Raw genomic sequence first — 57671 nt, forward strand, 5'->3', positions numbered from 1 at the left:
ATCTCCTGGACGACCTGCCACATCGGCATCTGTCGAAACAGTGCCAGACCGATCACCAGCCAGACCGCGTGGTCGGCTGGCAGCTTGCGCCGGCGAATGGAGGCCTTGCCGGTGGCGGCGAGTGCTTGTTCGATCCAGGCCGGATCAATCAGCGCGCTCAGTTCGTTGATGCCACCGGCGGGCAAGCACGCCAGCGTCTCGTCTAATGTGTTTTGTAAAAAGCTCGACAAATGAAAAAGGGAACGTGTTGAACACGTTCCCTTTTTACCTTCCTTTGGCTTCGTCAGCTCTTAACTGACTGGCATTGGCCCCAGGGCGCCGTTTTTGCTGGCGCTGCCGCCGGCTCAGACCAGGAAGCGTTGCGCCAGCAGCGCCCAGTAGGCCGCACCTATGGGCAGGTTGGCGTCGTTGAAGTCGTAGCCCGGGTTGTGCACCATGCAGGCACCGGCGCTGTCGCCATCGCCGTTGCCGATGAACAAATAGCTGCCGGGCACGCGCTCCAGCATGAAGGCGAAGTCTTCGCTGCCGGTCACGGCCGGGCCTTGCAGGGTGACGCTCTCATCGCCGACCAACTCCAGCGCCACCTCACGGGCGAAGGCGGTTTCGTCAGGCGTGTTGACCAGCACCGCATAGCCGGGCCGCCAATCGATTTGCGCCTGCACCTCAAAGCTTTCGGCCTGCGCGGCAATCAGCGCCTTGATGCGCCGCTCCAGCTTGGCTCGCACCTCGCGGTCCAGCGCGCGCACGCTGAGCTCCAAGGTCGCGCTTTGCGGGATCACGTTGTTGGCCTTGCCGGCATGCAGCGCGCCCACGGTGACCACGGCCATCTGCAGCGGGTCTATGTTGCGCGACACCACGGTCTGCAGCGCCATGACGATGCTGGCGGCCGCCACGACGGGGTCGGTGGCGCGGTGCGGCATGGCGCCATGGCCGCCGACGCCGGTGAGCGTGACGCTGACATAGTCCGACGAGGCCATGGCCGCGCCTTCGCGCAGCACCAGCCGGCCCTGCGCAATACCGGGCATGTTGTGCATGGCGAACACCGCGTCGCAAGGGTATTTCTCGAACAGGCCGTCGTCCATCATGCGCAACGCGCCGCCGCCGCCTTCTTCGGCCGGCTGAAAGATCAGATTCAGGGTGCCGGAAAACCGCCCGTGTTCGGCCAGGTGCTGCGCGGCGGCCAGCAGCATGGCGGTGTGGCCGTCGTGGCCGCAGGCGTGCATCACGCCGGCGTGGCAACTGGCGTGCGGCAGGCCGGTGGTTTCATGGATGGGCAGCGCGTCCATGTCGGCGCGCAGGCCGAGCCGGCGCGAACCGTCGCCGCGCACCAGCTGTCCCACCAGGCCGGTGCCGCCCAGGCCGCGCTCGACCGCGTAACCCCAACCCTCCAGCTTGTCGGCCACCAGGGCCGAGGTGCGATGCTCGTCAAAAGCCAGCTCGGGGTGGCGGTGGATGTCGCGCCGCAGGTCTACGAAGGCATCGGCCTTCTGCTTCAGCGCTTCAAGCAAGCTGCTCATGGCTGAGCGCTCACTGCGGCTGCAGATTGATGGCCTTGGCGATGGCGCGGTAACGCGCGGTCTCGGCCTCGAAGAACTTGCTTGACTCGGCCAGCGACATGGACGGCGAAACCTGTGCCGCCTGCATGGCCAGCTGCGAGCGCACGGAGGGGTCCTGCAGCGTCCCGCCTATCGCCTTGTGCAGCCGCTGCACCACGGCTTCCGGCGTGCTCTTGGGCACCATCAGGCCGCTCCAGATCTTGAAGGCAAAGTTCTTCAGCTCCTGGCCTTCGCTGGCGGTCGGCACGTTCTTCAGCAGCTCGGAGCGCTGCGCGCCCAACTGACCAATGATCTTGAGCCGGCCCTGCTCGGCCATCGCGCCCATGCCGGCGCTGTAGACCAGCACGGCGAAGTCGACCTGGCCGCCGCCTATGTCCTGCAGCAGCGGCGCGTTACCTTTGTAGGGCGCGTGTGTCAGCTTGATGCCGGTGCGGTGCTGCACATCCTCCAGGATCAGGTGGTACAGCGAGCCCACGCCCACGCTGCCGTAGCTCAGCGGCTTGTCGCCCGACTTGCGCGCCAGCGCGATCAATTCATCGACGCTGTTGACCGGCAAATCCTTGCGCACCAGGAACACCATCACCGAGTCGGCCAGCGGATGCACCAGGCGGAAGTCCTCGGCTTTCAGCTTGACGGCCGCGTTGGCCAGCGGCGACAGGATCACCTCGTTCGGCGAGCCCTGGAACAGGTAGTAGCCGTCGGCGGGTGCCGCCAGCACCTTTTGCGCCGCCAGCGCGCCGGCGGCGCCACCCAGGTTTTCAACGATCACCGGCTGGCCCAGCTCCTTGCCCAGCGGCACGGTGAAGATGCGCGCAATCGAATCGGACGGCCCGCCCGCCGGGTAGGGCACCATCAGGTTGACCGGCTTGCTCGGGAAGCTCTGGGCGAGGACGGCGCCGCTGGCCAGCAACAGGCCGGCCAGCAAGGCGCTGGTTTTCTGGAATGCGTTCATGGAATGTCTCCTTGGAATACTTGGAATGGGTGGGGGATGCACTTCAAGCCATGCTAGACAGGGCCTATCAATGTGTCCAATGCATTATTTTTGTGATTACCATTCATATTTCTCATTCAACGCGCGCCAACCATGAACCTGCGACACCTAGAACACCTGCTGGCCGTGGCCGAGACCGGTTCTTTCAGCCGCGCCGCCGAACAGCAGCACCTCACGCAATCGGCCCTGAGCCGCAGCATCCAAACCCTGGAAGAGGATCTGGGTGCGCGCCTGATAGACCGCAGCGGCAAACGCAATGAGCTGACGCCGCTGGGCCAGGCCGTGGCGGTACGTGCCCGGCGCATGGTGCTGGAGGCGGCCGAGCTGCGCCGCAGTGCCGAGCTGCTCAAGCAGGGCGACCTGGGCGCCATCCGCATCGGCCTGGGGTCCGGGCCGGGCGCGCTGCTGATGACGCCGTTTCTGATCCACATGGCCCAGCACCATCCGGACGTGCAGGTCAGCATGTCGCCGGGCGCGACCGAGCTGCAACTGATGCAGCTGCGCCAGCGCACGCTGGACGCGCTGGTGATAGACGTTCGCCGCATCGCGCCGGCGCCCGACCTGGCCATAGAGAACCTGGCCGAGCTGCGCGCCGGCTTTGTCTGCCGCAGCGGCCACCCCCTGCTGCAGGCTGGCGGACCGGTGTCGTTTGAGGAACTGCGGCGCTATCCGCTGGCCTCGATACCGCTGAGCGCGGAAGTCGCCCACCGCCTAGTCAACCGTTTCGGTCCGCGCGCCGACCCGCAGCAGGCCGTGAGCCTGCGCTGCGACGACATCGCCAGCCTGATCGCCACGGTCAAGGCCTCGGACGCGGTCTACCTCGGCATCCTGGCGGCCGCAGGCGCCGGCATCGCGGCGGGCCAGCTCGCCGAACTACCCACCGAGCCGCCCCTGGCCATAGGCGCGCGCTTTGCCTTTGTCACGCTGGCCGGCCGCACCGAGGCGCCGTCCATGGGTTTGTTCCGCCAGTTTGTGGCGGAGCGGTTGCGCGACTGAGGTCGCTCAAAATCGCTATTAATTAAATAGCTGTCTGCGCACGCCTGTTATGGGCTAGAGGCATTTTTAGCCCTAAAAACAAGCCCTCAAACCGATGAGCGGCCGTTTTTCTATGGACAATAGAGCCCTCTGCCTCGGAATTCAAAATGGGAGAGGCCCTTTCAGCGCCTTGTCTGAAGCCTTCTCTCCCGGGCCAAACGACTGAAGCTGGTCGTTCGACCGCCGCTTTTTTAAGCCTCGCACACCCCATTTCATGTTCGGCCTCGCGTCGACGCCATCAGGAGCCATTGATGACCACTTCGTCCCCTTCTTTTTTCAAGCGCCTACCGCTCGCCTTCGGCGCCTTCTTCAGCATTCTGGGCAACGCCGACTATGCCGCCCGCGTGCTGGGCCTGCGCCAGCCAGCGGCGCCAGCACAGGCGCCCGCGCCCGCACAGGCGCCCGCGCCCGCAGCCGCCCCCGTCGCAGCCTCGCCCCCGGCGCCGCTGAAAGAAGCCAGCCCCGACGCGGCGCTGCAGCTGCTGGCCTTGCTGCAGCGCGACGCCCGCCTGATCGACTTCACGCAGGAAGACCTGAGCGGCTACTCCGATGCCGACATTGGCGGCGCCGCCCGCGTGGTGCATGAAGGCTGCCGCAAGGTGTTGCGCGAGCATTTCACCCTGGCGCCCGTGCGCAGCGAGGCCGAAGGCAGCCGCATCACCCTGAATGCCGGCTTTGACGCCCGCGCGATTCGCCTGACCGGCAACGTGACCGGCCAGGCGCCGTTCCAGGGCGCCTTGAGCCACCGCGGCTGGCGCGCCACAGAGGTCAAGCTGCCCCAGCTGGCCGACAGCCACGACGCCAGCGTGCTGGCCCAGGCCGAGGTGGAGCTATGAACGCCGACCAGCAAGCGCCGCGTTACGCCATAGGCATAGACCTAGGAACCACCCACTGCGCGCTGGCCTATGTGGACCTGCAGGCCAGCGAAGGCGAGGCCACCAGTTACGGCGTGCTGGATATTCCCCAGCTGACGGCGCCCGGCGCGGTCGAGCAGGCGCCACTGCTGCCCTCTTTCCTCTACCTGCCACACACCGACGAGCTGGCCGCCGGCGACCTGACGCTGCCCTGGGGCAGCACGCAGGATTTTGCCGTCGGCGAATTCGCCCGGACACGCGGCGCGCAGACCTCGATACGCCTGGTTTCCAGCGCCAAGAGCTGGCTCAGCCATGCCGGTGTGGACAGGCGCGCCGCCATCTTGCCCAACGATGCGCCGCCCGAAGTGGCGCGCATCTCGCCGCTGGAGGCCTCCACCCGCTACCTGGCCCACCTGCGCCAGGCCTGGGACCATGCTCACCCCGAGGCGCTATTTGATGAGCAGGACGTGACCATCACGATTCCAGCCTCCTTCGATCCGGCCGCGCGCGAGCTGACCGCCGAGGCGGCGCGCGCCGCCGGCTACACCTCGCTGACCCTGCTGGAAGAACCACAGGCCGCGCTCTACAACTGGATCCAGAACAGCGGCGGCCGCTGGCGCAAAGAGGTCAAGACCGGCGACATCATTTTGGTGATAGACGTGGGCGGCGGCACCAGCGACTTTTCGCTGATTGCCGTGCTGGAACGCGAAGGCCAGCTGGAGCTGCATCGCGTCGCCGTGGGCGACCACATCCTGCTTGGCGGCGACAACATGGACCTGACCCTGGCCCATGTGGTGGCGCGCAAACTGGCGGCCGAAGGCAAGCAGCTGGACCCCTGGCAAATGCGCGCCCTCACCTACGCCTGCCGCAGCGCCAAGGAAAGCCTGCTGTCCGATGTCGCGCTGCAGGCCCAGGCCATCGTCGTGCCCAGCCGCGGCTCCAAGCTGATAGGCGGGACTATACGCACCGAGCTGACGCAGGCCGAGGTGCAAGCCACCTTGCTGGAAGGCTTCTTCCCGGTGGTGGACGCCAGCGCCCGGCCCGCCAGCCGCAGCCGCAGCGGCCTGACGCAGTTAGGCCTGCCCTATGCGCAGGATGCCGGCGTGACGCGCCATCTGGCCGCCCTGCTGGGACGCCAGGCCGGCGCCACCGCCGAGCTGCCAGGCTTTGCCGACAAGCTCAACGAAAGCGCCAGCTTTCTGCACCCCAGCGCCGTGCTGTTCAACGGCGGCGTCTTCAAGTCCGACATCCTGAGCCAGCGCACCCTGGCCACGCTCAACAACTGGCTGAATGCCGAACAGGCCGAGCCGGCGCGCGTGTTGACGGGCGCCGACATGGACCTGGCGGTGGCGCGCGGCGCCGCCTATTACGGCTATGTGCGGCGCGGCCAGGGCGTGCGCATTCGCGGCGGCACGGCCCGCGCCTATTACGTGGCGGTGGAGTCCTCCATGCCGGCCATTCCCGGCTTCGAGCCGCCGGTCCAGGCCTTATGCATCGCGCCCTTTGGCATGGAAGAAGGCAGCGAAGCCGACCTGCAGACGCAGGAGTTCGGCCTGGTGGTGGGCGAGCCTATGCACTTGCGCTTTTTCGGCTCATCGGTGCGGCGCCAGGACCCGCTGGGCACGCTGCTGGACTTCTGGCAGCCCGACGAGCTGCAGGAGCTGGGCGAGATCCAGGCGACCCTGCCGGCCGAGGGCCGGCAAGCCGGCGAGGTGGTGCAGGTCAGGCTGCGCGCTCTGGCCACCGATACCGGCACGCTGGAGCTGACCGCCGTGGCCACCCAGGGCGACGAGCACTGGAAGGTGGCGTTCGACGTGCGCGCCAACAGCTGACGCAAAGTTAGCCCACCTCATGACTCCCAAAACCATTCGTTCGCACTTAGCGCCGTACTCAATTTTTTCGAAGCGAAAAACAACCATCGCTCACGCCTTTGCTTCCGCACTGGCGCCTTCGGATGAGTACGACGAAGCAAAAATTGAAGCTGCACTTGAGGCGCTTGGCCAGCAAAATTTAAAACAGCTCTCCTGCGTCTATTGCGAAAGGCCTGCGCAAACTTGGGATCACCTTGAGAACCTAGTAAAGAACGGCAAGCTAAATGGCTATGGTCACCAGGTTGGAAACCTTGTGCCTTGTTGTCGTGACTGCAACTCTCAAAAAGGGGGCAAGCCCTTCTGCGACTTCATAAACGCAAATGCAAACCTGACAGATAGCGAAAAGCTGAATCTGATTCATAGACTTGAAGCTCACCTTTCATTGGCGAAACCCATTGAGCATTCAAATCTGAATTCTGAAGACCAAGAAACGCTCACTAAATTTTTCACATTGCAAACGCAGATTCTCAAGCTCATGGAAAAAGCTGACCAGTGCGCTCAAATGCTTCGGATACGAAAAATGGCTGAACCATCAGCCTGCCAGGCTGCTCTGTCGGAAGAGTCCTGTCCTGACCAAGCACTGCGGTGCATCGGCATTACCAACCGCTGAACTCATCTTTTACATGGACCCGCAGTACCTCGTCGGCATAGACCTGGGCACCACGCATACCGTGGTGGCCTATGCGCCCATAGGGGCGAAACAAGCCGAGATCCAGCTGTTCGACATCGCGCAAGCGGTGGCGCCGGGTGAAGTCGCGGCCCTGCCGCTGCTGCCCTCCTGCCGCTACCACGCGGCGGCGGGCGAGCTGGCCGAGGGGGCGCTGCAACTGCCCTGGCCGCAGGCTGACGACAGCAATGTCGCGCCGGTGGTGATGGGCCAGTGGGCGCGCAAGCTAGGCGCGCAAGTGCCGGGCCGGCTGGTGGCCAGCGCCAAGAGCTGGCTGTCGCACGCGGCGGTCGACCGGCAGGCGCCGATACTGCCTTGGGGCGCGGCGGATGATGTGCCCAAGGTCTCGCCGGTCGAGGCCAGCGCGAGCTATCTGCGCTATGTGCGCAGCGCCTGGAACTGGCGCTTTCCCGAAAGCCCGCTGGAGCAGCAGGAACTGGTGCTGACCGTGCCGGCCTCTTTTGACGAAGGCGCGCGCGCCCTGACCCTGGCCGCCGCACGCCAGGCTGGCCTGCCCAGGCTGCGCCTGCTGGAAGAGCCGCAGGCCGCGTTTTACGACTGGCTGCTGCGGCATCGCGGCCAACTCGCCGAGGAACTGGCGCAGACCCGGCTGGTGCTGGTCTGCGATGTCGGCGGCGGCACCACCGATCTCAGCCTGATCAAGGTGGAGATGAGCGACGGCCAGCCGCAGCTGACCCGTATAGGCGTGGGCAAGCACTTGATGCTGGGCGGCGACAACATGGATCTGGCGCTGGCGCATGCGGTCGAGGCGCGCATGGCCAGCAGCGGCGAGAACGCACCGGCACGCCAGCTCTCGGCCAGCCAGCTGGCCCAACTGATGGAACGCTGCCGCGCCGTCAAGGAGCAGCTGCTGGCCGCCGATGCACCGGCGCAAACCACCGTCACCCTGCTGGGCAGTGGCGCCCATCTGGTAGGCGGCAGCCGCACGGCGGTGCTAAGCCGGGACGAGGTCGAACGGCTGATCGTCGACGGTTTTTTTCCAGCGGTGGACGCCGATGCCAGGGCCACCCAGGCGCGCGGCGGCATTGTGGCCTTTGGCCTACCCTATGCGCGCGATGCGGCCGTCACCCGCCACATTGCCGACTTTTTGCGCCAGCATGGCGAGGCCATGCCCGATACCCTGCTGCTCAACGGCGGCGTGTTTCGCGCCGACGCGCTGGTAAAGCGGCTGGAACAAACCCTGGGCGCCTGGCGCGGTGCCCCGCTGCGCCTGCTGCACAACGACAACCCCGATGTGGCGGTGGCGCGCGGCGCCGTGGCCCATGCGCTGGCCCAGCGCGGCGCGGCGCCCAGCATTGGCGGCGGCTCGGCGCGCAGTTATTTTCTGCAGCTTGACGACACCAAGGACTCAAAAGCGAAAGCCCAAGGCATCTGCCTGCTACCGCGTGGCAGCGAGCCCGGCCGGGAATTGCTGCTCAGCGGCCGCAGCTTTGCGCTGCGTCTCGGCCAGCCGGTGCGCTTCCAGCTCTTCAGCGCGATCAGCAACGCGGCCCAGCACACCCCGGCGCAATTGGGCGAACTGGTGGCGCTGAACGACGAACAGCATGTGCGCCTGCCGCCCATCGTGATGGTGTTGCAAGCGCCCGCCAACACTGCAACAGTCGATCCGGCCCACAGTGGCCGGCAGGACATCGCGGTGCAACTGGCGACCGCGCTGACCGAAGTCGGCACGCTGGAGCTGCACTGCGTCAGCCTGGCCGATTCGTCCCAGCGCTGGCGGCTCGAATTCGACCTGCGGCACGGCAAGGCCGGTGCCGACGAAACCACATCGCAAGAAGACAGGCGCGCCGCCGCCCGCATGGCCGAAGCCATCAGCCAGATCGACCGCATTTTCGGCACCAACAAACAAGCCGTCAGCCCCAAGGAGGTGACGCAGCTGCGCGCTCAGCTGGAGCGCCTGCTGGGCGACCGCGCCTCGTGGACCACACCTGTGCTGCGTCAGCTGTATGACGCCTTGTGGCAACGCGCCCGCGGCCGCCGCCGCAGCGCAGCGCATGAACGCGCCTGGCTCAACCTCGCCGGCTTTTGCCTGCGCCCAGGCTTTGGCGATGCGCTGGACGAGTGGCGGGTGCAGCAGCTCTGGCCGCAACACGCGCTGGGCGTGCAGCACACCAGTGACAAGCAGGTGGGCGCCGAATGGTGGACCTTGTGGCGGCGCGTCGCCGGCGGCCTGGCCGCGTCCGAACAACTGCGCTTGCTCGATGACTTTGCCTTCAATCTGCAGATCAACGAAGAGGGTGATGACGAGGCACCGGCGGCCAAACCCGTTCCCGGCAGCAGCGCCGACATGTTGCGCCTGGGCGCGGCGCTGGAGCGGATTCCGCCGGCCTACAAAAGCGAAATCGGCGCCTGGCTGCTGGGCCGCGTGGCCAAGGCCCTTGCCTCGAAAAAAGCTCGCAGCGAATCCGAGCTGGCCAATGACAGCCTGAGCCTGTGGACGCTGGGCCGCATAGGCGCACGCCAGCCGGTTCACGGCAGCACGCACGAGGTGGTGCCGGCCGAGGTCGCGGCAGCCTGGGTGGAGGCCTTGCTGGCGCTGGACTGGAAACGTGTGGAGGCGGCGGCCTTTGCCGCCGTGCAACTGGCCCGCGTCACCGACGACCGGGCGCGCGACCTGCCGCTGCCGCTGCGGGAGCAAATCATGACCAAGCTGGCCGCCGTCCATGCGCCGCCCGCCTGGCTGGCGCTGGTGCGCGAGCGGGTGGAACTGGACGAAGCGACGGAACGCCGCGTGCTGGGCGAAGCGCTGCCGCCCGGCCTGAAGCTGATGGCCTGAGTCTTCCAACCTTCAGCCAGCGCTTGGAAAACGGCTAATAGCTATCAAATAAATAGCTGTTTGCGCCCATCACTCATGGGCTAGCGGCCTTTTTCATGCCTGTTCACGCCACTAGGCGCGGCCCAGCCCATGGCGACGGCCCACCACGCTCAATGCGCCGTCCAGTTACGCCACCAGCCGTTGTAGTCGCTGTCGGTCATCAAGGTCCACAGCGCCAGTGCCATCACGATCAGGCCCGAGGCCACCGTGCTCAGCATGGCCTGCTGGTGCGTGCTGAACCCAAGCGCCCACGGCGACACGACCAGCCACAGCCCGAGCGCCCCCTCGGTCCACTCTTCCCAGGCACGCGGAACGAAAATAGCGCCCAGCGCCGCGGCAATCAGCGCCAGCCCCACGATGACCGCGTTTGACATCGCCATCGTGACATCCTGGAAACCCAGGGCCCATGGCGACAGAACGACCCAAGCGCCCAACAAGGCGTTCACCGGGTCCTGCCAATGCTTCATTTGTTTCATCATGCACCTCCTGTCAGTCAGCGGGAAAGCCAGCCAACAGGAGTTAGAGCAGGCGCCGGCGGCTTCGTTCCCGCAGGGCGGCAGAAGGCGGCTCAGAGCTCGCTGGCGTCCACCAGTTGCCGCGGCTTCATCACCATGCGCAAGCTGGGATGATTCGCCTTGCCCGAACGAAACAGCATCACGTCGGCGCCGGCGCTGACCCAGGAGGCGGAATCCGCCACGCTCCCGGGGGCCACGGCAAACCCGGCGAGTTCCGGCCCGAGTTTTTCGCGCAAGGACTGCAGCAGCGCCTGCTGGGTTTGCAGCATGGCGGTTTCGGCGTCCGGGCCGGCGCCGGGATTGAGCAGCACCCATTCGATTTGAGCCAGCTTTTGCTGCGCAAAAAACAGCGTCTGCTCAAAGTGCTGGCCCTCGCACAACACGTCAGGCACCCGCAGCGTGCCCAAGGCACCCGAGGACAGCCGCCGCGGCGACCTGACAGCATTGGCATCCACCAGCAGCGGCGCCAGTTGATCGCGGCTCATGCCCAGCCAGGCGGCATGCTCCAGCACGGTCTGCGACCAGGCGCTGGAAACCGGCCAGAGCGCGGTCGCCAGCAACCAGAGGCAGGAAAAGCGCAGCACCCGAAAACGCCGGAAACGCTGGGAAAGAGGCCGAAAAACCACACCCAAAAATGAATCAAAAGACTTCAAAATCTACCCCGCAGGACACCGCAGGCGCGCGGGCCTTGCCGTGTAAGGGCCAACTGATTGCCGGCCAACGGCGGCCATCTTACAAAGAGAGGGCTCAAGACGGGCAATCAAGGGCTTAACAACCACGATGCAGACATTGCAAGTCATTTCAAAGAAGTTCACACTTGTATGCATGAGAAACTAATTGAAACAATTTGCAACAACTTCATTTCAATGCGCGCAAGCGCCTTTGCGCTAAGCTCTTGGCTCGCCCAGGCGACGCTGTTTGCAAGCCGCTTGTCCGGGCATAAATCCAACCCTTTCTGAAATCCTGGCTCCCGATGGCTTCGCAACCTGACATTCTTCAATCCTGTCTCCAGGAGGCGGCCCAAGCGGCGCGGCCTGCGTTGGAGCGCTGTATTGAAGATGCGGTGGCGGCGCTGCAACTGGCGGAAACCAAGAGCCAGAAAATGGCCGAGCGCGATGAACTGGCCACGGCTTGGCGCGAGCTGCTGAAAAACAAATCCACCTGGAGCAGCCAGTATCCGGCCGACTTGCTGCTCCGCTTCAAGATCGACGTGGCAGCTGCCGAGCAGGCGATGCGCGCACCGCCCCCCGCCGACCAGGCCCAGCCCCCGGCCAGCGCCTCCGCCTCCAACAGCGCTTTCGCAGCCCTGTCTGGCCACAACCTGACCCTGGTGGATGACGCCGATGTCTCGCAAGCCATAGAGTCGGCGCGGCTATTGCAGCTGCTGCTGCCGGTGCTTGAGCACCCCTTGGCCGAACTCAACAAGCTGATGAGCGCCGTGCAAGGACTGCCCAATGTCAGGCCGGAACTCAATCCGCTGCGCCCCGAGGTCTTTGCCCAAACCCTGCGCGAGCGGATTTTTGCCGCCTCGGTGGCCCCGGCCATCAGTTCGCTGTGGCTTAAATACCTGGCCGATCCGCTGGGGCGTGAACTCAAGCGGGTCTATGAACAGGTGGTCAAGCAGCTGGAGCGAGCCCATGTGCAGGGGGCCAGCTACCGGGTGCTGCCAACCCCGGCCAGCGCCGCCAGAGGGCAGACATCGGCTTTTGGCCCACTGGGCAGCGACGCCCATGGCGACAGCAGCGGCGCCCAGGCCAGCGACGAAACACCGGCCAAGCCACCCTCGCAATACGCCGACCTGTCCAATTACGACATTCAGGACGAGCTGTTCCAGAACTTTCTGTTCCATGGCGGCAGCCAGGCCCATCACGGACTGGCGCCAGCTTACTACGCCAGCGTCGACCAGGAGCTGGCCGAGCTGCAAGCGGCCGCCGATTCGGAACCCGCCGCGCTGGCCGATGCCGACGACGCGGCGCCGCCCGACTATCGCAGCATGGCCGCGGTCGATCGCCCGCAGCGGCTGCTCGAGGCCCACAGCCCGCTGAGCCAGCAGCGCTGGGGCACTTACGCCAAGCCGCGCGAACGCGATCTGGTCAGGACCCAGCTGAAGAAAGAAGCCACGCAGGTCGGCCAGGTGCTGGGCCTGGAGGTGGTCCGCAAGCTGGTCGGCCAGGTGGCGCAGGACCCGCGCCTGCTGGTGCCGGTGCGCGAAGCCATCGTCGCGCTGGAGCCGTCGCTGCTGCGCCTGGCCATGGTGGACCCACGCTTTTTCAGCGACGAGGGCCATGCCGGCCGGCGCCTGATGGAGCGCGTGGCGCAGCGCAGCTTCAAGTACAACGACGAATTCAGTGGCGAGTTCTCGGCCTTTTTCGAGCCGGTAGCGCAGGTCTTCAATGGACTCAACGCGCAAAGCGTTGAAGATGTCCAGCCTTTCCGGCTGGCGCTGGCCGGGCTGGAGGAAAGCTGGGATACGCAGGACCAGCAAGAGGCCCAGCAGCGCCACAAGGTGCTGCAGTCACTGCGTTTTGCCGAAGAGCGCCAGACCCAGGCCGACCAGATCGCCTTTGACCTGAGCACCCGCTCGGATCTTGAAAACGTACCTGGCATGGTGCTGGACTTCCTGTTCGGCTCCTGGTCACTGGCCATGGCACATGCCAAGCTCACCGACACACGCGGCCAGATCGACCCGCAAGGCTTTGGCTCCGTCGTGCCCGACCTGCTCTGGAGCGTCAAGCAGGACGTGACGCTCAAGCAGCCGGCCAAACTGATAGAGATGATCCCCAGCCTGCTGGGCAAGCTGCACACAGGGCTGGACTTGCTGGGCCAGGACCAGCGCGAAAACGAGGTTTTTTTCGAAAGTCTGATGAACTTGCACCGGCCAGTGCTCAAGCTGCGCCGCTTCAAGAGCCAACGCGATGCCCAGGAATCGGACACGGCGCCGCTGCAAGCGAGCCCGGACTGTGCCAGCCCCGAGCAGCGCCAGGCCAAAGCCGCCGAGCACCCCTGGCTGGGCCGCAATGAGCTGGATGCGGCCGGCTTTGAAGACACCCTGCCCAGCATGGCGGGCGAACTCAGTCCTTATGAGCTGGAGGCCATCAGCGCCCCCGCCGCGCTGACGCACGCCATGGCCAACACCGCCAGCCTGGAGCCGGTGCAAGCGGCTCCGGCCCCAGCAGCCCCTCTGCCCCAGCTCGACCCAACCATGAGTCAGGCCGAAGCCGAACAATTGCTGCTCACGCTGCAAGCCGGTCGCTGGGTCGACTTGTATTCCAGGCGGCGCTGGTTGCGCGCCCAGTTGATCTGGGCCAGCACCAAGGGCACGCTCTTCATGTTTGTCAGCCACGGCGGCCAGCCCCACTCCATGACCAAGCGCAGCTGCGAACGCCTGCTCAGGGAACGCCTGCTGCGACCCGTGCAAACCCATGGCGTCGTGGCTCAGGCACTGGACCAGCTGGTCAAGGAAACCGCGCCAGCGAGCACCTACTGACGCGAAAGAGGATTCGGCCCTCAAACTTTTCAGCTCACAAAAACTCCTGTTTCAATAGCAGCTTGCGCATACGCACCAAGGGCTAGAGGCCAATTTCATGAAAAATTCAAGCGCTCAAGCCGAGCCCGGCGACTGTCCGTCGCCGCCCTACCTCAAGCCCTATGTGCATGAGGACGGTGAGGCCAAGTCGCTGCACTTCACGCAGGGCGAATTGCAAAGCCGCATGCTCACCCAGCAACCCTGGCAATTGGCGCTGGACTACACCCGCAGCATGATGGGTTTTCTATTGTTCCGGCCGGCGCCAGAGCACATCGGCATGATTGGACTGGGCGGCGGCTCGCTGGCCAAATTCTGCTACCGGCAATTGCCAGCCAGCCAGATGACGGTGCTGGAGATCAACCCGCATGTGATCGCCCTGAGGCGCGAGTTCCAGATTCCCGACGATGACCAGCGTTTTCGGGTGATCGCGGCCGATGGCGCGCTATTCCTGCAGACCGAAACGCCGGACTTCGAGGTCTTGCTGGTCGATGGCTTTGACCATGAGGGCCAGCCCGTCGCCCTGTGCTCGCAGCGCTTTTATGAGGACTGCTTTGCCGCGCTGAGGGCTGACGGCGTGCTGGTGGTCAACCTGCACTATCACCACCCCGACTATCCGCTGTGGCTGGGACGCATACAGCGCAGCTTTGGCGGCAATGCGGTGGCGGTCCTCACCGAGGAAGAAAGCAATAGCGTGGTGTTTGCCGTCAAAGGAGCGGCCATTTCGCCGCGTCACCTGAACCTGGCGCAAAGCCTGGCAGGCCTGCCGGAAGCGGCGCGCCGCCAGCTCAAGCCAGAACTGACGCGCCTGCTCTGGCAGATGAAAGACCTGGAGCAGGAGAGCGAGGCCTAGACGCTGGCGCGGCGCTGTCTGACGCCGGGACCGGAGGCAAAGCGGCAGACTGTCTGATCACACAGGAAAAGATCCATCATGAATCAGAAAACCAACTTCTCGTTTGAGGTCCAGTACCCGGCCGGCTCGGACAGCAACCAGGCCCAGCGCGATGCCGTGATGGCCGCCCTGGGGCCGGCGCTACAGCAACTGCTGAAGGCGCAAGACAGCGCGGCCACGGTGATGGTGAGCGACAGCCACAGGGGCAGCGACAACAAGCTGGTGGAGCTGAGCACGACGCTGCAAGACCCGCAGATTGCGGACATCCTGAAGACCTTTGCCGCGCAGCATGGCGTGCTGGTGAGCGCGTTCGAATAAGCCTGGGGCCAGGCCGCCGTCAGATCTTTGGGGCTTTAGAACTCGCTGACGTGCAACTGGTATTCCGCCGCCACTTCGCCCAGAATCGCCAGCCGGGTCGCTGGCTCCGCAGCCAGGGCTTCAACGATACGGGTGTTGAACTTGTGCAGCACCGACTTGGCATAGTCGGCGAACTCGCCCGACACGCCCTGGTCTTCATAACGGCGCACATAGGACTGAGCGGCGCTGCCGATGACAAAATACAGGCCGGCGTTCGCCATGTCGCTGCGCATCAGCTCGAAGGCGTCCTTGTAGAGCAGTTTGAAGGCGTCGGTGCCGGATTCGGAACGTTCAAACCGGGCTGCAGCTTCCTGAAAATTCATGCTAATCCTCGTAGTTCTCAAAGTAATGGGTTGACGCTGGAAATCCCGCCATGGGCGTGGGACCAGCGTACCGGGTCGTGCAGAAAAGTCTCCAGTTCCGCGATTTCATGCGCCGGCAGTGCAGCGCTTTCCCGGGCCGCTTCCAGGATGTGTTGCCAGGTGGCCAGTGAATGCACGGTCAGGCCCAGCGGCTCCAGCAGGCTCGCTGTGGGGAAGGTAGCATAGTCGAAGATCACGAACAGATGGCTGACCTCGACGCCCGCCGCCTTCAGGGCGCGACAGAAGTTGAGCTTGGAATGGCCGCCGGCCATGAGGTCATCGACCAGCAGCACGGGCGCACCGGGATTGAGCACGCCCACCACCTGGCTGCCCGGCCCCAGGCCCCGGGTCTGCTTGCGCACATAGTGCATGGGCAGCGTCAAGGCATCGGCCAGCCAGGCGGCCAGCGCAATGCCACTGGCCTCGGCGCCGACCACGGCTGCCAAGCCGTCCAGCACCTGGCGTTCGCGCAACAGCGCCAGGCCTTGCTGCACCAGCTGGCGGCGAATCGCGGGAAACGAGGTGAGCCGGCGGCAGTCCATGTAGACCGGGCTGGCCCAGCCCGAGGGCAGCCGAAAGGGCTCGTCGCTGCGCACTTGCACGCAGCCGGCGCCCAACAGCGCCAGCGCGACCTCTTTGGACGCTGCCTTGGCGGCAGCGGTTTGATCAGGGAATGGGGTCACAACAAGTCTCCGCAATAGGGCAATGGGCTTTACAGCCGATCCAGCAATTTTCGCAGGTGCTGGGCACCGGCCTGACCCTTGTAGGCGCTTTTCCAGAGCCGCTCCATCATGGATTCGTACAGCCCCACCGCCTCGGGCGAGGCGGTGACGGTGGCAATGCCGTTGCGCACATTGGGCAGCTCGCCAAAGCGAAACGGGCTGAGCGCCAGCACCGAACGCCCGGCGCCCTGCAGCAGCTGAAACGTGGCCGCCGGCATGGCGTCATCGACCAGGCCAATTTGTACATTCATGGGTTGACTAGCCATCAGGTCGGCAATCCAGCGCACCTCGCGCCGCGCCGCCTGCACGCGTTGGGCCCGCAGCGCTTCAGGCAAATCAAGGCGGCCGACCAGGCCGGTATAGACAAAGCGCTCCAGCTCACGCAGGCCTATCAGGCTGACGATGTTGGGCCGGCGTTGGGCAAAAAAGGCCTTTCGCTCCTGCAACAGCTGCAGGATCTGCTCGACCCCGGCGCGGTGCGCCGCACTGCCGGCCTGAGCGGACTTGCCCATTACCGGCGGCGGTGACGACTCCAGCAGCATCACGCGAAGGTCCTGCAGATAGTCGTCCGAAGTCAGCAGCAGGGAGATGGGCTCGAAGTGCGAAATGATGCGGTCTGCGCCCTGCTCGATCTGCCGCATGCGCTCCAGAAAACCCGTCACCGTGGGGTAGTACTCGACCTCCACGTCCAACAGCGAAGCCATGGAAGTGCCCAGCAGCTGGGCCAGCCGTTCCAGGGTTTCTATCTTGACGATTTCGCCCTTCTCCATCCGGTACACCACCGCGCGCGACACCCCCAGCTGCTCGGCCACGTCCTCGGCCTGCAGGGAGGCGCCTATGCGGTAGGCCCGCAAGCGCTCGCCCAGGGCTTGAAAATCGATGGGCGAGGAAAAGGTGCGTGGCGGCTGCTGCATATCTTCAGGCACGATTTATCAGTTCATCACCCATGCTTAGCGGCACCAGCCGGCTCATGTCAGCGCCGCAATCGTTTCATGCAACACCTGCACGCCCGGCATGAAGTCGTCCATCTCCATCGCCTCGTCCGGGTTGTGCGAGCCATTCTGGTTGCGTATGAACAGCATGGCGCTGGGGATGCCGGCATTGGCAAACAGGGAGGCATCGTGGCCGGCGCCGCTGGGAATCACCTCGAAGGCCGTACCCAGTCGGCTGCAGGTCTTGGACAGCAGCTCGCATAGCTGGCCGTCCATGGTGGCCGGGTCGGACAGCAGGCGGCGGTCGAACTCAAAGCGCACCTGGCGTTCGCGACCGATGGCGCGGCATTCGGCACGCATCAGCTGGTAAAAGGCCTCCAGCGTGTCCTGGCTCTTGCTGCGGGCCTCGAAGCTGAAACCGACCTGGCCCGGAATGCGGGAAATCGAGTGCTCGGCGGCGTCGGTGCTGACAACACCCGTGGTCACCACCAGATCTGTGCCGCGCTCCAGCAAGACCCGCCAGTGTTCATCCAGCCGCATGATCAGGTCGGCCACGGCAAACATGGCATCGCGGCGCAGCCAGCGCGGCACCACGCCGGAGTGCCCGGCCTCGCCTATGCACTCGATGCGGTTGTGCCGCACGTTGCCGCGTATGCCGGACACCACGGCCAGCGGCAACTCGCGCGCCACCATCACCGGGCCCTGCTCTATGTGCAGCTCCAGGTAGGCCCGCACCAGGCGCTTGTCAAATAGCGGGGCCTGTGCCCTGATGGCGTCCATGTCGGCGCCGGCCTGCTGCATGCAGTGCGCCAGGGTTTCGCCGGTGTTGCGCTGCTTGAGCGCCAGATCCTCGGCGCCGAGTTTGCCGAACAGCGCGCCCGAACCCATATAGGCCTTGCCAAACCAGGCGCTTTCCTCGCCGCGAAAGCCGAGCACCTGCAAGGGCAAGGCCGAAGGACGGGCCGAGCGCTGCTGCTCGACCAGACACAAGAGGCCGGCAATCACCCCGGCCAGACCATCGTAGTTGCCGCCCTGGGGCACGGAGTCCAGGTGCGAACCGCACCAGATGGCGGGGGTATTGAGATCGATACCGGGCAGGCTAAAGCGCAGATTGGCAGCGCCGTCGACGCTGACTTGCAGGCCTTGCTGCAAGGCGAAATCACGCAAGAAATCAGCAGCAGCCGACTCGCCGCGGCCATAGCTCTCCCGCGTCACGCCAACCCCGTCGGCCGACAGCGCCCGCACCTGCTTGAACAAGTCTTCGGCCATGGGGCGAAGTTCAGAAATAGTCATGCTGTCATTCCAGATCATTGAGCGCTATTTCAGCTCCGCACCCTTTAACTCCGGGATCAGAAAGGCCGTGGCCAGCATGTCGATCACGTAAATGGCGGCCAGCAAGGCGATGGCGATCTGGAATGAATAGCTGGCGGCCAGGGCACCAACCACCACCGGGCCAAAGCCACCAACGCCGCGTCCGATATTGAAGAGCACGTTTTGCGCGGTGGCACGTGCCTCGGTCGGGTAGGCCTCGGACATCAGCGCGCCATAGCCGCCCAGCATGCCGTTGACAAACATGCCCATCAGGGCGCCGGCCCACAACATGGTGTTGGGGTCGCTCAGCTGCGAGTAGCTCAAGACCATGACCACCGCACCCAGCTGGAACAGCAGGAAACTGGGCTTGCGGCCTATGCGGTCGGCCAGTTGCCCGAAGACCCAGATGCCCAGCATCATGCCGAGAATGGTGACCGAGGTCCACAGGGCGGACTTGGTGAGATTGAAGCCCAGCTGCTTGGACAAAAAGCTGGGCATCCAGATCATGATGCCGTAGTAGCCAAAGTTTTGCACCGAGCACAGCACCACGATACCGGCGCTGATCTTGGCGGTTGCCTTGTCCTTGACCAGCAGCCTGAAGCCTTCCATCCTTGAAGTGCGCTTGGCCGCGCTGCGCACGAACACCTCGGGCTCGTGCAGCTTGGCGCGAATCACCCAGGCCACCAGCGCCGGGATGACGCCCACCAGAAACATGCCGCGCCAGCCTATGACAGGCAACAGCAGCGGCGTCAGCAAGGCAGCCCCCAGCACGCCGACCTGCCAGCCCAGCGCCACATAAGAGGACACGCGAGCCCTATGTTTGGCCGGCCAGGCTTCTGCCGCCAGCGCCATGCCTATGCCGAACTCGCCGCCAAGACCTATGCCGGCAATGGTCCGATAAATCAGCAGGTCCCAGTAGCCTTGGGCGAAGGCACACATGCCGGTAAAAACGGCGAACAGCACGATGGTCCAGGTCAGCACCCGGATGCGGCCATAACGATCACTCAGCGCGCCGAAAATGATGCCGCCAGCCACCGCACCAATCAGCGTCCAGGTGACCAGGGAACCGGCTTGTCCTGGGGTAAGGTGCAGATCCGCCGAAATGGCCGTGAGCATGAAGCCCAGAATCAGCAAGTCGAAGCCGTCCATGGCATAGCCCACCGCCGAGCCCAGCAAGGCTTTCCAGCCATAGCTGCCGACCGCATCGGATGACCCCGCCATGCCTGTTGCCGAAGCCGGCAGGTTTTTCATGTTTGCGCTCATTACCATCGCTTCCGTTGAGTGTCGCCGGCGTCATTCCTCGCGATGGGTATGCGCCAAAGCCGCGCAACACCATGCAGACAAACGCCAAGGCGTGTTGAATTTTTATAATTGATACGAGTATCATTTTAGATACAAACCATCACTTCGCAGCGAAAATAATGCGTCGTTGAGGCATCAGCAGTCAGCCAGGCGGATACGGTCTTTTTCCCGCTCGGCAACGCCAGGCCTGGCCCATGCTTTTATCATCGAGCTATCCCAAACAACTCACCCAAAGGAAATTCATGCCCACATACCATGTCGAAATGATGGAAGGCCGCACCATTGAACAGAAAAAGAAACTGGTCGAGGCCATCACCCGCGTCAGCGTGGAAATCCTCGGCGGCCAGCCCGATTCGGTCGACATCCTGATCACCGACATCAAACGCGAGAACTGGGCCACCGGCGGCAAGCTCTGGTCCGAGCCTAGAGAGTAAGTCCGGGCCAAGCTCTTGAGTACTTCCGCCTCACTCGCCGACATGCAGGCGCGCTACGGCGCACGCTACCGCTGGCTGCTGCTGGTAGCCGTCATGGTTGGCACCATGGCCTCCATCATGTCGTCGACCATCATCAATGTGGCGATTCCCGACATGAGCCGTCATTTCGTGCTGGGGCAGGCGCGTGCGCAGTGGGTCAGCTCCGGCTTCATGGTGGCCATGACGGTCTCCATGCTGACCACGCCCTGGCTGCTGGCGCGCTACGGCTACCGCCGCACCTACGTCGGCTGCATGCTGCTGCTGATGGCGGGCGGTCTCGTGGGCGGCCTGGCCAATGACTACGGACTGGTGCTGGCCGCGCGCGTGGCCGAAGGTCTGGCGGCCGGCGCGGTACAGCCGATTCCGGCCATCATCATCATGCGCGCCTTCGGCCCGCATGAGCAGGGCCGGGCCAGCGGCCTCTTTGGCATGGGCGTGGTGCTGGCCCCGGCGCTGGGCCCCAGCATAGGCGGCGTGCTGGTTGAGCTGTTCGGCTGGCGTTCGATTTTCTTCATGGTGGTGCCGCTATGCCTGCTGTCGCTGTGGATGGCCTACCGCTATGTGCCCGACAGCGCTCCGGGCGGCGTGGTGGCCGACCGCAACAGCGCCATGATCGACTGGCGTGGCCTGCTGCTGGCAGGCTTTGGCACGCTGTGCCTGCTCAATGGCATGGTGGCCCTGCGTGACAGCAGCCCGCTGGAGGCGGCCATCCTGCTGGGCGTGGCCCTGGCGATGCTGGCGTTGTTTGTCTGGTGGCAGCGCCACATGGCCAGCATCGGCCATGCGCCGCTGATGAACCTGGCACTCTTTGGCTATCGCCAGTTCGCCATGGGCAGCGTGGTCGCCTTCATTTACGGTACGGCGCTGTTTGGCTCGACCTATTTGCTGCCGGTCTATATGCAGTTGGGGCTTAAGCTGTCGGCCGCGCATGTCGGCACCATCTTGCTGCCCGCCGGCCTGGTGCTGGCGGCCACCATTGCCGGCGTGGGCCGGCTGGCCGACAAGCAGCCCACCTGGCTGCTGGTGTCCATAGGGCTGGGCTTGCTGGCGGCGTCGTTTGCGCTGATGTTCAGCGTCACGCTGACTTCCGCACTCTGGCAGCTGATGATCTGGGCCGCGCTGGGACGCATAGGCCTGGGCTTCATACTGCCCTCGCTCAATCTGGGCTCCTTGCGGCCACTACACAAAAGCCTGATGCCGCAAGGCGCCAGCGCCATCAGCTTTGTGCGCATGCTGGGCGGTGCCATCGGTGTCAGCCTGTGCGGCATCGTGCTGGAATGGCGGCTCACCGCGCATGGCGACTCCTTTGCCAACGCCAGCAGCAGCCCGGCACGGCTGGCAGCTTTTAACGAATCCTTCCTGATGTTGGCCGCCCTGTGCGCGCTAGCCATGGTGGCGGCCTGGCAGCTGCGTGAACGGCCGCTCGCGCCAACGCCACAAACCCTGGCCAACAAGGCGGACTGACCATGTGCCAACTACTAGGCATGAACTGCAACGCGCCCACCGACGTGACCTTCAGCTTTCGCGGTTTTGCGCAGCGCGGCGGCCACACCGACCACCACGCCGACGGCTGGGGCATTGCCTTTTTTGAGGGCGAGGGCAGCCCGGATGGCGACAAGGGTCTGCGCCATTTCGTCGACCACCAGCCGGCCTGCGAGTCGCCGGTGGCCGCGCTGATTGCCCACTACCCGATCAAGAGCCGCAACGTCATCTCGCACATCCGCAAGGCCACGCAGGGCCGCGTCGCGCTGGAAAACTGCCACCCCTTTGTGCGCGAGCTGTGGGGCCGCTACTGGGTGTTTGCCCACAACGGCGACCTGAAGGATTTTGCGCCGCGGCTGCACGGCAGCTTCAGGCCGGTCGGCGACACCGACAGCGAACGCGCCTTTTGCTGGATCATGCAGGAACTGGCCAAATCCCATGCCGGCGTGCCCAGCGTGCAGGAACTCAGCATCACGCTGCGCGAGCTGGCGGCCGAGATCGCCAGCCACGGCACCTTCAATTTTTTGCTGAGCAACGGCCAGGCGCTGTGGGCCCACGCCTCGTCCAAGCCCGATTCGCAAATCCTCTACTACGTCGAACGCAAGCACCCGTTCGCCCACGCCACCCTGAGCGACGAGGACGTCAGCGTCAACTTTGCCGAGCAAACCAGCCCGAGCGACCAGGTCGCGGTGGTGGTGACAGCGCCACTCACCACCAACGAGAACTGGACAGCGTTTGCCCCCGGTGAACTCAAGGTGTTTGTGGACGGCGCACTGGCCGATCCTGGCAAGCGGTCGGCCTAGCCTGCGCTTGGCCAGGCCAGGGCTTCAGCGCGCGGCCGCCGCCTGTTCCAGCGCGTCGACAAACATGGCGGCCACATCAAAGCCGGTCTGGTCAAAGATTTCCTGGAAGCAGGTCGGACTGGTCACATTGATCTCGGTGACATAGTCGCCAATCACGTCTATGCCGGCCAGCAGCAAGCCACGCGCGGCCAGCACCGGACCCAGCGCTTCGGCAATTTCCAGGTCGCGCTTTGACAGCGGCTGGGCCACGCCCAAGCCGCCGGCAGCCAGATTGCCGCGCACTTCGCTGCCCTGCGGAATGCGTGCCAGACTGAAGGGCACGGGCTTGCCGCCAATCACCAGCACGCGCTTGTCGCCTTTAGCGATCTCGGGCAAAAACTTCTGCACCATCACGCTTTGTGCGCCGTTTTTATTCAGCGTCTCGGTGATGCTGCCCAGGTTCAGGCCATCGGCCTTGACGCGGAATATGCCCATGCCGCCCATGCCGTCCAGTGGCTTCAGGATGATGTCCTGATGCTCGGCGTGAAAGCGCTTGATGTCGTCGGCGCTGCGCGTCACCAAGGTCGGGCCGCTGAATTGCGCGAATTCCAGAATCGCCAGTTTTTCCGGGTGGTCGCGCAGCGCCGCCGGCTTGTTGAAGACTCTGGCGCCCTCGCGTTCGGCCTGCTCCAGCAAATGCGTGCTGTAGAAATACTCGCTGTCGAAAGGCGGATCCTTGCGCATCACCACGGCATCAAAGTCGGCCACGGCCTGCAGGCCATCGGGACGCTGGCCGTCGGCCACAAACCAGTCGTCGGCGTCGCCGGTGAGCGTGATGTGGCGCACCTGGGCCGTGACCTTGACACCGGTTTGCCAGCTCATGTCCTGCGGCTCGCACGCGCTGATGCGGTGGCCGCGCCGCTGCGCCTCGCGCATCATGGCAAAGGTGGTGTCCTTGTAGGTCTTGAAAGAGGCCAGCGGATCGGCGACAAAAAGAATGTTCATGATTGGGGGGTCTTTGGTAAATCTGCCGGCGTTGCCGTAAATGGCACGCTGCCTGCTCGCCCACATTGTTGTACAAACAGCGCCAAGGCGCCGGCGGCCACGCCCCAAAAGGCCGAACCAACACCGGCTATTACGACGCCCGACAGCGTGACCAGAAAAGTGATAAGCGCGGCCTCGCGGTGCGAATCGTCTTTCACCGCCACCGCCAGCCCGCTGCCAATCGTGCCCAGCAAGGCCAGTCCGGCAATCGCCACCACCAGCTCTTTGGGAAAGGCCGTCAGCAGCCCGGTGATGGCCGCGCCAAAAATGCCGATCACGACATAGATCAGGCCGCAGGAGACGGCGGCGGTATAGCGCTTGGCCGGGTCTTCATGCGCCTCCTTGCCCATGCAGATGGCGGCGGTGATGGCGCTCAGATTCAACGCAAACGCGCCAAACGGCGCCAGCAGCAGCGTCGCCAGGCCGCTCAGCGTGATGACCTTGGAAATCGGAATGCCGCCGTCCGGCGCGTCAGAGCCATAGCCCGCCGCCCGTATGGCCGCCACGCCGGGCAGGTTTTGCGACGCCATGGTCACCACGAACAAGGGAAGCGCCAGGCTCACGGCGGCGGCAAAAGTGAACTGTGGCGCCACAAACACCGGCATGGCAAAGGAAAAGCTGACGGCGGCCCAGTCCAACTGGCCGCGCGCAGCGACGTAAACAATGCCGCCCAGCAAGGTCAGCACCACGGCATAGCGCGGCATCAGGCGCTTGCCAGCCAAATAGATGGCCAGCATCAGCAAGACCAGCGGCAGCGCGGTTTTGGCAGCGGCGAAAGCATCTATGCCAAAGCGCGCCAGCACGCCGGCCAGCAGCGCCGAAGCGATGGCCACCGGAATGCGGTTCATAACTTTTTCAAACCAGCCGGTCACGCCGAACAGCGCAATCAGCGCCGCGCTGACCATGAAGGCGCCCACAGCCTCAGCCATGGAGAAGCCACCCGCCAGCCCGGCCGTGGCCAGCACGGCAGCGCCCGGCGTGGACCAGGCGATCATCACCGGTTTTTTCAGCCACAAGGAGGGAATGGCCGAGCACAGGCCCATGCCCAGGCCCAGCGCCCACATCCACGAGCTGATCTGCGCCGGCGTGGCGCCAAAGGCCTGCGCCGCCTGAAAGACGATGGCCACCGAACTGGTGAAACCGACCAGCACCGCGACAAAACCTGCGGTGAAGGCCGAAAGATTGAGGTCTTTGAAAAATTGCATCTGGCGATTCTGGCAGGGTTGGGCGCTGGGTGCTTTCAGCTGGGTGAACTTGCCGAAGTGGCCGCCACGACCAAGCCGGGGGTCGCTCGCCAGGGCGAGACCCGGCCTGCGGCGAAGGACGAAAGCTATCAATTCAATAGCTACCAGCGCACAACCTTCAAGAGCTAGACGCCAAAAACACCCTTAAATCTCGATCTTGCTACCCAGCTCGACCACGGCGTTATTCGGCAAGTTCAGGAAGTCGGCCGCGCCACTGGCGTTGTAATGCATCTGCGCAAAGAGTTTTTCTCGCCACGGCGCCATGCCACTGCCTATGGTTGGAATCACGGTGTCACGCGAAAGGAAGTAGCTGGTGGTCATGGCCTCGAGCTCGCAGCCCCGGCCCTTGAGTTGCTGCAGGGCTTTGGGCAAATCCAGATCGTTCTTGAAACCATAGTGAACATTGACCTGCCAGCAGTCATGGCCCAGGGACTCGATTTCAAGGCGCTTGTTCAAGCCTATCCAGGGCACCTCGTGGTATTTCACCGTCACGAACAGATTGTGTTCGTGCAGCACCTTGTTGTGCTTGAGGTTGTGCAGCAGCGCATTGGGCACGGTGGCGGGCTCGGCGGTCATGAAGACGGCCGTCCCTTCAACGCGCACCGGCGGGCTGACGAACACGGCATCCAGAAAGCTAGGCAGGTCTATGGCGTCGGCATGCAGTTTCTCGTTGAGAATGTGCCGCCCATCCTTCCAGGTGATCATCAGCGTGAACACCGCGCCGCCTATCAGCAGCGGGAACCAGCCGCCGGCAAACAGCTTCATGAGGTTGGAGGCGAAGAAGGCAAAGTCGACCACAAAAAACACGCCAGTGGCCGCCAGGCACAGGCTGAGCGGATATTTCCAGCCATAGCGTATGACGTAAAAGGTCAAGATGGTGGTGATCAGCATGTCGGTGCAGACCGCAATGCCGTAGGCCGCCGCCAGATTGCTTGAGGAGCGGAACATCACCACCGCCAGCACGATGGTGACGAACAGGCACCAGTTGACAAAAGGCATGTAGATCTGGCCGGTGTCGCGCACGCTGGTGTGCTGGATGTTCAGGCGCGGCAGATAGCCCATCTGAATCGCCTGCTTGGTGACGCTGAAGGCGCCGGTGATCAGCGCCTGCGAGGCGATCACCGTGGCCATGGTGGCCAGGCCCACCAGCGGCAGCAGCGCCCACTCGGGTGCCATCAGGTAAAACGGGTTTTTGACGGCCGCCGGGTTGCTCAGCAGCAATGCGCCCTGGCCGAAATAATTGAGCACCAGAGCGGGCATGACGACGCTAAACCAGGCCAGCCGGATCGGTTTTTTGCCGAAGTGGCCCAGGTCGGCGTAAAGCGCCTCGGCACCAGTTACGCACAGCACCACGGCGCCCAGGATGATGAAGGTGGTGCCGGGCTGGTTCCACATGAACATCAGCGCGTAATGCGGGCTGATCGCCTTGAGGATGGACGGATTGGTGACGATTTGCGAAACGCCCAGCAAGGCAATGACGACAAACCAGATCAGCGTGAGGGGACCGAAAAACTTGCCTATGCCGGAGGTGCCATGTTTTTGCACCGCAAACAGGCCGAACAAAATCACCAGCGTGATGGGCACCACGCCCTTGGCAAAGGCCGGCGACACCACTTCCAGACCTTCCACCGCAGAGAGCACGGAAATCGCCGGCGTGATGACCCCGTCGCCGTAAAACAGCGAGGTGCCAAAAATCCCCACCAGCAGCAGGTTGCGGCGCAGCTTGGGTCTGTCCTTGACCGCCGTGGAGGCCAGCGCCAGCATGGCAATCAGGCCGCCCTCGCCGTTGTTGTCGGCACGCAGCACCAGCACCACGTATTTGATGGAAACGATGACGGTCAGCGTCCAGACGAAGATGGACAAAATGCCGTAAACGTTATCGGGGGTGAAGGGAACGTGGCCGGAGCCGAAAACTTCCTTGATGGAATACAGGACACTGGTGCCAATGTCGCCGTACACGACGCCAATCGCGCCAAGGGTGAGTGCCGTAAGTGATGATTTTTGACTGGACACAAAAACTTCCCGTCTTTGGCGATTGACCGCAAACTGCGGTCAAAGGCGGCCAAAGCCGACGGAATGGTTGCCTAAGGGATGGCTATTTTGCGCTCAGGCGCGCAGCTTACAAGTCCGCAAACACCCCTAGCAGGCAGAAAAAGAGTTTTTGTTGCAGCGCAACAACTCCGCAGGCCAAGCCCGGCTGGTAAAGCCGGGATCAGCCCGGGTGACGGGCCAGCAGATACTATTATTTTTATAGCTTCTCACGCCCGCCACATATGGGCTAGAGGTCGAAATGGCTTAAAAATCAGGGTTTGAGAGCCGGCCGTTCAATCGTAGACCTCGGCATTCGGATCGGTGGCTTCCAGCTCATAGCTGGCGGCCAGCATGGCCAGGCGGGCGATCACACCATACATATAGAAGCGGTTCGGGCTGCTGGAGCCCGGCTTCTCACCCGGCTGGGGCAGCCGGCCGCTGTCGGCAAAGGCCAGGGGCACAAAGCTGGCACCGGGCGCGTTGAGGTTTTCGTCGACACCGCGCTCGGCATGAATGCGGTAAAAGCCGCCCACCACATAGCGGTCCATCATGTAAACCACCGGCTCGGCCACGGCGTCGTTGACGCGCTCGTTGGTCAGTACGCCTTCCTGGATGATGATTTCAGACAATGCCTGGCCATCCTTGATGGTGCTCATCTTGGTTTTGGCCTTGCGGCCCAGAGCGCTCAGCTCTTTGGCGTCGCGCACCGTCATGATGCCCATGCCGTAAGTGCCGTTGTCGGGCTTGAGCACGACAAAAGGCTTTTCGTTGATGCCGTATTCCTTGTACTTGCGCTTGATCTTGCTCAGCAGGCCATCGACATGAGAGGTCAGGCACTCCATGCCCAAGTCTTGCGCGAAATTGACTTCGCCGCATTGCGCGAACATCGGATTGATCAACCAGGGGTCTACGCCCAGCAGCTTGCCAAAGCGCTTGGAGACCTCCTCGTAAGCCTTGAAGTGGGTGGACTTGCGCCGCACCGACCAGCCGGCGTGCAGCGGCGGCAGCAAATACTGCTCGTTGAGGTCTTCCAAAATACCGGGCAGGCCGGCCGACAGGTCGTTGTTCAGCAAGATGGTGCAGGGGTCGAAGCCCTTGAGCCCCAGGCGGCGGTCGCTACGTATCAGCGGCTCTATGGTGATGCTCTCGCCGGTCGGCAGGTTCAGCGTGGTCGGCTCCTTGATCTCGGCGCTGAGCGAGCCAAAGCGCACATTCAGGCCGGCTTGGTGAAAGATGCGCTTGAGCTGCAGCAAATTGGAGAGGTAAAAGCTGTTGCGCGTATGGTTTTCCGGCACCACCAGCAGGTTGCGCGCCTCCGGGCAGATTTTTTCAATCGCGGCCATGGCGGCCTGAACGGCCAGCGGCAGCATCTGCGGCGTCAGGTTGTTCCAGCCGCCAGGGTAAAGATTGGTATCGACAGGCGCCAGCTTGAAGCCGGCATTGCGGATATCGACCGAACTGTAAAACGGCGGCGTGTGCTCCATCCACTCCAGACGAAACCAGCGCTCTATGGCCGGCGTGGTGTCGAGAATGCGCTGTTCGAGTTCGTTGATGGGGCCCGTGAGCGCCGTGATGAGATGCGGAACCATGCGGCCCTCTTGTTGTGTCTTGACGAAATGTCTGAGTGAATTCTAGGGATTTAAGGGCAGGGGCGCGAGTTGCAAGAGCGACTCGACAAGCCTTTCCATGAAATCCCCCGGCCCATGGCGGCGCACCGGACCGTGTTTCAGTCAGAAAATAACACACTCCCCCTTGAGCGCCTTGAATACCTTGAACGGTGATGCGGGCCAGAGCGGCTCAAAAGGGCTGCGCGCAGGCCCAATTTTACCGTCGCGGGTACATCAGCGCCGTGCCAAGTGTCGCGGTGCCAGACTCACTCTTGGGGCTTGGCCGCGACGGCGATGATCTCCAGTCGCCAGTCGGGGTTGATCAATTGCTGCAAGGTGCATGCGCGAGTCGGCGCATGCCCTAGTGGAATCCATTCGTCCCAGACCGCGTTCATGTCGGCATAGTCGGTGATGTCCCTCAGCAAGATCCGCACGGAAAGCAGATGATTTCGACTGCTTCCCGCCTGTTCTAGCAGCCTGTCTAGGGCGTCCAGGACTTCGCGGGTTTGCGCCTCGATGTTGCCCTGGGTGTTGGCCGCGACCTGACCGCCGATATAGATGGTGTTGTTGTGAACGACGACTTCCGAACGTCGCTTGACCGTATCAATGCGCTGCAAGCTCATGCTCAGGCCTTGTCGGCTTTGCCGGCGGCGTTGGCAAACTTGCTGAGCAATTTGTCCACCATCCAGGGCTGGCGGTCTTCGTCTTCGGCGCGTTCCTTGCGGCGAATGGCGTTGCGAACCACGATGGAGCCGACGTAACGGATGGGCTCGGGCGGAAAGTGCCCCAGCGGACCTTGCGTCAGGGGGCTGCGTGTCCATTCATTGTCCAGATCCAGCAGCATGGACGACAGTATCTGTCCGCCCATATAGGTTGGGCCGACACCGTTGCCGGAATAGCCGAAGCCGTAATAAATGTGGGAAGCGCCATTCAACTTGCCAAAGAAGGGAAAGCCGGTCACCGAGCGGTCTGACGGGCCGTTCCAGCTCGCCGTCACCGGAACATTGCGCAGTGCCGGGAAAAAGTCATGCAGCGCTTGCGTCAGTTCGGCCTCATAGGGCGAGCGCTGGTCAAAGACCGGCGCAATGCGGCCGCCCCAGGAAAAGGTGTTGCCCCCCTTGCCCAGCATGATGCGTCCGTCGACCGTGTTGCGGTAGTAGTAGACGAAGGTGCGCGAGTCAAGAACCGAAACACCATCCGTGAGGCCTATCTGCTCCAGCAGCTCCGGACATTTCTCGGTGATGACCATGTCGCTGGACACCACGGCGATGGTGCGCTCGAACTGCGGAAAGCGGCTGGCCATCCAGGCGTTGATGGCCAGCACCAGCTTCTTGGCCTTGATGCTGCCGCAAGGCGTGCGCACGATGGCCGGATGGTCGGTGCTGAAATCCAGCATGGGACTGCGCTCATAGATGCGAATGCCCATGTTGAGCGCCGCGCGCCGCAGGCCGCGCACCAGTTTGCCGGGATGCACGGTGGCGGCGATGGGCGAGTACACGCCAGCCAGGTTGCGGGCCGAACCGGAACGGCGCGCGACCTCCTCTGGCGGCATGTCGTAGTAGGACTTGATGCCGCAGGCCTCCAGCCCCTGCATCACGGGGTCCAGCGTTCCTATCTGGGCTTGCGAAGTAGCGGTGTACAGCGTGCCGTCCTGCCGCAACTCGGCATCTATACCCTGCTCGCGGCAAAAAGCGGCGATGTGCTGAACCACGGCTTCCGAGGCCTTGACCAGCCGTATTGCCTCGGCTTCGCCAAAGAGCCGGCGCAAGGTAAAAAATTTGGCCGACCAGGTCAGCAAGCAGCCGCCATTGCGACCGCTGGCCCCCGCACCGCACAGGTCGCTTTCGATGATGGCAATGTCCAGCGCCGGATTTTTCTGCTTGGCCTGAATTGCGGTCCATAAACCGGTAAAACCGCCGCCCACAATGCAGACATCGGCGGACTGTTCGCCCTGCAGGGCGGGCGCCAGATCGCCATCGTTGAACAGGGCTTGCTCTAACCAGAAGGGACGCATAGTCATTTCGCTTTCATTCGGTGGCCCTGCAGGCCGCCAGGTGGCACACAAAGTTCATAGGGGCTGGCGCAATACCGGCCGGCGAGGCCTGGTGTCCTCACGGGCTGTCCAGGCGTGTGGCGTTCAGCACCGTGTCCAGGCGTGCCGCGCGCTTGGTCAAGGCGCCCATCACCGCCGCCAATTTCTCGGGTGATTTCGCGTTCTCTGCCATGGCATTGGTCAAGGCCTGAAAGAGCTCCAGATCAACGACGGGACGCAGCTGGTAGTTCGACGAGGCGCGAAAACTCCCCAGGCCATTGATACGCTTCAAGGTGGCTTTTTCCGCCTCGGTGCGACCGTATGCGGTAAAGAATTTCTTGATGCGCTGCTGCGTCGCGACCGGCAGGTCCTTGCGATACACCATGGGGTCGTTGGGAATCAGCGGCGACTCCCAGATCACGCTGACACGCGCGAACTTCTCGGCAAACTCGGCCTGGTAACGGGGTAGCTCCTCGGTGTTGTTGGTCGCCAGGTCCACCCGGCCATCGGCCACGGCGAGGAAGTTGTCCATGTGGTTGGCATGGCTGAGCTGCTTGAAGTGCTTTTCCGGCGCTATCTTGTTCTTGGCGAACACATAGTAGTTGGGCACCAGATAGCCTGAGGTGGACTTCTTGTCGCCCGCGCCGAAGCTATAGCTGCCCGGGCGCGTGATGACATCGGCCAGCGACTGGATGGGGCCGCCCTTGCGGGCGAACAACACAGACTTGTAGCCGCGCGAGCCGTCCAGCCTCACCATTTGCGCGAACACGGCGGCCTGGTCGTTTTCCACCAGTTCTATCGCCAGCTTGTTGTTGATCCACGCGACCTGAACGCTGCCGTCCTTCAGCGCGCCCGAGATATCGGCGTAGTTCTTGGAGGCCAGCACCTTGACCGGTGTCTGCAGTTCCCGGGCCAGGGCCTCGATCAAGGGCTTCCAGTCCTCGGTGACATTTTCCGCGGTGCTGGCGGCGATCAAGCCCACGGTCAGTGCCGGGGTGTTGTCGGCGGCACGGGCGGCCAGCGGCCCCAGCAAGCCCAGACACAGCAGGGCCAACATTGAACGCCTGAGGGCGCGGTGGTTCAAGGCTCTCATGGGCTTGGGCTCTCCAGCAAGGTCAGTGGATCGTGGTAGCCGAGGTGGAGCTCGTTGGCCACCTCCCGGCAGGTCACCTTGCCGTGGGCCACATTGAGGCCCATGCGCAGATGAACATCGTCTTTCAAGGCCTGCTGCCAGCCCTTGTTGGCCAGCGCCAGCACATAGGGCAAGGTGGCGTTGTTGAGCGCATAGGTCGAGGTGCGCGGCACGCCGCCCGGCATGTTGGCCACACAGTAATGCACGACGCCGTCGACCACATAGGTCGGATCCGCGTGGGTGGTGGCGTGTGAGGTTTCGAAGCAGCCGCCCTGGTCGATGGCGACATCGACCACCACCGCGCCCGGCTTCATGCGCGTCAACATGGCCCGTGTCACCAGCTTGGGCGCCGCGGCGCCTGGGATCAGCACGCCGCCTATGACGGCGTCGGCCGACAACACCTGCTCTTCGATGTTGTCGCGATTGGAAAACAGCGTGGTGACGCGCGCGCCCAGCAGCCTGTCCATGCGGCGCAGAGCGTCCAGACTGCGGTCTATCACCACCACCTGGGCTCCGGTGCCGACCGCCATTTGCGCGGCGTTGGAGCCGACGACGCCGGCGCCCAGGATCACGATCTTGGCCGGTGCCACGCCGGGCACGCCGCCCAGCAGAATGCCGCGCCCGCCATGGACGCGCTCCAGGCTGTGCGCCGCGGCCTGGATGGCCATGCGGCCCGCCACTTCCGACATCGGCGCCAGCAGCGGCAAGCCGCCGCCGGCCTGCGTCACGGTTTCGTAGGCGATGCAGACGGCGCCGCTGCCCATCAAGTCCTTGCATTGCTGCGGGTCGGGCGCCAGGTGCAAATAGGTGAACAGCAACTGGCCTGGCCTGAGCTGCGCGCGCTCCTGGGCCTGCGGCTCCTTGACCTTGACGATCATGTCGGCGCGCGCGAACACCTCATCGGCGCCCTGGACGATGCCGGCACCCGCCACCTCGTACTCGGTGTCGCTGGCGCCTATGCCGGCGCCGGCATTGCGTTCCACGATGACGCGATGGCCCGCCGCCGTCAGCTCGCGCACCGACGAAGGCGTCAGGCCGACGCGGTACTCATGGTTCTTGATTTCCTTGGGGACTCCGATCAGCATGGCTCTTATCTCCTGTGTGGATGAAGAAGGCGTAACGCGGTTTCAGAGGCTGTGGGAGGGGCGCGCCGGCTGGCGCGCCAACGCTTACCAGGGCAGCGAATAAGTCTTGCAGTTGCTAAAGCTCTTCATCGCCTCAAGCACGCCTTCCTTGTAGCCCAGGCCGGAGTCCTTGATGCCGCCGAAGGGCGTGAGCTCCAAGCGGTAGCCCGGCACTTCGCGCACATTGACGCTGCCGACGTTGAGCTCGCGGATGAAGCGCGTGATGTAGTCGAGGCGGTTGGTGCACACCGCCGACGACAGGCCGTAGGCCGTACCGTTGGAGATGCGGATCGCGTCCTCTATGGTCTTGAAGCGAATGACGGGCGAGACCGGACCGAAGGTTTCCTGCTTGGCCACCGTCATCTCGGGATCGACGTGGTCCAGCAGCGTGGGCGAATACAGGGCGCCGCGCCGCACATTGCCGTAGAGCAGCTTGGCGCCGCCGGCAATGGCCTCGTTCACCACCGCCTCGAAGTGCATGGCGGCGGGCTCGTCGATCACCGTGCCCATGTCCGTGTTGGGGTCCATGGGGTCGCCGTACTTCAGGGCTTTGGTCTTCTCGAGCAGCAATTCAACGAAACGGTCGGCGACGCTTTCCTGCACCAGCATGCGCTTGATGGCGGTGCAGCGCTGGCCAGAATTTTTGTAGGAGCCGGCGGCCGCCAGCGTGGCGGCTTCCTCGATGTCGGCGTCTTCCATCACGATGATGGGGTCGTTGCCGCCCAGCTCGAGAATCTGTCGCTTGTAAGCGGCCTTGCCGGCGATGTACTTGCCGATGGCCACGCCGCCGGTGAAGGTGACCAGGTCAACGTCGGGGCTGGTCAGCATCTCGTCGGCGATCTCGCGCGGGTCGCCGGTGATCACCGACAGCATTTGCGGCGGCAGACCCGCTTCGTACAGGATGTCGGCCAGGATGAAGGCCGTCAGCGGCGTCTTCTCGCTGGGCTTGAGCACCATGCGGTTGTTGGTGGCGATGGAGGGCGCGACCTTGTGGATCACCTGGTTCAGCGGGTGGTTGAAGGGCGTGATGGCGGTGATCGCGCCCAGCAGCGGCTCCTTCATGGTGTAGACCTTGCGGCTCTTGCCGTGGTGCGTCAGGTCGCAGGAGAACACCTGGCCGTCATCGACCAGCGCCTGGTTGGCCGCGAACAACAACACGTCGGAAGCGCGGCCGACTTCATACAGCGAATCCTTTCGGCACAGCCCCGATTCGAGCGTGATGGTGCGCGAGATTTCATCCAGGCGCGAGGCGATGATTTCGCCGGCGCGCATCAGGATTTTGTAGCGCTCGTAGCGCGTCAGCGTCGGCTTGTAGTCGCGGGCGATGCGGTAGGCGCGCCGCACGTCTTCCAGCGTGGCCTTGGGCACCGTGGCGATCACCTCGCCGGTGTAGGGGTAGGTGACCTCTATCACCTCGTCGCGATAGACCTTTTCGCCGGCGATGCGCAGCGCTTCGCGGTGGATGGCGACGGGTTTCAGCAGTGCTTGATTCATCGTTGTTCTCCTGATGGCAATGGTGCGTTATTGGGCGTGGTTCAAGGCCAGGTCGAGGGCATCGAAGTTGCGCAACCGACGGCTGCTCTCAATGCCTTTGACCGGGCGATTGCAGATCAGCGGCACGCGCTGCTCGGACACGCCACCATGCGAGCGCAGCGGCACCTCCAGTGCGGAAAGATCATGGCGGCTGGCCGAGGTGCCTATCACCGTGCTCTGCTCGCTGACAACAACGATGTCGCCGATGCGGTCCGGCGGCAGCTCGAAACGCGCGGCGGCCTCGGCGCGCGTCAACACAAACTCCATGCCTGGCACCTCTTTGATGCGGGCTATCCATTGCGTCGCGCTGGCCTCGTCGGGCGCGTAGACGGTGGCGAAGGAGCCGAGCGCGCCATGGTGCACCACGTAAGGGTCGGTGATGGGCAATATGACCCGTGCCTTTTCAGCGCCGTACCAACCGTCGAGTACGTCCTGCAGGTAGATCACATTGGGAGCGCCGTCCACGCCGTGTTTGTCATTCATGCCATGGTCGGCGGTGAGCACGATGGTGGCGCCGAGTTCGTCGAGCTGCGCCAGGTAGCCGTCCATCATGGCGTAGAAGGCATTCGCGGCCGGGCTACCCGGCGCGGCCTTGTGCTGCACATAGTCCGTGGTCGAAAGGTACATCAGGTCGGGTCGCTGCGTTTGCATCAGCTTGACGCCCGCCGCAAAAACAAACTCGGACAGCTCGGCGCTGTAAACCGAGGGAACCGGCATGCCCACCAGCGCGACCACGCCATCAATACCGTTCTCCGCGATCGTCGCTTCTTCGGCCTTCTCGGACGAAAAGCAGATGCCCTTCATTTTGTTGCCCAGCAGCTTGCGCAGCTTGTCTTTGGCCGTGACCACGGCCACCTTGGCGCCGGCATCGGCAAAGGCCGCCAGCACGGTGCCAGCGCGCAGGTATTTGGGGTCGTTCATCATGACTTCCTGACCCAGCTCGCGGTCGAAGAAGTAGTTGCCGCAGATGCCGTGGACCGCTGGCGGCGCGCCGGTGACTATGGACAGGTTGTTGGGGTTGGTAAACGATGGCACGACGCAGTCGGCCAGCAGATTGGCGCCTGTCCTCATCATGCGTTCCAGGTAGGGCGTCACGCCGGCGGCCACCGCGGCATCGAGGTAGGCCGGCTCACAGCCGTCCACGCAAACGACGACCACGGGACGGTTCATCCAGCGGTAGTTCCGGGCATTGACTTCTAGTGTCTGGGATGTCATTTCGGGCTTCCTTGGTGCGGTTGAAAAATTGGATTGCTGATGGTTTCGTCGGGACGACCGAAGGCTTTGTGCATACGTGCGCGGCTAACCGCGACGTGCTCGCGCATGGCCTTGCCGGCACGATCCGCATCGCCGCTGGCAATGGCGTCGACGATTTCACGATGTTCATCGACGGAGACGCGCAGTCCGCCACCACTGTCCAGGGCACGCATCCGGAACAGATGCAACTCCTTGATCAGGCGCTTGTAGGTTTCGATCAACTTCTGGCTGCCCGCGGTCTCGAGCAGGATCTCGTGGAACTGAAGATTGAGTTGCGCGTATTGCTCCACGTCAGCGGCCTGAGCGGCCGATTTCATAGGTGCCAGCATGCCTTTCAGGCGCTCAAGCGCATCCGGCTTCATGGCGCTGGCCACGCGACGCCCGATGATCTCTTCCAGCGCTTCGCGCAGCTCGTAGATTTCGTCGGCTTCCTCAAACCCGATTTCACGGACGAAGACGCCCCGGTTTTTTTCATTGCGCACCAGACCGGCCTCTTCCAGCGCCCGCAAAGCCTCGCGGATAGGGCCGCGGCTGGTATTGAAGCGCTGCGACAGCTCGCTCTCGTTGATCCGGCTACCCACAGCCAACTCGCCCGTCATGATGAGACGCTCGATTTCTTCCTGCATCAGCATGGGAAGGGAGCTGGACTGAAGAAAGGCCAGGGCCGCGGTGGAATTATTTGCTTGCATGGTGGGTATTTTCATTTTTAAATTGAAAATTGTCAACAATCTTTTATTGACAGTCTTCGATCGACGTTCTACATTTCGTTCACCGAAGCGAAGTCGCTTGCCCAGAATGCCACCCGCACCCTTGCGGAAAAGCGCTGCCAAGTAGCTGGCCGAAGTGAGAAGCCAAATCGTGTTGGTTCTCGGAATTCGCTAACTTCCGTTGATTGACACGCCCAATTACTACAGGAGACAAAGATGACCACGAGACACAACCCGAAGCGACTGTTGATGGCCTTGAGCGCCGCGGTATTGAGCCTTGCCGCCACGGCCGCAATGGCGCAGCCGAAAACGCCACTGCTGGTCTACACCGCGCTGGAAACCGACGCGATGAAGCTGTACAAGGACGGCTTCGAGAAAGCCAATCCCGACATCGAAGTGAAGTGGGTTCGCGATTCGACCGGCATCGTGACGGCCAAGCTGCTCGCCGAAAAGGCCAATCCGCAGGCCGACGTGGTCGCCGGCCTGGCGGCCAGCAGCCTGGCCCTGCTGGAGCAGGAAGGCATGCTGGTGGCCTATGAGCCCAAGGGCTTCAAGGAACTCAACCCCAGCTACTCCGACACCAAGCGCCCGCCGGCCTGGGTGGGCATGGACGTCTGGGCCGCCACCATCTGCTTCAACACCGTCGAAGCGAAAAAACGCGGCCTGCCCAAGCCAGAGAGCTGGAAGGATCTGGCCAAACCCATTTACAAGGGCGCCATCACCATGCCGCACCCGGCGTCCAGCGGCACCGGCTACCTCGACGTGTCCTCCTGGCTGCAGATGTGGGGCAACACCGAGGGCTGGAAGTACATGGATGCGCTGCACGAAAACATCGCGCAATACGTGCATTCGGGCTCCAAGCCTTGCAAGCAGGCCGGCTCCGGGGAGTTTCCGATTGGCATCTCGTTTGAGTTCCGCGCCCACCAGGTCAGGAAGTCGGGGGCACCGGTGGAGCTGATCTTCCCCAAGGAAGGCCTGGGTTGGGACATAGAAGCCACCAGCGTCATGAAGACCAGTAAAAAAATGGCGCAAGCCAAACGCTTCGCCGACTGGATGGCAAGCAAGGAAGCCAACCAGATCACCGCCACCTGGTGGGCCGTGGTCGCCTATCCCGGCGTGGCCAAGAAACTGGAAGGCATCCCGGAAAACTACGAGAAGCTGCTGGCAAAGAACGACATCAACTGGGCCGCCAAGAATCGCGAGCAGATTCTGGCCGAGTGGAGCAAGCGCTACGAAGGCAAGTCGGAAGCCAAATAGACGCCCATCGCATCCCTGATTTCAACCCCCTGGACGCCGCCACGGCGGCGTCCATCAACGATGAGTTCGAAAAAATGGATATGAGCCCCACCCAATTCATGGCCGCGCCAGCGCAGCAGGCCCGCGCCGCGCTCGAGGTGATTGGCATACGCAAGGACTTCGAGTCCTTCAGTGCCCTGCGCGACGTCCACCTGCGCGTCAACCCGGGTGAGATGCTCTGCTTTCTCGGCCCGTCCGGCTGCGGCAAGACGACCTTGCTGCGCATCATTGCCGGCCTGGAGACGCAGACCTCGGGGCAGATTCTGCAAAATGGCCGGGACATCTCGTGGTTGCCAGCCGACAAGCGCGACTACGGCATCGTGTTCCAGTCCTACGCCCTCTTTCCCAACCTAACGATTGCCGACAACGTCGGCTACGGGCTGGTCAACAGCAAGGCCAAAAGGGCCGAAGTCAAGGCGCGCACCGAAGAGTTGCTCAAGCTTGTCGGCCTGCCCACCTCGGGCCAAAAATACCCCAGCCAGCTGTCGGGCGGACAACAGCAGCGGATCGCGCTGGCCCGCGCCCTGGCAACGCGGCCCGGCCTGCTGCTGCTCGACGAACCGCTGTCGGCGCTAGACGCGCTGGAGCGCATTCGCCTGCGCGGCGAAATCCGCCGCCTGCAAAAGCAGGTCGGCATCACGACCATCATGGTCACGCACGATCAGGAAGAGGCCTTGTCCATCGCCGACCGCGTGGTCGTCATGAACCAGGGCGTCATAGAGCAGGTCGGCACCCCCATGGAGATCTACGAACGACCGGCCACCCCCTTCGTCGCCGACTTCGTCGGCAAGGTCAATGTGCTGCGCGCGCAGGCCCTTGGCGGCAACTTGTTCCGCGTCGGTGAGATGGAGCTGCAATGCGATGCCTGCAACACGGGCTTCGCACCCGGCGAAGCGGTGAACCTCTATCTGCGACCGGAAGACCGCGTGGCCGAGCATCTGCAGCCCGACACGCCGAACCGCATGCGCGTGCGCGTGACCAAGGTCGAGTTTCTCGGCGGCTTGTGCATCGCCGAGGTGAGCGCCGACGCCCTGGGCGGCCAAACCCTGGGCCTGAACTTCTCGCTCAACCAGTTGCACGACCTGAACATCCGCGAAGGCAACCACCTCGACATCGCCCTGCGCGCCAACCGCATTCGGGCCTTTTCTGCAAAGGCGGCCCAAGCATGAACACCCTGGCACGCCCTCTTCCCGCGCCCGCTGGCCGCGTCGGCATGCGCTGGAGCCGTGACGAGACCATCGCCCGGGCTCTTCTGATCGGCGTGATGGGAATGCTGTTGCTGTTCCTGATCGCGCCGCTGAGCACCATCTTGCTCTATGCCGTCGAAGACAAACAGGGCCGCTTCGTCGGCCTGAGCCACTTCATCACCTATTTCCAGACCCCCAGCCTGATGCGGGCGGCGTGGAACTCGATCTGGGTGGCCACGGTGGTGGTGCTGATTTCGGTACCGATGGCCTTCATCTTCGCCTATGCGCTGACGCGCAGCTGCATACCGGCGCCGCTCAAGGCGACCTTTCGCCTGATCGCGCTCATCCCCCTGCTGGCGCCCTCGCTGCTGTCGGCCATCTCCTTCGTGCAATGGTTCGGTAACCAGGGCGCGCTCAAGTTTTTGCTGGGCGGCGCCTCCATCTACGGCGCGCCCGGGATCATCCTTGCCGAGGTCTACAACACCTTTCCGCACGCCTTGATGATTCTCGTCACCGCGCTCTCGCTGGCCGACGGTCGGCTCTATGAAGCGGCCACCGCGCTCAGGACAAAGGCCTCGCGCCAGTTCATGACCATTACGCTGCCCTCGTGCAAATACGGCCTGGCCAGCGCCGCGACGGTGGTCTTCACCTACGTCATCAGCGACTTCGGCGCACCCAAGGTGATAGGCGGAAACTTCAACGTGCTGTCGGTCGATGTGTTCAAGCAAGTGGTCGGCCAGCACAACTTTTCCATGGGTGCGGTGGTCGGCTTGCTGCTGCTGATTCCCTCCGTCCTCTCCTTCATCATCGACTACGTCGTGCGGCGCAAGGTCAAGGCCCAGCTGACGGCCCGCTCGGTGCCGCTCAGCCCCAAACCGCGCCGGCTGACCGACGCCTTGCTGACGCTGTTCTGCGGCCTTGTGTGCGCGCTGCTGCTGGCCACGGTCGGCATGGCGATCTACACCTCGCTCATCACGCTGTGGCCTTACGACCTGTCCTTCACGCTCAAGCACTACCACTTCGCACTGGTCGAGAGCGACATGTCCGCCGCCTACACCAACAGCCTGATTGTGGCCAGCTGCACCGCCCTGGGCGGATCGCTGATCGTTTTCGTCGGCGCCTACCTGATAGAGAAGACACGCAATCTGGGCCTGCTGCGGCCGGCGATGCACCTGATGGCGGTCTTGTCCATGGCCGTGCCGGGCCTGGTGCTGGGCCTGGGCTATGTGATGTTTTTCAACCATCCGGCGAATCCGCTGAACGTCCTCTACCAGACGATGGCGATCCTGATCGTTTCTATGATTGTTCATTACTACACCTCCAGCCACCTCACCGCCGTGACCGCGCTCAAGCAGATAGACAACGAGTTCGAGGCGGTATCGGCCTCGCTCAAGGTGCCCGCGCTCAAGACTTTCGTTCGCGTCACGGTGCCGGTCTGCCTGCCGGTGCTCCTGGACATAGGCCGCTACTACTTTGTGGTCTCCATGGCCAGCCTGTCCGCGGCAATCTTTCTGTACACGCCCAACACCATTCTCGCGTCGGTCGCCATCATGCATCTGGATGACGCCGGTGACGTCGGGCCGGCGTCGGCCCTGGCCAGCCTGATCGTCGTCACCTCGGTATTTGTCTGCATCGTCTATTCGCTGCTGACGCGCGTTCTGCTCTCCCGCACCCAGGCGTGGCGCAATCTGGCCCGCAGCTGAATCGCTTCAATTGACCTCTTCACCACCAGGAGAAAACATGGCTCAGACTTCCTACCCCATTTTGCTGACCCCCGGCCCTCTCACCACCTCGGACCGCACCCGGGCGGCGATGCTGCGCGACTGGGGCTCATGGGATGCCGACTTCAACCAGATCACCGCGCGCATACGCCAGCAGGTGCTGCGCATCGTCCATGGCGAGGACACGCACGAGTGCGTGCCACTGCAGGGCAGCGGCACCTTCTCGGTCGAAGCGGCCATAGGCACCATAGTCCCCCGCGCCGGCCATGTGCTAGTGCCCAACAACGGCGCCTACTGCCAACGCCTCGCCAAGATTTGCAAGGTGCTGGGCCGCAAAGTGAGCACCATCGACTACACCGAGGACAAGCAGGTGCTGGCCGCCGACGTCGAGCGAGCGCTCGCCGCCGACCCCAGCATCACCCATGTCGCGCTGGTCCACTGTGAAACCGGCACCGGCGTGCTCAACCCGCTGCACGAGATCGCGCTGGTCGTCGCCAAGCACGGCCGCGGCCTCATCGTCGATGCCATGAGTTCCTTCGGCGCCCTGGAGATAGATGCACGCAAGACGCCTTTTGACGCCGTCATCGCCGCTTCCGGAAAATGCCTGGAAGGCGTTCCCGGCATGGGCTTTGTGATCGCCAAGCGCAGCACGCTGGAAAAATGCGAAGGCAACAGCCATTCGCTGGCCATGGACCTCTACGACCAGTGGGTGTACATGGGCAAGACGACGCAATGGCGCTTCACGCCGCCCACGCATGTGGTCGCCGCGCTCGATGAGGCCATCACGCAGTACGTCGAGGAAGGCGGCCTAGCCGCGCGCGGCGGCCGCTATGCGCGCAATTGCAAGGCACTGATAGACGGGCTCGCGGCGCTGGGCTTTCGCACCTACCTGGACCCGGCGCTGCAGGCCCCCATCATCGTCACCTTCCACGCGCCCGATGATGCCAAGTACGACTTCAAGACCTTCTACCAGGAAGTCAAGAAGCGCGGCTACATCCTCTATCCTGGCAAGCTGACGCAGGTGGAAACCTTCCGCGTCGGCTGCATGGGCCACTTTGGCGAAGCCGGCATCCCGGGCGCCGTGGCGGCCATCGCCGACACCCTCAAGGCCATGGGCATCAAACAGGTGTCAACGGCGGAAGTCGCCTAAGGCGGCAGCGTTGGGGTCATGGTCCGGCCAGCAGGTCGGCATGGCCGCCAACGCCCTTGCAGCGGAATCAGCCGCGCACTTCGCCCTGGCCCAGCACCACGTACTTGAGCGAGGTCAGGCCTTCGATGCCGACCGGCCCGCGGGCATGAAACTTGTCGGTGCTGATGCCGATTTCGGCGCCCAGGCCGTACTCGAAACCATCGGCGAAGCGGGTGCTCGCATTCACGATGACGCTGGCCGAGTCGACCTCGCGCAAAAAGCGCTGAGCATGCATGTGATCGCGCGTCAGGATGGCGTCGGTGTGGTGACTGGAGTACTGGTTGATGTGGGCAATCGCTTCGTCCAGCCCGGCCACCACGCGGATAGAGATGACGGGCGCCAGGTACTCCTCGTACCAATCCTGCTCGCTGGCCGGAACGATTTTTGCTACTGAATTAATAGCCGACTGCGCCCGCAGTATCTGGACCGCAGCCTCATCACAGCGCATTTCAACGCCCTTGGCGGCGTAGATGGCGCCAATCTTGGGCAGGAACTCCGCCGCCACGCCGCGCGCCACCAACAGGCCTTCGGTGGCATTGCAGGGGCTGTATTTCTGCGTTTTGGCGTTGTCGGCGATCTTGACCGCCATCTCCATGTCGCAAGGGTCATCGACATAGACATGGCAATTGCCGTCCAGATGCTTGATGACAGGCACCTTGGCGCCCGCGCTGATGCGCTCTATCAGGCCCTTGCCGCCGCGCGGAATGATGACATCCACATACTGCGGCATGGCGATGAGATGGCCGACGGCTTCGCGGTCGGTGGTCGGCACCAGTTGCACCGCGTCGGCGGGCAAGCCGGCCTCGGTCAAGGCCTGCTGCACCAGCGCCGCCAGCGCCTTGTTGGACTCGATCGCCTCGGAGCCTCCGCGCAGTATGCAGGCGTTGCCGCTCTTGATGGCCAGCGAAGCCGCCTCTATCGTCACATTCGGCCGGCTCTCGTAAATCATGCCGAAGACGCCTATGGGCACGCGCATCTGGCCGACGCGTATGCCGCTGGGCTGCTCCTTCATGCCTACGATTTCACCGATCACGTCGGCCATGGCGGCCAGTTGCTCGCAACCCAGCGCCACGGTTTCAAGGTCTTTGGGGCTGAGCTTGAGCCGGTCGAACAGCGGGCCGGCCAGGCCAGCGGCGCCAGCCCGCTCCAGGTCACGCTGGTTGGCCGCCTGCAGCGCCGGAGCGCTTTGCCGCAGCAAGGCCGCCAGGCTCAGGAGCGCTCTGTTTTTAATAGCTGCTGGCGCACGCGCCATATGGGCTGAGGCCACTTTTGCCTTGGAACCCAGGGATTCCATAAGTTGCAGCAGTTCGCTGCGGGCCGGGGTGCTGTTGGAAGGGTGAAAATCGGGCGCGTTCATCCTGCTATTTTGCCCCATCACCTTTTGGGCGCAACGCCCCGGCGCTGCATCATGTCTTCGCTCATGGCCTGCACGGCGCACGGCGACAGGCCGGCCTGGGCTGCCGGATAGGCCAGGCGGTCTTCGTCGTCCAGATGCTGCCGGTACAAGGCGGCGAACTGTGCCAAGGTCTCGGTCTGAACGGCGGTGAGCGGCACCCAGCCCGAGGCCGGGCTCTCGGCCACGGCCTGCAGCGCGCGGCGCGCCTGGGCCCACGCCACTTCCATCTGCCGGTGCTCCTGCAGCAGCCGCAGCACCAAGGCGTGCAGGCCGGCATCTGGCCCGACCAGCAGCGGCGGAAACACATGCAGCTCCTCATCCTGATGGTGTAGCGGCGCGGCCAGGTCAAAGTAGCGCATCACGTCGCGCGCGGCCTGGCGGGCCGGCTCATCGCAGCCCTTGTCCAGCAGGTGTTGCAGCAACCTGGCCGTCAGGGTCAGCATGCGCTCCACCCGTTCGTGGCAAGTGGCCAGCATCTCGAAAGGCGCTTCAAAATCTGCGGCCGGGGCACCGAAGCCGGGCAGTGGAGTGCCTGAGGCGGAACGGCTCATGTCAGCCCATCTGCACGGGATGGCCTTGCGGGTCAAACGGAATGTAGGCCGCCATCTCGCCGCGCTTGATGGCTTCGACCATGCGCTGCAGCGGCGCCTCGGCCTCTTCGCTGCTGGGCGCCCGGCTCAAGTTGCCCGACAGGGCGGCGGCAAACACCAGTTGCCAGTCGTGGCCAAACTGGCTGGCCTCCTGCGCCAGCATGTCAAAGGAGGCCAGTTCGTCGGGGCACTTGTCCACGCACATCAGCGGCACCAGCGCGCCGCCCTGCCCGGCCTCGAAGCGCTGGCGTTGCGTCGGCGTCGCGTCTTCGGGCAGCTCGGCACCGGCAAACACAAACAGCAGGCGCTGCGGCAGGGGCTGGGCGCGGGCGGCTTGCAGCAGGTCGTCAAAACTTGAAATGTCCATGGCAGAGTCCTGTCAAAAGCAATAAAAAAACGTTCAATCTGGCCCGAGACCAGCCTCATCGGAGCCCGCCGCAAGGCGGCTGACAAAGTCGCCGGGTGCCGGCCGTGGTCGTGCCGGCTTGCGCGACTGCACGGTGCCTATGCTGACAAAGCACAGCGCGTGTTCACCGCCCGTCAGCCCAAACAAGGTGCGCAGGCCAACGGCCTTCAGGGCCTTGCCGCTGGTCAGCGCCGAGCCGTAGCCCAGTGCGGTGGCCATGAGCAGCATGTTTTGCACCGCGCAGCCGGTAGAGACGATGCGTTCCAACAAATCAATCTCCGCATCGCCCCGTTGGCCATCAACCACCACCAACATGAGCAGCGGCGCACGATACGCTTTTTCGCGCGCCTGCGCCACCTGCTCGGGCGTGGCGGCGGGGTCGCGCTCCAGCAGGGCCGCGGCAAAAACATCGGCCAGACGGCCGCGCTTCGCCTGCGGCACCCGTACAAAGCGCCAGGGCAGCAACTGGCCATGGTCGGGCGCGGTGGCAGCGGCGTTCAGAATCATCTCCAGTTGCCCCTCGTCGGGGCCGGGCGCGGCCAGCCGCTTGGGCAAAATGGTCTGGCGCGACTGCATCAGCATGGCGGCCATGGCCGCCATGTCGTGATCGGCTGGCACGCCAGGAAGAACACGCGGGGAAGCAAGCGCAAGCATGTTTTTTTCCTCAGCCCGGTCGGCCATCAGCCCGCAAGCGGCCGTACCAGCCGCCCAGCCGCAGACCCCATACCGCCATGATGCCGGCCCACAACAGCGCAGCAGCCAGCAGCAAGCCGCCGGAAAAGGCACTCTGCGCGGCGCCCGCAATGCGCAGCAAGGTGGCCGCTTGCAGCAGCCAGAACAGCGCCCAGACAAGACGATCAGCAACCAGCGCCCGCCCGCTGTGGCCGCAGGACACCCGCGTGACCATGGCCAGCATCAGTGACGCCAGGCAGCCCATGGTGAGCGCGTGCAGCGCCCCCAGGCCCAGCACCGGAGCGCCCTGCGCCCAGCCCAGCAATTGCGCAACGCCGCCCAGCGCGAGCGCCAGCCCCAGCCACAAAAATCCGATGTGCAGCATCGCCAGCAGACGATTCCGCAGGCTCTTTACCAGCCCCCAGGCCAGGGCAAGCCACAGCAGCAAGCTGCCGGCCAGCAGTTCGAAAATGCCGCGAGCCAGCGTCCATGCCGCGCCGGCCACAGTCTGAAACGGGCCGCCCGCCTCCAGCCACGCGGCGGCCACCTCGACGGCCGCCACCGCCAGCATCAGCCACAGCACCCAGAACGGCCGCCAGGCCTTCATCGCGGGAATGGTGCCGGACGTGAAAAATGGAATCATGCGGTGCGCCACCGACACATAAACCACCAGCACAAAGCCCCACAGACCGGTGAGCACGCAGGCCAGTGCCGCAGCGTAGGCATTCAACGCCAGGCTCAGCGCCAGTCCGGCCAGGCTCAGGCAACCGATGAGGCAGCCCGAGCCAATCGTCAACGCATGCAGGCGATCTTCCATGCGACTGCGCCGGATCAGTTGCCAGAACAGCAGCGTCATCCACATCAAGCCGGTCCCTGCCAGCACCAGCGCGGCAAGCGCCAAACCGGCATTGAAATGCGCTGCCGCCAGCCACAACAGCCAGGCCGCCGCCTGCAGCAGCATGGGCGCCGCCACGCGGCGCGTGTCATGTGGCGCAACCCCCAGCCACTTAGGGCCGGCCGTGAAAAGAAAACCCGAAAAAAACAGCGGAATAAAACCAAAGGTCATGACCGCCCCATGCACCAGCGAAGGCGACAGCGCATAGGACAGGCCCAGGGCGCCGCTCATACGATCCAGTTGCACCAGCGCCCACCAGACGCCCGCCGCCACCAGCAGCACCATGGCCAGAAAGAAGCCCAGCCGATGTGGCGCCAGCAGCAGGTAGGTGGCGCGCCAGCCCTGGTCCTGCGCGGCCAGCGCTTCGGCCGAAGGCTTGCCGTTCAGCCCGCGCACAGGAACGACCGGGCGCGGGCTCATCCGCAGACTCCCAGGTGGCCGCACTGGGTGCAGTAGTCGCAGCCGTCCTTGCGGATGACGGCATGGGCGCCGCATTCGCTGCATTTCTTGCCGGCCATCACGGGCGCTGCCAGCGTAGGCTCCACCGGGGCTGGCGCCAGCGGCGCTGAAGTTGGCGCCGCCTGGCTGGCGCGCCGCGTGATGATGTTCTGCACCGCGTAGGCAATCGCCGCCACTTCGGAGTCATGCCACAGCGGCACCCGCGTGCCATCGGTTTTTTCGTAAGTGCCCAAGCGCACCGGACCGCGGTCCCAGGCCACCTTGCGCATGTCGCTGAGCGCGCGCTCCAAAAAGCCGCCGCGCGCCGCCAGCGACAGCATGCGCATGCTGGAGGTGATCCACTGCTGCGACTCGCCGCTCTGCCCCACCGGCATGAAGAACTCGATGGCGCGCTCCACCATCCCGCCACCGCTGGCGGCGGGTACCGGCAAAAAGGACACGACGATGTACAGCGTCTTGTGGCCTTCATGGGTCCAGTACTCGACCTTTTCAACCACCGCCGACAGCGCGCCCTTGGGACGGCTCTCTATCACCGTGCGCATGGGATCCACCGGCGCGGCGGTTTCAGGCGCGCTGGCCTCGGAGCTGGCATGGGTTTGCAGCACCGCGCCCAGAATCGCATTCGGACGGTAGGTGGCCAAGCCCTTGAGGCGGGCGCGCCAGGCCTGCTGATACAAGCTCTTGAAGTCGTCGTAGGCGTAATCGGCCGGCACGTTGACGGTCTTGGAAATCGCCGTGTCTATGAAGGGCTGCACCGCTTCCATCATGGCGATGTGGCTGCTCGCCGACATCTCCAGCGCCGAGACAAAGTAGGCCGGCAGCTGCTTCACGTCGCCGCCCAGTTCACGGTAAAGCCGCCAGGCGTGGTCTTCGACCGCGTACTCCGTCGTGCTGCCGTCGGACTCGCGTTTCCTGCGCTTGTACAGCCACGAAAACGCCGGCTCTATGCCGTTGGAGGCGTTATCGGCAAAGGCCAGGCTCACCGTGCCTGTGGGCGCAATCGACAGCAGATGGCTGTTGCGAATGCCGCCCGCGCGTATCGCCTGCTGCAGCGCGGGCGGCAGCCGGCTGGCAAAGGTGCCGGGGGCCAGATAGCCGTCGGCGTCGAACTTGGGGAAAACGCCTTTTTCTTGTGCCAGCACCACCGAAGCGGCATAGGCCGCATCACGCATGCGCAGCGCAATGCGGGCCGCCATGTCGCGACCGTCGGGCGCGTCGTAGCGCAGGCGCAGCAGGCTCAGCGCATTGCCCAGGCCGGTAAATCCCACACCGATGCGGCGCTTGGCGGCGGACTCGGCCTGCTGCTGCGGCAGTGGCCAGAAGGTCAGCTCCAGCACGTTGTCGAGCGCACGCACCTGGGTGGCGACCGAGCGTTCAAAAGCCTCGAAATCGAATGACGGTTCGCCGTCAAAACCAAAAGGATGGCGCACAAAGCGCGTCAGGATGATGGGGCCAAGGTCGCAGCAACCATAGGGTGGCAGCGGCTGCTCGCCACAGTTGTGCACGTAAAAGCCGTTGGCGTCAAAGGCATGGACATCGGCCACGGTGACATCGAACACATCCTCGCAGCCGCCCTCGGCCAGCGATTCCAGCGTGGCGGTGAAGCGCTCGCGGTTCAGGCTGCGGCTGTAGCCGCCTAGAGCCTGCACCAGCCGGGCGGCCTTGTCGGTGTCGGCAAAACCAATGCGCTCGGCGTAGCCCCGCAAATTGTCCCCGCTGATCAGCAATTCGTGCTGCGCCGCGCTCTCATAGGGCTTGAGCCCGCCGCGCCCATCGGGCAGCGGCCGCGCCTGCGCCAAGCGCCGGTTCGGGTAGATCGTCGAGGCGATTCCCAGTCGCAGCAGCATGCGCTGCACCGTTTGCAGCAAGCCCAGATCGCTTTGCGACAGGCGCACGCTCAGGCCTTCTTCGTCATCTTTTTGCGCGCCCTGAACCGAGCCATCGGCGTCAAACAAGCCGCGCAAAAGCCCTTCGCTAAAGGCCGATGAGGTTTTCTCCATCGCCGGCGTGATCGTCTTGTGCCCCGGCCGCATGCCCATGTCATGCGCCACTTTCCACACGGCGGCAGAAGCCATGCGGGCCTCGCCCCGGCCCGCAATCGGACGCTGAAAACCGCAAAAATCAGCCCGGTGCGGCAGCGTGGCGGCAGCGGCTTCGGCCGCCTGCACAATGCCGGCCGCGCCGGTTTGCGCATAGGCCACGGCGCCCTGGCCGACCACCTTCAACTCGGGTGCCCAGACCGAAATCACCGCCTTGTCGCTCTTGAGCGTGCCATCGCCGACCAGCAGCCCCAGCAAATAGCCTTCGGCCTGCGTGCCTGCGCCGTCCCAGCCGCCCAGCGTCCGATGGTCGTGCAGCACCAACTCGTCCCCGGGCTGCAACTGCCCGGCATCAACCCACTCGGCCTCCAGGGTGTAGCGGGTCTTGCGGGCCACGCGGCGCACCCGGTGCTCGGCGGTCAAGCGCAAGGACTGCCCTTCGCGCATGGTTAAAGCCAGCACCGGCTTGTGGCCGGTTTTAAAGAAACCGTCGCTCTTCACGGCGTAGGCCTTGCCATCGACGACGGCGGTGAAACGGCGGCCCAGCAGGTCGGCAACCTGGGCCGGACCGTCCGTCGTCATGACCCAGGTATCGCCCGTGACGCAGGGATTGGTGGCGGCAATCGCCTCGCAATAACGCAGGTTGTTGTCCTGGTTGATGTTGTCCAGAAACAGGATGCCGGGCTCGGCAAAATCGTAGGTCGAGCGCATCACGCTGTCCCACAGCTCGCGCGCCGCCACGGTCTGGTAGACCCACAGACCGTCGCCACGCTGAAACGCTCCTTGCGCGATCAGCGCCGCGCCGGGCCTGGCCTGGTGCACCAGTTCCCAGGGCTGGTCATCGTTCAGCGCCTGCATGAAGGCATCCGACACGCCGACAGACACATTGAAGTTGTTCCAGCGGCCGGGCGTGCGCTTGGCGGTGATGAACTCAAGCACGTCGGGATGGTCCATGCGCAGCACGCCCATCTGGGCGCCGCGCCGGGCGCCGGCGCTTTCGACGGTCGAGCAGGACTGATCGAACACGTTGATGTAGCTGCAGGGGCCGGACGCCATGGAGGCGGTGGCCTTGACTTCGGCGCCGCGCGGGCGAATGCGGGAAAAATCGTAGCCTACGCCGCCACCGCGCCGCATGGTTTCGGCCGCTTCGCGCAGGGCTTCGTAAATGCCGGGATAGCCGCCATCGTCCATCCCCTGAATACAGTCGCCTACCGGCTGCACAAAACAGTTGATCAGCGTGGCCTGTATGGCCGTGCCCGCCGCGCTCATGATGCGGCCCGCGCCAATGGCGCCGGCATGCAGATTTTCCAGGAACAGCGCCTCGTGTTTCGCGCGCCCGGCTTCGGGCTCGACCGAGGCCAGGGCCCGCGCGACACGCCGGTAAATATCCTCCACGCCGCTTTCGCCGGGTTTGAGGTATTTTTCCTTCAGCACATCCAGGCTGATGGGCTGGGTAGCGGTCAGGTCTTGCGGTCGTCCGAAGTGTTCGCGCTGCATATCGGTCCTCCTCAGGAAAGCTGCGCCGGACGAATACCGCCCAGCAGCCATTGCATCAATTCTTGCACCGAACGGATCTGATCGCCAAACGGCAGCCGGCCTGCGCCCCGGAAGAACAGGCCTTTTTGCGTGTTGCCGTCAAACGCATGGCCTAGCTGCTGGTCTATGCAGAACTGGCCCATGCTGGCCACGCCGTCACGCAGGCCGCAGTGCGCCAGGCAGTCGAAGGACATATTGCACTTGGCCTTGACGTGGGCCGCCGCCTTGAGCCTGGGCTCAAGCCTGATGTATTTGTCCAGCCAGGGGGTGCGCACCGCGCGCGCCGGCAGCCCGGCCACGCTGATGAACTCGACCATGTCCTCGGGTTTGGCCTCGGCCAGCACTTTTTTGAAGGCCGGGTCGGCATCGCACTCCCGGGTCACGGCAAAGGCCGTTCCCAGTTGCACCGCCGACGCCCCCAGCGCCTGCAGGCGCTGGATGTCATCTCGGCAGCTGATGCCGCCGGCGACGATCAGCGGAATCTCGCGCTCAATGCCGGCGCTCTTGAAAAATTCGAGTACCTGCGGAATGACGACGTCGAAATCGAAGCGCTTGTCCTGCAGGTCGGCGACTTTCGCCGCCCCCAGATGACCGCCCGCCAAGCGTGGATGTTCGATGACGATGGCGTCGGGCAAGCGGCCTTTTTTCTCCCACTTGCGCACCACCAGCTGCACGCCGCGCGCATCGGAAAGAATGGGAATCAGGGCGGTACCGGGATGCTCACGCGCCAGCTCCGGCAGGTCCAGCGGCAGGCCGGCGCCCACCACCAGCGCATCGGCGCCGCTGACCAGCGCCTGGTGCACATAGGCCTCGTAGGCGCTGAGCGCCTTCATCACGTTGACGGCAATCAGGCCGCGCCCCTGGGCCAACTCGCGCGCGCGGCGAATCTCCCGGTCCAGCGCCTGCAGATTGGCCGCGTCTATCAACTGGCCCGCATCGGCCTCCTTGTTCAGGTGGGCGGTTTGCGCCATCAGGTCAGGGTGCAAGCGCCGCAAATCGACCGAGGAGATGGTGCCCACACCGCCCAGCCCGGCCACGGCGCCCGCCAGGCCGCCGGCCGAAACGCCCACGCCCATGCCGCCCTGAACCACGGGAATCAGCGCCTTGCCGGCCAGCCGCCAGGGTTTGAGGCCAGAGTCGCTGGAGAGGGTTTGCAGGCTGAGGGCGACGAGCGCCGCCTCAAGACAGGCCGTCGCGGCCGGGTCAATCGGAAATGATTTGTCCATCGTGTTCCACATAGGGTTGGTAGGGGCCGGTGCCACAGTGGGATGCTATCGAAGCCGGAACGAAGCCACCTTGCTGTGCATCAAAGATATGGACTTCTCCCTCTTCAATCACATAGTGCCAGCCGTGCAGAGTGAGTCGCCCGCCTTCTACCGCGCGCCTGACCATGGGGTGATCCATCAGGCGCTCAAGCTGCAGCACCACGGAACGCTGCTCGGTGCGGCGCATGGCTTCGGGGCCGGCCTGCACCGGCAACAAAGCCTCATCGACCAGCGTGAGCCAGGCCTGCAGCGCGACAGCTTGCGCGGGCACGCCGTCATAGGCCGCGCGAATGGCGCCGCATTGGCTGTGTCCGCAAACGACGATGCGCTCCACCTGCAGGGTCAAGACGGCGAACTCAATCGCTGCCGTGGTGCCGTGCAGGCCGTGCGAGCCGTCATGGGGCGGGATGAAGGCGCCCACGTTGCGGACAATGAAGAGCTCGCCCGGCCCCATCCCGGTGAGCAGATAGGGCACCAGCCGCGAATCCGAACAGCCAATGAACAGCGTCTTGGGATGCTGTCCTTGCGACACCAGGTCCTGAAAGCGCTGCTGGTGCAAGGGGAAGTAGTCAGACTTGAAGCGCCGCAGCCGCAACAGCAGCTCGTCTGTGGCTGTGGCGTCTTCGCTCATTGAACCAGAGGCGAATCCGCCCCTTCGAGCTCAATGCCTTCGACCAGGGCCTCTCCCACCAGCAAACTCATGTACTGATGCAAGGCCCTGGCCCGCGACTGCATGGTCAACAAGGCCGCTATGCGCTCGCGCACTTCCGCGTAGGCGGGCTGCTTGCCCGCGCGGCGACTCAGTACCTCGATGATGTGAAAGCCGAAGCGCGTATGCATCAGCCGCGGGTGCACGCCCATGCCCCACTGCGAGTGCTTCTGGTGGAAAAGCTCGCTGGCCAGCTCGGGCGCACAGTCGTCTGGCCCAATCCAGCCCAGATCGCCGCCCTGGGCGCTGCTGGGGCAGTTCGACAGTTCGCCCGCCAGTTGGGCAAAGCGATCGGGCGGCACGTCCTTGCGCGAGAGTTCCAGCAGCGCCTTCTCGGCATGAACCGTCAGGGCATGAACGTTGACGCCGGGCGTGACGGCAAACAGGATGTGGCGCACATGCAGCGCCTGACCGACCACGAACTGTTGCTTGTGGGCCTCGTAATAGCGCTGGCCTTCGTCTTCGCCAGGCTGGAGCGTTGGCACCTCATCGTCCACCATGGCCTCGATGACCTTGCGCTCGGCTTCGCCCAGCGCGGGAGCCGTCAGCCCGGTGTGGCGCGGCAGCAGCCCCTTCATCACCGCATGCTGGCGCAGCAGTTCGGAATAGGCCAGTTCGCGCAGCGCCTCCGTCTCCGGACGCTGGCCGGGCGCATGCAGGGCAATGCCGTTGATGCAGGCGGTTGGCGCAGCCATCTGAGCGGAGGTGCTGGCGCACTGGCAGGCGCTGCTGCCGCAGCCCGTGACCGTGGAAGTTTGGGCATTCATGAATGATTTCCTTGCTGCTTGAACAGCGTGTTAGCGATGGCTGGACGATTTGGCGGAAACGCCGAGACGGCGGCTGCGCACGACCTGGTAGGGACGAAACAGATAGCCCACCGAGGCAAAACCGCTCCACACATGGACCAGGCGGCTGAAGGGGAAGAGCAGAAAAATCGTCATGCCGAACACGATGTGAACCAGATAGGGCCAGGGCAGACCGGCCAGCACCTCGGCATCGACCGTTCGCAAGGTGAGAATGCGCTGCGCCCAATCGGCCAGGATCAGCATCACGCTGCCGTCGGAATGCGCCCACGAATACGGCAGCGTAATCAGGCCCACGACCAATTGCACCCACAGGATCAGCAAAATGGCGAGATCGGTCTTGTGGCTGGTGTAGCGGATGCGCTCGTCAAACATGCGGCGGTAGATCAGCATAGTCAAACCGATGAAGCACAGTATGCCGAAGGCCCCGCCCGAGTAGATGGCGATCTTCTGTTTGACCGATGCTTCCAGGAAGTGGGCATAAAAGGCGTGCGGTGCCAGCAAGCCGACCAGATGGCCAAAGAACAGGAACAGGATGCCGACGTGGAACAGGTTGCTGCCCCAGCGCAGCAGGCCGCTGCGCAGCAGTTGCGAGGAATCACTCTTCCAGGTGTACTGGTCGCGGTCGAAGCGAATCAGGCTGCCGAGCAGAAAAACCGTCAGGCAGATGTAGGGATAAACACCAAAAAGAAAACCATTCAGCGTGGTCATGCTTGCGCTCCTTGGGCGGGACGTGCTTTACGTACGATGTGAATCGGTTGCGGCTGGTCTGGCTTGGCCTGGCCTTTGGAAGAGCAGCCGTCAAAAACGACAGGCTCCTGCCAGACGGCGTCAAGCGGCTCTTCGGCGGCGATTTCAACCGCCTGCGCTTTCTCTCCGGCCAGCCCCAGCAAGGCACCCAGCACGCAGGCGTAGGCGCTTGAGCGCTGCTGCAAGGCGGCGAAGATGGCGTTGAAGATATGCGCCATCTCGGCCAGAAACTCGCGCGCCTCGCGCGGCGGCTGGGTCGAGGTGAATTCGAGCAGCACCGGCAAAAAGTCGGGCATCTCGCCTTCGGCCAGGTACAGACCGGCCTTTTCATAAGTCTGCGCCAGATCGATCATGGCCGGCCCCCGGTCACGCGAGTCGCCATGCACATGTTCGAACAGGTGCAGCGAGGTGGAGCGGCCCCGGTCGAAGAGTTCGACATAGTCCGCTTCCGCCTCCAGCGGCACGGCGCGTTCCAGCGAATCGATCAGTGCGTCCAGCTCGGCCAGCCGCTGCGGTGCCAAGGCATGCTCTTCGTGCAGCGCGCCGCGCAGTGCGGCCAGGTTGGCGCGCAGTTGGGCATCGGGATAGCCCAGCAAGCGCGCCAACACGCGCAGGCTTTTCGAGGCCACAGGGGGATTGTTAAAAAGTGCCATGTCTCAGACCTCCACCTTGATGGGAATAGTGCGTTTCTTGCTGCCGCCGAACAGGCTGACCTCGCTGGCGCCGTCGGAGCAGCCGTTGCCGAAAGTGAAACCACAACCGCCGCGCATGTCGAAGGTGTTCTCGGCGTATTCGCGGTGGCTGGTCGGAATCACGAAGCGATCTTCGTAGTTGGCGATTGCCATGACGTGGTACATCTCCTCGACCTCGGCCACGGTCAGGCCGGCTTGCGCCAGCACCGCCAGGTTCTGTTCGTTGTCCACATGCTTGCTGCGCTGGTAGGAGCGCATGGCCAGCATGCGCTGCAGCGAACGAATCACCGGCGCGGTGTCGCCCGCCGTCAGCAGATTGGCCAGGTACTGAACCGGAATCCGCATCTGGGCAATGTCGGGCAGCTCGCCGTTGATGCCGATATGACCGGCATTGGCCGCCGAGGTGATGGGCGACAGCGGCGGCACATACCAGACCATGGGCAGGGTTCGGTATTCGGGATGCAGTGGCAGCGCCACTTTCCACTCGACCGCCATCTTGTAAACGGGGCTCTTGCGGGCGCCTTCGAGCCAGGCCTCGGGAATGCCGTCCTTGCGCGCCTGGGCAATCACGGCCGGATCGTTCGGGTTCAGGAAGATGTCGAGCTGGGCCTGGTACAGGTCCTTGTCGTCGGGCACGCTGGCGGCTTCCTGGATGCGGTCGGCGTCATACAGCACCACGCCCAGGTAGCGGATGCGGCCCACGCAGGTCTCGCTGCACACCGTGGGCTGGCCGGCCTCTATGCGCGGGTAGCAGAAGGTGCATTTCTCGGCCTTGCCGCTCTTCCAGTTGTAGTAAATTTTCTTGTAGGGGCAGCCCGAGACGCACATGCGCCAGCCGCGGCACTTGTCCTGGTCAATCAGCACGATGCCGTCTTCCTCGCGCTTGTAGATCGAGCCCGATGGGCAGGACGCCACGCAGGTCGGGTTCAGGCAGTGCTCGCACAGGCGCGGCAAGTACATCATGAAGGTGTTTTCAAACTGGCCGACCATGTCCTTTTGCACCTGATCGAAACTGTCCAGGTTGGCGTCCTTGCTGCGCTTGGAAAACTCGCCGCCCAGAATTTCTTCCCAGTTCGGGCCCCACTCGACCTTTTCCATGCGCTTGCCGGTGATCAGGCTGCGCGGGCGTGCAGTGGGCGTGGCCTTCATCTCGGGCGCCGATTGCAGGTGGTCGTAGTCGAAGGTGAAGGGCTCGTAGTAATCGTCGATCTGCGGCATGTTCGGATTGGCGAACAGGCGCATCAAGAGCTTCCACTTGCCGCCCTGGCGCGGCTCTATGGAGCCGTCTGCCTTGCGTACCCAGCCGCCGTTCCATTTGTCCTGGTTTTCCCACTCCTTGGGGTAGCCGATGCCGGGCTTGGTTTCGACGTTGTTGAACCAGGCGTACTCCATGCCGGGTCGGCTGGTCCAGACATTCTTGCAGGTGACCGAACAGGTGTGGCAGCCAATGCACTTGTCCAGGTTCAGCACCATGCCGATTTGCGCGCGTATCTTCATGCTGCTTCTCCCAGTTGTTGAACCGCCTCGGCGCGCTCGTCATCGCGTGGCGTGTCCAGCCAGTCGACCTTGTCCATCTTGCGCACCACGACGAATTCGTCGCGGTTGGTGCCTATGGTTCCGTAGTAGTTGAAGCCATAGGAAAGCTGCGCGTAGCCGCCAATCATGTGGGTGGGCTTGAGCACGATGCGGGTTACCGAGTTGTGGATGCCGCCGCGCTGGCCGGTGATTTCCGAGCCGGGCGTGTTGATGATTTTTTCCTGGGCGTGGTACATCATCACCATGCCGGGCTTGACGCGCTGGCTGACCACCGCGCGCGCGGCAATGGCGCCGTTGACGTTGTAGGCCTCGATCCAGTCGTTGTCCTCCACGCCAATCAGCTTGGCATCGTCTTCGCTCAACCAGATGATGGGCCCACCCCGGCTCAGCGTCAGCATCAGCAGGTTGTCGGTATAGGTCGAGTGAATACCCCATTTCTGGTGCGGCGTGATGAAGTTCAGCAGGATTTCGGCATTGCCGTTGGAACGGATGCCGTGCACACCGGCGGTGGCCTTCAGATTCACCGGCGGCCGGTAGCTGGCCAGGCCCTCGCCAAAGGCCAGCATCCACGGGTGGTCCTGGTAGAACTGCTGGCGCCCGGTCAGCGTGCGCCAGGGGATGTACTCATGCACATTGGTATAGCCGGCGTTGTAGGACACGGTTTCGGACTCGATGCCGCTCCAGGTCGGCGAACTGATGATCTTGCGCGGCTGCGCCTGGATGTCGCGAAAACGAATCTTCTCGTCTTCACGGTGGATGGCCAGATGGGTGTGCTCACGGCCGGTCTGCTTGCCCAGCGCGGCCCAGGCCTTCACCGCGACATGGCCGTTGGTTTCAGGCGCCAGTTGCAGCACCATCTCGCAGGCGTCTATGTCGCTGTCGATGCGGGGCATGCCCTGCGTCACGCCGGGCTCGGTCACCAGGCCGTTCAACTGGCCGAGCTGTGTGACCTCGGTTTCGGTATTCCAGGCAATGCCCTTGCCGCCGTTGCCGATCTTGTTGAGCAGCGGGCCGACGGAGGTGAAACGCTTGTAGACATTGGGATAGTCGCGCTCGACCACCTGCATTTGCGGCGCGGTCTTGCCGGGAATCAACTCGCACTCGCCACGCTTCCAGTCCTTGACCTCGAAGGGCTGGGCCAGCTCGCCGGGTGAGTCGTGCATCAGCGGCGTCAGCACCATTTCCTGTTCAACACCCAGGTGACCGTCGCAGAGTTCGCTGAACTTTTTCGCAAAGCCCTTGTAGATTTCCCAGTCGCTTTTCGACTGCCACACCGGGTCCACCGCCGTGGAGAGCGGATGGATGAAGGGGTGCATGTCGCTGGTGTTGAGGTCGTTCTTTTCGTACCAGGTGGCCGTCGGCAGCACGATGTCCGAGTACAGGCAGGTGGTGCTCATGCGAAAGTCCAGCGTGACCAGCAGGTCCAGCTTGCCTTCGGGCGCCTTGTCGTGCCAGACGACTTCCTCGGGCTTGCCTTCTTCAGCGCCCAGATCCTTGCCCTGCACGCCGTTGCTGGTGCCCAGCAGGTGCTTGAGGAAATACTCATGGCCCTTGCCCGAGGAGCCGATGATGTTGGAGCGCCAGACGAACATGTTGCGCGGCCAGTTGGCCGGATGATCGGGGTCTTCGCAGCTCAATTTCAGCGAGCCGTCTTTCAGCGACTTGACGACATAGTCTTTCGCATCCAGGCCAGCGGCCTGCGCGTCTTTCACGACCTGCATCGGGTTGGTCTGCAGTTGCGGCGCGCTGGGCAGCCAGCCCATGCGCTCGGCGCGCACGTTGTAATCGATCATGCTGCCGCCATAGAGCTTCTTGTCGGCCAGCGGCGACAGCACTTCATCAACACCCAGCTTCTCGTAGCGCCACTGATTGGTGTGGGCGTAGAAGAAACTGGTCGAGTTCATCTGGCGCGGTGGCCGGATCCAGTCCAGCGCGAAGGCCAGCGGCGTCCAGCCGGTCTGCGGCCGCAGCTTTTCCTGGCCCACATAGTGCGCCCAGCCGCCGCCGCTCTTGCCGATGCAGCCGCACATCATCAGCATGTTGATGACGCTGCGGTAGTTCATGTCGCTGTGGTACCAGTGGTTCATGCCCGCGCCTATGATGATCATGGAGCGGCCTTCGGTCTTCTCGGCGTTCTCGGCGAACTGGCGGGCGACCGTGATGATCTGGTCGCGCGGCACGCCGGTGATCTGCTCCTGCCAGGCTGGCGTGTAGGGCGTGTTGTCATTGAAATCGCCAGCGGCCAGTTCACCCGGCAAGCCGCGCGCAATGCCGTATTGCGCGGCCTGCAGGTCGAACACGGTGGCGACCAGGGCCGAGCGCTCCTCGCCGGCCTTGCCGAGCGCAATGCGCTGCACCG

The 57671-nt window shown here is 63.9% G+C and carries 49 protein-coding genes (1 of these 49 running past the window's edge); 15 read left to right on the plus strand and 34 right to left on the minus strand.

Annotated elements, in window-relative coordinates:
* The 3 genes from BM160_RS11255 to BM160_RS11265 all read right to left on the minus strand — a co-directional run.
* On the minus strand, positions 1-194 hold a 194-nt coding region (locus tag BM160_RS11255; protein ID WP_177218996.1), incomplete at its 3' end, for a transposase domain-containing protein.
* 150 nt (positions 195-344) lie between these two features.
* Positions 345-1517, minus strand: a complete 1173-nt coding sequence (locus BM160_RS11260) for a M20 aminoacylase family protein (RefSeq protein WP_092005053.1) — start codon at positions 1515-1517, stop codon at positions 345-347.
* Between the two features lie 10 nt (positions 1518-1527).
* Positions 1528-2508, minus strand: coding sequence for a tripartite tricarboxylate transporter substrate binding protein (locus tag BM160_RS11265; RefSeq protein WP_092005056.1), 981 nt, complete (start codon positions 2506-2508; stop codon positions 1528-1530).
* 132 nt (positions 2509-2640) lie between these two features.
* Here BM160_RS11265 and BM160_RS11270 point away from each other — a divergent pair, with 132 nt between their 5' ends.
* The 5 genes from BM160_RS11270 to BM160_RS11290 all read left to right on the plus strand — a co-directional run bounded on the left by BM160_RS11270 (position 2641) and on the right by BM160_RS11290 (position 9771).
* Complete coding sequence (locus tag BM160_RS11270) at positions 2641-3543, plus strand: LysR family transcriptional regulator (RefSeq protein WP_092005059.1); 903 nt, start codon at positions 2641-2643, stop codon at positions 3541-3543.
* A gap of 290 nt (positions 3544-3833) precedes the next feature.
* Positions 3834-4418 (plus strand): DUF2760 domain-containing protein, encoded by a 585-nt coding sequence (locus BM160_RS11275; RefSeq protein WP_092005062.1) that lies wholly within the window; start codon positions 3834-3836, stop codon positions 4416-4418.
* Positions 4415-6268: an Hsp70 family protein gene (locus BM160_RS11280; RefSeq protein ID WP_092005065.1), complete on the plus strand. Its 1854-nt coding sequence runs from the start codon at positions 4415-4417 to the stop codon at positions 6266-6268. The genes BM160_RS11275 and BM160_RS11280 overlap by 4 nt, the downstream gene beginning before the upstream one ends.
* Positions 6269-6287: 19 nt before the next feature.
* Entirely contained in the window at positions 6288-6917 is a 630-nt protein-coding gene (locus BM160_RS11285; protein ID WP_092005069.1) for an HNH endonuclease, read from the plus strand.
* A gap of 13 nt (positions 6918-6930) precedes the next feature.
* Complete coding sequence (locus BM160_RS11290) at positions 6931-9771, plus strand: Hsp70 family protein (RefSeq protein WP_092005072.1); 2841 nt, start codon at positions 6931-6933, stop codon at positions 9769-9771.
* 149 nt (positions 9772-9920) lie between these two features.
* Here BM160_RS11290 and BM160_RS11295 read toward each other — a convergent pair whose 3' ends face one another.
* On the minus strand, positions 9921-10286 hold the full coding sequence (locus BM160_RS11295) for an SPW repeat protein (RefSeq protein WP_092005075.1): 366 nt from the start codon (positions 10284-10286) through the stop codon (positions 9921-9923).
* A gap of 92 nt (positions 10287-10378) precedes the next feature.
* Complete coding sequence (locus BM160_RS11300; protein ID WP_143093234.1) at positions 10379-10909, minus strand: hypothetical protein; 531 nt, start codon at positions 10907-10909, stop codon at positions 10379-10381.
* Positions 10910-11298: 389 nt separating this feature from the next.
* Between BM160_RS11300 and BM160_RS11305 the strand changes: the two genes are divergently transcribed.
* The 3 genes from BM160_RS11305 to BM160_RS11315 all read left to right on the plus strand — a co-directional run bounded on the left by BM160_RS11305 (position 11299) and on the right by BM160_RS11315 (position 15058).
* Positions 11299-13812, plus strand: coding sequence for a DUF1631 family protein (locus BM160_RS11305; protein ID WP_092005081.1), 2514 nt, complete (start codon positions 11299-11301; stop codon positions 13810-13812).
* Between the two features lie 97 nt (positions 13813-13909).
* The gene (locus BM160_RS11310) at positions 13910-14701 is read left to right on the plus strand and encodes a fused MFS/spermidine synthase (protein WP_092005085.1); all 792 of its coding nucleotides are present in this window, start codon (positions 13910-13912) and stop codon (positions 14699-14701) included.
* Between the two features lie 78 nt (positions 14702-14779).
* Entirely contained in the window at positions 14780-15058 is a 279-nt protein-coding gene (locus BM160_RS11315) for a hypothetical protein (RefSeq protein ID WP_092005088.1), read from the plus strand.
* A gap of 35 nt (positions 15059-15093) precedes the next feature.
* Here BM160_RS11315 and BM160_RS11320 read toward each other — a convergent pair whose 3' ends face one another.
* The 5 genes from BM160_RS11320 to BM160_RS11340 are packed head-to-tail and all read right to left on the minus strand — an operon-like array spanning position 15094 to position 19675.
* Entirely contained in the window at positions 15094-15420 is a 327-nt protein-coding gene (locus tag BM160_RS11320) for a hypothetical protein (protein WP_092005091.1), read from the minus strand.
* A gap of 17 nt (positions 15421-15437) precedes the next feature.
* A complete protein-coding gene (locus tag BM160_RS11325) occupies positions 15438-16142 on the minus strand; it encodes an orotate phosphoribosyltransferase (RefSeq protein ID WP_255368832.1) in 705 nt (234 codons plus the stop codon).
* 29 nt (positions 16143-16171) lie between these two features.
* Entirely contained in the window at positions 16172-17107 is a 936-nt protein-coding gene (locus BM160_RS11330) for a helix-turn-helix domain-containing protein (protein WP_369821772.1), read from the minus strand.
* A 42-nt stretch (positions 17108-17149) separates the two neighbouring features.
* Positions 17150-18406: a hydantoinase/carbamoylase family amidase gene (locus tag BM160_RS11335; protein WP_092005398.1), complete on the minus strand. Its 1257-nt coding sequence runs from the start codon at positions 18404-18406 to the stop codon at positions 17150-17152.
* A 24-nt stretch (positions 18407-18430) separates the two neighbouring features.
* Complete coding sequence (locus tag BM160_RS11340; RefSeq protein WP_369821773.1) at positions 18431-19675, minus strand: MFS transporter; 1245 nt, start codon at positions 19673-19675, stop codon at positions 18431-18433.
* A gap of 293 nt (positions 19676-19968) precedes the next feature.
* On the opposite strand from BM160_RS11340, the gene BM160_RS11345 reads away from it, so the two are divergent.
* Genes BM160_RS11345 through BM160_RS11355 form a run of 3 tightly spaced genes read left to right on the plus strand, consistent with a single transcriptional unit; the run spans position 19969 to position 22484 of the window.
* Entirely contained in the window at positions 19969-20160 is a 192-nt protein-coding gene (locus BM160_RS11345; RefSeq protein WP_092005100.1) for a 4-oxalocrotonate tautomerase, read from the plus strand.
* Between the two features lie 42 nt (positions 20161-20202).
* Positions 20203-21663, plus strand: a complete 1461-nt coding sequence (locus BM160_RS11350) for an MFS transporter (RefSeq protein WP_092005103.1) — start codon at positions 20203-20205, stop codon at positions 21661-21663.
* A gap of 2 nt (positions 21664-21665) precedes the next feature.
* A complete protein-coding gene (locus tag BM160_RS11355) occupies positions 21666-22484 on the plus strand; it encodes a class II glutamine amidotransferase (RefSeq protein ID WP_092005107.1) in 819 nt (272 codons plus the stop codon).
* 24 nt (positions 22485-22508) lie between these two features.
* Here the strand turns inward: BM160_RS11355 and gshB are convergent, their stop codons facing one another.
* From gshB to BM160_RS11410, 11 genes are all read right to left on the minus strand, one after another.
* Positions 22509-23468: a glutathione synthase gene (gshB, locus tag BM160_RS11360; protein ID WP_092005110.1), complete on the minus strand. Its 960-nt coding sequence runs from the start codon at positions 23466-23468 to the stop codon at positions 22509-22511.
* Positions 23465-24712 (minus strand): benzoate/H(+) symporter BenE family transporter, encoded by a 1248-nt coding sequence (locus BM160_RS11365; RefSeq protein ID WP_092005113.1) that lies wholly within the window; start codon positions 24710-24712, stop codon positions 23465-23467. Before BM160_RS11365 ends, gshB begins: the two co-directional genes overlap by 4 nt.
* A gap of 183 nt (positions 24713-24895) precedes the next feature.
* Positions 24896-26764, minus strand: coding sequence for a potassium transporter Kup (locus tag BM160_RS11370; protein ID WP_092005116.1), 1869 nt, complete (start codon positions 26762-26764; stop codon positions 24896-24898).
* 311 nt (positions 26765-27075) lie between these two features.
* The gene (gene gshA, locus BM160_RS11375) at positions 27076-28371 is read right to left on the minus strand and encodes a glutamate--cysteine ligase (RefSeq protein ID WP_092005119.1); all 1296 of its coding nucleotides are present in this window, start codon (positions 28369-28371) and stop codon (positions 27076-27078) included.
* A gap of 284 nt (positions 28372-28655) precedes the next feature.
* The gene (locus BM160_RS11380; protein WP_092005122.1) at positions 28656-29012 is read right to left on the minus strand and encodes a RidA family protein; all 357 of its coding nucleotides are present in this window, start codon (positions 29010-29012) and stop codon (positions 28656-28658) included.
* A gap of 2 nt (positions 29013-29014) precedes the next feature.
* Positions 29015-30403 (minus strand): FAD-dependent oxidoreductase, encoded by a 1389-nt coding sequence (locus BM160_RS11385; protein ID WP_092005125.1) that lies wholly within the window; start codon positions 30401-30403, stop codon positions 29015-29017.
* Positions 30404-30500: 97 nt separating this feature from the next.
* Positions 30501-31514, minus strand: coding sequence for a phosphate/phosphite/phosphonate ABC transporter substrate-binding protein (gene phnD / locus BM160_RS11390; protein ID WP_092005128.1), 1014 nt, complete (start codon positions 31512-31514; stop codon positions 30501-30503).
* Entirely contained in the window at positions 31511-32638 is a 1128-nt protein-coding gene (gene ald / locus BM160_RS11395) for an alanine dehydrogenase (protein ID WP_092005130.1), read from the minus strand. The genes phnD and ald overlap by 4 nt, the downstream gene beginning before the upstream one ends.
* Before the next feature lie 84 nt (positions 32639-32722).
* Positions 32723-34171: a phosphonoacetaldehyde dehydrogenase gene (gene phnY, locus BM160_RS11400; protein ID WP_092005133.1), complete on the minus strand. Its 1449-nt coding sequence runs from the start codon at positions 34169-34171 to the stop codon at positions 32723-32725.
* A gap of 27 nt (positions 34172-34198) precedes the next feature.
* A complete protein-coding gene (gene phnA, locus BM160_RS11405) occupies positions 34199-35425 on the minus strand; it encodes a phosphonoacetate hydrolase (RefSeq protein WP_092005135.1) in 1227 nt (408 codons plus the stop codon).
* Positions 35422-36294, minus strand: a complete 873-nt coding sequence (locus BM160_RS11410; RefSeq protein ID WP_369821774.1) for a phosphonate utilization associated transcriptional regulator — start codon at positions 36292-36294, stop codon at positions 35422-35424. The genes phnA and BM160_RS11410 overlap by 4 nt, the downstream gene beginning before the upstream one ends.
* Before the next feature lie 93 nt (positions 36295-36387).
* Between BM160_RS11410 and BM160_RS11415 the strand changes: the two genes are divergently transcribed.
* From BM160_RS11415 to BM160_RS11430, 4 genes are all read left to right on the plus strand, one after another.
* The gene (locus BM160_RS11415) at positions 36388-37428 is read left to right on the plus strand and encodes a putative 2-aminoethylphosphonate ABC transporter substrate-binding protein (protein ID WP_092005138.1); all 1041 of its coding nucleotides are present in this window, start codon (positions 36388-36390) and stop codon (positions 37426-37428) included.
* Between the two features lie 74 nt (positions 37429-37502).
* Positions 37503-38636: a putative 2-aminoethylphosphonate ABC transporter ATP-binding protein gene (locus BM160_RS11420; RefSeq protein WP_092005401.1), complete on the plus strand. Its 1134-nt coding sequence runs from the start codon at positions 37503-37505 to the stop codon at positions 38634-38636.
* Entirely contained in the window at positions 38633-40357 is a 1725-nt protein-coding gene (locus BM160_RS11425) for a putative 2-aminoethylphosphonate ABC transporter permease subunit (protein ID WP_092005141.1), read from the plus strand. The genes BM160_RS11420 and BM160_RS11425 overlap by 4 nt, the downstream gene beginning before the upstream one ends.
* A gap of 37 nt (positions 40358-40394) precedes the next feature.
* Complete coding sequence (locus BM160_RS11430) at positions 40395-41525, plus strand: 2-aminoethylphosphonate--pyruvate transaminase (protein WP_092005144.1); 1131 nt, start codon at positions 40395-40397, stop codon at positions 41523-41525.
* A 67-nt stretch (positions 41526-41592) separates the two neighbouring features.
* Here the strand turns inward: BM160_RS11430 and BM160_RS11435 are convergent, their stop codons facing one another.
* The 13 genes in view from BM160_RS11435 to BM160_RS11495 are tightly spaced (at most 33 nt apart) and all read right to left on the minus strand, a layout consistent with a single transcriptional unit that may run on beyond the window.
* Positions 41593-42921, minus strand: a complete 1329-nt coding sequence (locus BM160_RS11435) for a glutamate-5-semialdehyde dehydrogenase (protein WP_177218992.1) — start codon at positions 42919-42921, stop codon at positions 41593-41595.
* A 17-nt stretch (positions 42922-42938) separates the two neighbouring features.
* Positions 42939-43511, minus strand: a complete 573-nt coding sequence (locus tag BM160_RS11440) for a hemerythrin domain-containing protein (protein ID WP_369821775.1) — start codon at positions 43509-43511, stop codon at positions 42939-42941.
* Between the two features lies 1 nt (position 43512).
* Positions 43513-43917 carry a ribonucleotide reductase subunit alpha gene (locus BM160_RS11445; RefSeq protein WP_092005150.1) on the minus strand — a complete coding sequence of 135 codons (405 nt, stop codon included), beginning with the start codon at positions 43915-43917 and terminating at the stop codon, positions 43513-43515.
* A 33-nt stretch (positions 43918-43950) separates the two neighbouring features.
* Positions 43951-44610: a nitroreductase family protein gene (locus BM160_RS11450; protein ID WP_177218993.1), complete on the minus strand. Its 660-nt coding sequence runs from the start codon at positions 44608-44610 to the stop codon at positions 43951-43953.
* Between the two features lie 10 nt (positions 44611-44620).
* Complete coding sequence (locus tag BM160_RS11455) at positions 44621-45943, minus strand: NnrS family protein (protein WP_092005153.1); 1323 nt, start codon at positions 45941-45943, stop codon at positions 44621-44623.
* Positions 45940-49518, minus strand: a complete 3579-nt coding sequence (locus BM160_RS11460) for an LAGLIDADG family homing endonuclease (protein ID WP_092005156.1) — start codon at positions 49516-49518, stop codon at positions 45940-45942. Before BM160_RS11460 ends, BM160_RS11455 begins: the two co-directional genes overlap by 4 nt.
* Before the next feature lie 11 nt (positions 49519-49529).
* A complete protein-coding gene (locus BM160_RS11465) occupies positions 49530-50783 on the minus strand; it encodes an NAD(P)H-dependent flavin oxidoreductase (protein WP_092005159.1) in 1254 nt (417 codons plus the stop codon).
* On the minus strand, positions 50761-51453 hold the full coding sequence (locus BM160_RS11470) for a carbonic anhydrase (RefSeq protein ID WP_092005161.1): 693 nt from the start codon (positions 51451-51453) through the stop codon (positions 50761-50763). Before BM160_RS11470 ends, BM160_RS11465 begins: the two co-directional genes overlap by 23 nt.
* Complete coding sequence (locus tag BM160_RS11475; RefSeq protein ID WP_092005164.1) at positions 51450-52298, minus strand: peptidylprolyl isomerase; 849 nt, start codon at positions 52296-52298, stop codon at positions 51450-51452. The genes BM160_RS11470 and BM160_RS11475 overlap by 4 nt, the downstream gene beginning before the upstream one ends.
* A gap of 30 nt (positions 52299-52328) precedes the next feature.
* Positions 52329-53045 carry a respiratory nitrate reductase subunit gamma gene (gene narI / locus BM160_RS11480; protein ID WP_092005167.1) on the minus strand — a complete coding sequence of 239 codons (717 nt, stop codon included), beginning with the start codon at positions 53043-53045 and terminating at the stop codon, positions 52329-52331.
* Positions 53042-53737 carry a nitrate reductase molybdenum cofactor assembly chaperone gene (gene narJ, locus BM160_RS11485; protein WP_092005170.1) on the minus strand — a complete coding sequence of 232 codons (696 nt, stop codon included), beginning with the start codon at positions 53735-53737 and terminating at the stop codon, positions 53042-53044. Before narJ ends, narI begins: the two co-directional genes overlap by 4 nt.
* Positions 53738-53740: 3 nt before the next feature.
* Positions 53741-55273 carry a nitrate reductase subunit beta gene (narH, locus tag BM160_RS11490; RefSeq protein WP_092005173.1) on the minus strand — a complete coding sequence of 511 codons (1533 nt, stop codon included), beginning with the start codon at positions 55271-55273 and terminating at the stop codon, positions 53741-53743.
* Positions 55270-57671: the 3' portion of a nitrate reductase subunit alpha gene (locus tag BM160_RS11495; RefSeq protein ID WP_092005176.1), read on the minus strand. 1417 nt of this gene lie beyond the right edge of the window; only the last 2402 of its 3819 coding nucleotides appear in the window; its start codon lies off the right edge, out of view; the stop codon is at positions 55270-55272. The genes narH and BM160_RS11495 overlap by 4 nt, the downstream gene beginning before the upstream one ends.

The organism is Polaromonas sp. OV174 (assembly GCF_900112285.1).
Taxonomy (GTDB): Bacteria; Pseudomonadota; Gammaproteobacteria; order Burkholderiales; family Burkholderiaceae_C; genus Polaromonas.

Coding starts and splice junctions, on each gene's coding strand:
- BM160_RS11450 (WP_177218993.1), bottom strand. CDS start 44,610: ATGCTTGCGCTTGCTTCCCCGCGTGTTCTTCCTGGCGTGCCAGCCGAT.
- BM160_RS11270 (WP_092005059.1), top strand. CDS start 2,641: ATGAACCTGCGACACCTAGAACACCTGCTGGCCGTGGCCGAGACCGGT.
- narJ (WP_092005170.1), bottom strand. CDS start 53,737: ATGGCACTTTTTAACAATCCCCCTGTGGCCTCGAAAAGCCTGCGCGTG.
- BM160_RS11320 (WP_092005091.1), bottom strand. CDS start 15,420: ATGAATTTTCAGGAAGCTGCAGCCCGGTTTGAACGTTCCGAATCCGGC.
- BM160_RS11425 (WP_092005141.1), top strand. CDS start 38,633: ATGAACACCCTGGCACGCCCTCTTCCCGCGCCCGCTGGCCGCGTCGGC.
- BM160_RS11420 (WP_092005401.1), top strand. CDS start 37,503: ATGGATATGAGCCCCACCCAATTCATGGCCGCGCCAGCGCAGCAGGCC.
- BM160_RS11445 (WP_092005150.1), bottom strand. CDS start 43,917: ATGGACATTTCAAGTTTTGACGACCTGCTGCAAGCCGCCCGCGCCCAG.
- BM160_RS11440 (WP_369821775.1), bottom strand. CDS start 43,511: ATGAGCCGTTCCGCCTCAGGCACTCCACTGCCCGGCTTCGGTGCCCCG.
- BM160_RS11260 (WP_092005053.1), bottom strand. CDS start 1,517: ATGAGCAGCTTGCTTGAAGCGCTGAAGCAGAAGGCCGATGCCTTCGTA.
- BM160_RS11305 (WP_092005081.1), top strand. CDS start 11,299: ATGGCTTCGCAACCTGACATTCTTCAATCCTGTCTCCAGGAGGCGGCC.
- BM160_RS11470 (WP_092005161.1), bottom strand. CDS start 51,453: ATGAGCGAAGACGCCACAGCCACAGACGAGCTGCTGTTGCGGCTGCGG.
- BM160_RS11415 (WP_092005138.1), top strand. CDS start 36,388: ATGACCACGAGACACAACCCGAAGCGACTGTTGATGGCCTTGAGCGCC.
- gshA (WP_092005119.1), bottom strand. CDS start 28,371: ATGGTTCCGCATCTCATCACGGCGCTCACGGGCCCCATCAACGAACTC.
- narH (WP_092005173.1), bottom strand. CDS start 55,273: ATGAAGATACGCGCGCAAATCGGCATGGTGCTGAACCTGGACAAGTGC.
- BM160_RS11455 (WP_092005153.1), bottom strand. CDS start 45,943: ATGAGCCCGCGCCCGGTCGTTCCTGTGCGCGGGCTGAACGGCAAGCCT.
- BM160_RS11345 (WP_092005100.1), top strand. CDS start 19,969: ATGCCCACATACCATGTCGAAATGATGGAAGGCCGCACCATTGAACAG.
- BM160_RS11465 (WP_092005159.1), bottom strand. CDS start 50,783: ATGGACAAATCATTTCCGATTGACCCGGCCGCGACGGCCTGTCTTGAG.
- phnY (WP_092005133.1), bottom strand. CDS start 34,171: ATGAATCAAGCACTGCTGAAACCCGTCGCCATCCACCGCGAAGCGCTG.
- BM160_RS11275 (WP_092005062.1), top strand. CDS start 3,834: ATGACCACTTCGTCCCCTTCTTTTTTCAAGCGCCTACCGCTCGCCTTC.
- BM160_RS11280 (WP_092005065.1), top strand. CDS start 4,415: ATGAACGCCGACCAGCAAGCGCCGCGTTACGCCATAGGCATAGACCTA.
- gshB (WP_092005110.1), bottom strand. CDS start 23,468: ATGAACATTCTTTTTGTCGCCGATCCGCTGGCCTCTTTCAAGACCTAC.
- BM160_RS11315 (WP_092005088.1), top strand. CDS start 14,780: ATGAATCAGAAAACCAACTTCTCGTTTGAGGTCCAGTACCCGGCCGGC.
- BM160_RS11295 (WP_092005075.1), bottom strand. CDS start 10,286: ATGAAACAAATGAAGCATTGGCAGGACCCGGTGAACGCCTTGTTGGGC.
- narI (WP_092005167.1), bottom strand. CDS start 53,045: ATGACCACGCTGAATGGTTTTCTTTTTGGTGTTTATCCCTACATCTGC.
- phnD (WP_092005128.1), bottom strand. CDS start 31,514: ATGAGAGCCTTGAACCACCGCGCCCTCAGGCGTTCAATGTTGGCCCTG.
- phnA (WP_092005135.1), bottom strand. CDS start 35,425: ATGACATCCCAGACACTAGAAGTCAATGCCCGGAACTACCGCTGGATG.
- BM160_RS11285 (WP_092005069.1), top strand. CDS start 6,288: ATGACTCCCAAAACCATTCGTTCGCACTTAGCGCCGTACTCAATTTTT.
- BM160_RS11340 (WP_369821773.1), bottom strand. CDS start 19,675: ATGAAAAACCTGCCGGCTTCGGCAACAGGCATGGCGGGGTCATCCGAT.
- BM160_RS11430 (WP_092005144.1), top strand. CDS start 40,395: ATGGCTCAGACTTCCTACCCCATTTTGCTGACCCCCGGCCCTCTCACC.
- BM160_RS11385 (WP_092005125.1), bottom strand. CDS start 30,403: ATGCGTCCCTTCTGGTTAGAGCAAGCCCTGTTCAACGATGGCGATCTG.
- BM160_RS11290 (WP_092005072.1), top strand. CDS start 6,931: ATGGACCCGCAGTACCTCGTCGGCATAGACCTGGGCACCACGCATACC.
- BM160_RS11355 (WP_092005107.1), top strand. CDS start 21,666: ATGTGCCAACTACTAGGCATGAACTGCAACGCGCCCACCGACGTGACC.
- ald (WP_092005130.1), bottom strand. CDS start 32,638: ATGCTGATCGGAGTCCCCAAGGAAATCAAGAACCATGAGTACCGCGTC.
- BM160_RS11350 (WP_092005103.1), top strand. CDS start 20,203: ATGCAGGCGCGCTACGGCGCACGCTACCGCTGGCTGCTGCTGGTAGCC.
- BM160_RS11265 (WP_092005056.1), bottom strand. CDS start 2,508: ATGAACGCATTCCAGAAAACCAGCGCCTTGCTGGCCGGCCTGTTGCTG.
- BM160_RS11475 (WP_092005164.1), bottom strand. CDS start 52,298: ATGAATGCCCAAACTTCCACGGTCACGGGCTGCGGCAGCAGCGCCTGC.
- BM160_RS11460 (WP_092005156.1), bottom strand. CDS start 49,518: ATGCAGCGCGAACACTTCGGACGACCGCAAGACCTGACCGCTACCCAG.
- BM160_RS11435 (WP_177218992.1), bottom strand. CDS start 42,921: ATGAACGCGCCCGATTTTCACCCTTCCAACAGCACCCCGGCCCGCAGC.
- BM160_RS11380 (WP_092005122.1), bottom strand. CDS start 29,012: ATGAGCTTGCAGCGCATTGATACGGTCAAGCGACGTTCGGAAGTCGTC.
- BM160_RS11365 (WP_092005113.1), bottom strand. CDS start 24,712: ATGCAATTTTTCAAAGACCTCAATCTTTCGGCCTTCACCGCAGGTTTT.
- BM160_RS11335 (WP_092005398.1), bottom strand. CDS start 18,406: ATGACTATTTCTGAACTTCGCCCCATGGCCGAAGACTTGTTCAAGCAG.
- BM160_RS11310 (WP_092005085.1), top strand. CDS start 13,910: ATGAAAAATTCAAGCGCTCAAGCCGAGCCCGGCGACTGTCCGTCGCCG.